The sequence below is a fragment of the Mesorhizobium sp. BHscii genome, from assembly GCF_053848065.1.
Window position 1 is genome coordinate 110,065 of sequence record NZ_JBSPKW010000014.1, and the last position, 57,135, is coordinate 167,199.

47 protein-coding genes and 1 pseudogene (1 of these 48 only partly in view) are annotated in these 57,135 nt (G+C 59.8%); 24 read left to right on the forward strand and 24 right to left on the reverse strand.

Features of this window, described 5'->3' with window-relative positions:
- The 3 genes from ACWTU7_RS20050 to ACWTU7_RS20060 form a co-directional block, all read left to right on the forward strand.
- Nucleotides 1–188 carry the end of a hypothetical protein gene (locus ACWTU7_RS20050; RefSeq protein ID WP_455839761.1) on the forward strand. Its footprint begins 340 nt before the window's first position, so the window shows 188 of its 528 coding nt (coding positions 341–528); its start codon lies off the left edge, out of view; it ends in the stop codon at nt 186–188.
- 201 nt (nt 189–389) lie between these two features.
- Nucleotides 390–842 carry a CopM family metallochaperone gene (copM, locus tag ACWTU7_RS20055; RefSeq protein WP_455839760.1) on the forward strand — a complete coding sequence of 151 codons (453 nt, stop codon included), beginning with the start codon at nt 390–392 and terminating at the stop codon, nt 840–842.
- Nucleotides 843–894: 52 nt separating this feature from the next.
- Nucleotides 895–1,227 carry a four-helix bundle copper-binding protein gene (locus tag ACWTU7_RS20060; RefSeq protein ID WP_455839759.1) on the forward strand — a complete coding sequence of 111 codons (333 nt, stop codon included), beginning with the start codon at nt 895–897 and terminating at the stop codon, nt 1,225–1,227.
- 53 nt (nt 1,228–1,280) lie between these two features.
- Here ACWTU7_RS20060 and ACWTU7_RS20065 read toward each other — a convergent pair whose 3' ends face one another.
- Nucleotides 1,281–1,526 (reverse strand): hypothetical protein, encoded by a 246-nt coding sequence (locus tag ACWTU7_RS20065; RefSeq protein ID WP_455839758.1) that lies wholly within the window; start codon nt 1,524–1,526, stop codon nt 1,281–1,283.
- Nucleotides 1,527–1,664: 138 nt separating this feature from the next.
- Between ACWTU7_RS20065 and ACWTU7_RS20070 the strand changes: the two genes are divergently transcribed.
- Nucleotides 1,665–2,033, forward strand: coding sequence for a hypothetical protein (locus ACWTU7_RS20070; RefSeq protein WP_455839757.1), 369 nt, complete (start codon nt 1,665–1,667; stop codon nt 2,031–2,033).
- A gap of 73 nt (nt 2,034–2,106) precedes the next feature.
- Here ACWTU7_RS20070 and ACWTU7_RS20075 read toward each other — a convergent pair whose 3' ends face one another.
- The 8 genes from ACWTU7_RS20075 to ACWTU7_RS20110 form a co-directional block, all read right to left on the reverse strand.
- A complete protein-coding gene (locus ACWTU7_RS20075) occupies nt 2,107–2,391 on the reverse strand; it encodes a copper-binding protein (protein ID WP_455839756.1) in 285 nt (94 codons plus the stop codon).
- Nucleotides 2,392–2,417: 26 nt separating this feature from the next.
- Complete coding sequence (locus tag ACWTU7_RS20080) at nt 2,418–2,906, reverse strand: cupredoxin domain-containing protein (protein WP_455839755.1); 489 nt, start codon at nt 2,904–2,906, stop codon at nt 2,418–2,420.
- A gap of 42 nt (nt 2,907–2,948) precedes the next feature.
- Nucleotides 2,949–4,307, reverse strand: a complete 1,359-nt coding sequence (locus tag ACWTU7_RS20085) for a multicopper oxidase family protein (protein ID WP_455839754.1) — start codon at nt 4,305–4,307, stop codon at nt 2,949–2,951.
- A 17-nt stretch (nt 4,308–4,324) separates the two neighbouring features.
- Nucleotides 4,325–5,782, reverse strand: a complete 1,458-nt coding sequence (locus ACWTU7_RS20090; RefSeq protein ID WP_455839753.1) for a TolC family protein — start codon at nt 5,780–5,782, stop codon at nt 4,325–4,327.
- A complete protein-coding gene (locus ACWTU7_RS20095; protein ID WP_455839752.1) occupies nt 5,779–6,012 on the reverse strand; it encodes a hypothetical protein in 234 nt (77 codons plus the stop codon). The genes ACWTU7_RS20090 and ACWTU7_RS20095 overlap by 4 nt, the downstream gene beginning before the upstream one ends.
- 81 nt (nt 6,013–6,093) lie before the next feature.
- Nucleotides 6,094–6,594 (reverse strand): hypothetical protein, encoded by a 501-nt coding sequence (locus tag ACWTU7_RS20100; protein ID WP_455839751.1) that lies wholly within the window; start codon nt 6,592–6,594, stop codon nt 6,094–6,096.
- 17 nt (nt 6,595–6,611) lie between these two features.
- The gene (locus ACWTU7_RS20105; protein ID WP_455839750.1) at nt 6,612–7,049 is read right to left on the reverse strand and encodes a YqaA family protein; all 438 of its coding nucleotides are present in this window, start codon (nt 7,047–7,049) and stop codon (nt 6,612–6,614) included.
- Nucleotides 7,050–7,075: 26 nt separating this feature from the next.
- Nucleotides 7,076–9,079 carry a DUF4396 domain-containing protein gene (locus tag ACWTU7_RS20110; RefSeq protein WP_455839749.1) on the reverse strand — a complete coding sequence of 668 codons (2,004 nt, stop codon included), beginning with the start codon at nt 9,077–9,079 and terminating at the stop codon, nt 7,076–7,078.
- Between the two features lie 327 nt (nt 9,080–9,406).
- Between ACWTU7_RS20110 and ACWTU7_RS20115 the strand changes: the two genes are divergently transcribed.
- The 5 genes from ACWTU7_RS20115 (at nt 9,407) to ACWTU7_RS20135 (ending at nt 14,272) form a co-directional block, all read left to right on the forward strand.
- Complete coding sequence (locus ACWTU7_RS20115; RefSeq protein WP_095520761.1) at nt 9,407–10,126, forward strand: FadR/GntR family transcriptional regulator; 720 nt, start codon at nt 9,407–9,409, stop codon at nt 10,124–10,126.
- 61 nt (nt 10,127–10,187) lie between these two features.
- Nucleotides 10,188–11,162, forward strand: coding sequence for a sialic acid TRAP transporter substrate-binding protein SiaP (locus ACWTU7_RS20120; protein WP_455839836.1), 975 nt, complete (start codon nt 10,188–10,190; stop codon nt 11,160–11,162).
- 81 nt (nt 11,163–11,243) lie between these two features.
- A complete protein-coding gene (locus tag ACWTU7_RS20125; protein ID WP_095520762.1) occupies nt 11,244–11,816 on the forward strand; it encodes a TRAP transporter small permease in 573 nt (190 codons plus the stop codon).
- Nucleotides 11,817–11,819: 3 nt separating this feature from the next.
- On the forward strand, nt 11,820–13,226 hold the full coding sequence (locus tag ACWTU7_RS20130) for a TRAP transporter large permease (RefSeq protein WP_455839748.1): 1,407 nt from the start codon (nt 11,820–11,822) through the stop codon (nt 13,224–13,226).
- On the forward strand, nt 13,223–14,272 hold the full coding sequence (locus ACWTU7_RS20135; protein WP_455839747.1) for an L-idonate 5-dehydrogenase: 1,050 nt from the start codon (nt 13,223–13,225) through the stop codon (nt 14,270–14,272). Before ACWTU7_RS20130 ends, ACWTU7_RS20135 begins: the two co-directional genes overlap by 4 nt.
- A 50-nt stretch (nt 14,273–14,322) precedes the next feature.
- On the opposite strand, the gene ACWTU7_RS20140 is transcribed toward ACWTU7_RS20135, so the two are convergent.
- Nucleotides 14,323–16,815: a TRAP transporter permease gene (locus tag ACWTU7_RS20140; RefSeq protein WP_455839835.1), complete on the reverse strand. Its 2,493-nt coding sequence runs from the start codon at nt 16,813–16,815 to the stop codon at nt 14,323–14,325.
- Nucleotides 16,816–16,996: 181 nt separating this feature from the next.
- Nucleotides 16,997–17,980, reverse strand: coding sequence for a TAXI family TRAP transporter solute-binding subunit (locus ACWTU7_RS20145; RefSeq protein ID WP_455839746.1), 984 nt, complete (start codon nt 17,978–17,980; stop codon nt 16,997–16,999).
- A 116-nt stretch (nt 17,981–18,096) separates the two neighbouring features.
- Between ACWTU7_RS20145 and ACWTU7_RS20150 the strand changes: the two genes are divergently transcribed.
- A complete protein-coding gene (locus ACWTU7_RS20150) occupies nt 18,097–18,969 on the forward strand; it encodes a MurR/RpiR family transcriptional regulator (protein WP_455839745.1) in 873 nt (290 codons plus the stop codon).
- A gap of 11 nt (nt 18,970–18,980) precedes the next feature.
- Here ACWTU7_RS20150 and ACWTU7_RS20155 read toward each other — a convergent pair whose 3' ends face one another.
- Nucleotides 18,981–20,303: an aspartate aminotransferase family protein gene (locus ACWTU7_RS20155; protein ID WP_455839744.1), complete on the reverse strand. Its 1,323-nt coding sequence runs from the start codon at nt 20,301–20,303 to the stop codon at nt 18,981–18,983.
- A gap of 92 nt (nt 20,304–20,395) precedes the next feature.
- Between ACWTU7_RS20155 and ACWTU7_RS20160 the strand changes: the two genes are divergently transcribed.
- The 6 genes from ACWTU7_RS20160 (at nt 20,396) to ACWTU7_RS20185 (ending at nt 29,615) form a co-directional block, all read left to right on the forward strand.
- Complete coding sequence (locus ACWTU7_RS20160; RefSeq protein ID WP_455839743.1) at nt 20,396–21,253, forward strand: 3-keto-5-aminohexanoate cleavage protein; 858 nt, start codon at nt 20,396–20,398, stop codon at nt 21,251–21,253.
- 741 nt (nt 21,254–21,994) lie between these two features.
- Complete coding sequence (locus tag ACWTU7_RS20165; protein ID WP_455839742.1) at nt 21,995–24,727, forward strand: AMP-binding protein; 2,733 nt, start codon at nt 21,995–21,997, stop codon at nt 24,725–24,727.
- The gene (gene nadE / locus ACWTU7_RS20170; RefSeq protein WP_455839741.1) at nt 24,703–25,707 is read left to right on the forward strand and encodes an NAD(+) synthase; all 1,005 of its coding nucleotides are present in this window, start codon (nt 24,703–24,705) and stop codon (nt 25,705–25,707) included. Before ACWTU7_RS20165 ends, nadE begins: the two co-directional genes overlap by 25 nt.
- A 4-nt stretch (nt 25,708–25,711) precedes the next feature.
- Complete coding sequence (asnB, locus tag ACWTU7_RS20175; protein ID WP_455839740.1) at nt 25,712–27,733, forward strand: asparagine synthase (glutamine-hydrolyzing); 2,022 nt, start codon at nt 25,712–25,714, stop codon at nt 27,731–27,733.
- Nucleotides 27,730–29,286 (forward strand): class I adenylate-forming enzyme family protein, encoded by a 1,557-nt coding sequence (locus ACWTU7_RS20180; protein WP_455839739.1) that lies wholly within the window; start codon nt 27,730–27,732, stop codon nt 29,284–29,286. The genes asnB (ACWTU7_RS20175) and ACWTU7_RS20180 overlap by 4 nt, the downstream gene beginning before the upstream one ends.
- Nucleotides 29,287–29,348: 62 nt before the next feature.
- Nucleotides 29,349–29,615 carry an acyl carrier protein gene (locus ACWTU7_RS20185; protein ID WP_029352679.1) on the forward strand — a complete coding sequence of 89 codons (267 nt, stop codon included), beginning with the start codon at nt 29,349–29,351 and terminating at the stop codon, nt 29,613–29,615.
- Nucleotides 29,616–29,687: 72 nt separating this feature from the next.
- Here ACWTU7_RS20185 and ACWTU7_RS20190 read toward each other — a convergent pair whose 3' ends face one another.
- Nucleotides 29,688–30,380 (reverse strand): N5-glutamine methyltransferase family protein, encoded by a 693-nt coding sequence (locus ACWTU7_RS20190; RefSeq protein ID WP_455839738.1) that lies wholly within the window; start codon nt 30,378–30,380, stop codon nt 29,688–29,690.
- 428 nt (nt 30,381–30,808) lie between these two features.
- On the opposite strand from ACWTU7_RS20190, the gene ACWTU7_RS20195 reads away from it, so the two are divergent.
- Nucleotides 30,809–32,551 (forward strand): type I secretion system permease/ATPase, encoded by a 1,743-nt coding sequence (locus ACWTU7_RS20195; protein ID WP_455839737.1) that lies wholly within the window; start codon nt 30,809–30,811, stop codon nt 32,549–32,551.
- A 182-nt stretch (nt 32,552–32,733) separates the two neighbouring features.
- The gene (locus ACWTU7_RS20200; RefSeq protein ID WP_455839736.1) at nt 32,734–34,077 is read left to right on the forward strand and encodes an HlyD family type I secretion periplasmic adaptor subunit; all 1,344 of its coding nucleotides are present in this window, start codon (nt 32,734–32,736) and stop codon (nt 34,075–34,077) included.
- Nucleotides 34,078–34,115: 38 nt separating this feature from the next.
- Here ACWTU7_RS20200 and ACWTU7_RS20205 read toward each other — a convergent pair whose 3' ends face one another.
- From ACWTU7_RS20205 to ACWTU7_RS20230, 6 genes are all read right to left on the reverse strand, one after another.
- A complete protein-coding gene (locus tag ACWTU7_RS20205; protein WP_455839735.1) occupies nt 34,116–35,378 on the reverse strand; it encodes a polysaccharide biosynthesis/export family protein in 1,263 nt (420 codons plus the stop codon).
- Nucleotides 35,365–36,639 (reverse strand): hypothetical protein, encoded by a 1,275-nt coding sequence (locus ACWTU7_RS20210; RefSeq protein WP_455839734.1) that lies wholly within the window; start codon nt 36,637–36,639, stop codon nt 35,365–35,367. The genes ACWTU7_RS20205 and ACWTU7_RS20210 overlap by 14 nt, the downstream gene beginning before the upstream one ends.
- The gene (locus tag ACWTU7_RS20215) at nt 36,636–37,640 is read right to left on the reverse strand and encodes an SDR family NAD(P)-dependent oxidoreductase (RefSeq protein WP_455839733.1); all 1,005 of its coding nucleotides are present in this window, start codon (nt 37,638–37,640) and stop codon (nt 36,636–36,638) included. Before ACWTU7_RS20215 ends, ACWTU7_RS20210 begins: the two co-directional genes overlap by 4 nt.
- Before the next feature lie 74 nt (nt 37,641–37,714).
- Complete coding sequence (locus ACWTU7_RS20220) at nt 37,715–38,413, reverse strand: sugar transferase (protein ID WP_455839732.1); 699 nt, start codon at nt 38,411–38,413, stop codon at nt 37,715–37,717.
- On the reverse strand, nt 38,410–39,546 hold the full coding sequence (locus ACWTU7_RS20225) for a DegT/DnrJ/EryC1/StrS family aminotransferase (protein WP_455839834.1): 1,137 nt from the start codon (nt 39,544–39,546) through the stop codon (nt 38,410–38,412). The genes ACWTU7_RS20220 and ACWTU7_RS20225 overlap by 4 nt, the downstream gene beginning before the upstream one ends.
- Nucleotides 39,547–39,594: 48 nt before the next feature.
- Nucleotides 39,595–40,317, reverse strand: coding sequence for a nucleotidyltransferase family protein (locus ACWTU7_RS20230; RefSeq protein WP_029352700.1), 723 nt, complete (start codon nt 40,315–40,317; stop codon nt 39,595–39,597).
- Nucleotides 40,318–40,952: 635 nt separating this feature from the next.
- Between ACWTU7_RS20230 and ACWTU7_RS20235 the strand changes: the two genes are divergently transcribed.
- Nucleotides 40,953–41,627, forward strand: a complete 675-nt coding sequence (locus ACWTU7_RS20235) for a LuxR C-terminal-related transcriptional regulator (RefSeq protein ID WP_127208686.1) — start codon at nt 40,953–40,955, stop codon at nt 41,625–41,627.
- A gap of 96 nt (nt 41,628–41,723) precedes the next feature.
- On the opposite strand, the gene ACWTU7_RS20240 is transcribed toward ACWTU7_RS20235, so the two are convergent.
- Nucleotides 41,724–43,409 (reverse strand): PAS domain S-box protein, encoded by a 1,686-nt coding sequence (locus ACWTU7_RS20240; RefSeq protein ID WP_455839731.1) that lies wholly within the window; start codon nt 43,407–43,409, stop codon nt 41,724–41,726.
- A gap of 317 nt (nt 43,410–43,726) precedes the next feature.
- Between ACWTU7_RS20240 and ACWTU7_RS20245 the strand changes: the two genes are divergently transcribed.
- The 4 genes from ACWTU7_RS20245 to ACWTU7_RS20260 all read left to right on the forward strand — a co-directional run bounded on the left by ACWTU7_RS20245 (nt 43,727) and on the right by ACWTU7_RS20260 (nt 48,373).
- On the forward strand, nt 43,727–44,434 hold the full coding sequence (locus ACWTU7_RS20245; protein ID WP_455839730.1) for a helix-turn-helix transcriptional regulator: 708 nt from the start codon (nt 43,727–43,729) through the stop codon (nt 44,432–44,434).
- Between the two features lie 382 nt (nt 44,435–44,816).
- Nucleotides 44,817–46,184 carry an oligosaccharide flippase family protein gene (locus ACWTU7_RS20250; RefSeq protein WP_455839729.1) on the forward strand — a complete coding sequence of 456 codons (1,368 nt, stop codon included), beginning with the start codon at nt 44,817–44,819 and terminating at the stop codon, nt 46,182–46,184.
- Nucleotides 46,181–47,224 carry a glycosyltransferase family 2 protein gene (locus ACWTU7_RS20255; RefSeq protein ID WP_455839728.1) on the forward strand — a complete coding sequence of 348 codons (1,044 nt, stop codon included), beginning with the start codon at nt 46,181–46,183 and terminating at the stop codon, nt 47,222–47,224. The genes ACWTU7_RS20250 and ACWTU7_RS20255 overlap by 4 nt, the downstream gene beginning before the upstream one ends.
- Nucleotides 47,225–47,323: 99 nt before the next feature.
- Nucleotides 47,324–48,373 (forward strand): methyltransferase domain-containing protein, encoded by a 1,050-nt coding sequence (locus ACWTU7_RS20260; RefSeq protein WP_455839727.1) that lies wholly within the window; start codon nt 47,324–47,326, stop codon nt 48,371–48,373.
- A 545-nt stretch (nt 48,374–48,918) separates the two neighbouring features.
- Here the strand turns inward: ACWTU7_RS20260 and ACWTU7_RS20265 are convergent.
- The 4 genes from ACWTU7_RS20265 to ACWTU7_RS20280 form a co-directional block, all read right to left on the reverse strand.
- Nucleotides 48,919–51,039 carry a GumC family protein gene (locus ACWTU7_RS20265; protein WP_455839726.1) on the reverse strand — a complete coding sequence of 707 codons (2,121 nt, stop codon included), beginning with the start codon at nt 51,037–51,039 and terminating at the stop codon, nt 48,919–48,921.
- A gap of 94 nt (nt 51,040–51,133) precedes the next feature.
- Nucleotides 51,134–53,131 carry an asparagine synthase (glutamine-hydrolyzing) gene (gene asnB, locus ACWTU7_RS20270; RefSeq protein ID WP_455839725.1) on the reverse strand — a complete coding sequence of 666 codons (1,998 nt, stop codon included), beginning with the start codon at nt 53,129–53,131 and terminating at the stop codon, nt 51,134–51,136.
- 4 nt (nt 53,132–53,135) lie between these two features.
- Nucleotides 53,136–54,389 carry an O-antigen ligase family protein gene (locus ACWTU7_RS20275; protein WP_455839724.1) on the reverse strand — a complete coding sequence of 418 codons (1,254 nt, stop codon included), beginning with the start codon at nt 54,387–54,389 and terminating at the stop codon, nt 53,136–53,138.
- On the reverse strand, nt 54,386–55,609 hold the full coding sequence (locus ACWTU7_RS20280; RefSeq protein ID WP_455839723.1) for a glycosyltransferase family 4 protein: 1,224 nt from the start codon (nt 55,607–55,609) through the stop codon (nt 54,386–54,388). The genes ACWTU7_RS20275 and ACWTU7_RS20280 overlap by 4 nt, the downstream gene beginning before the upstream one ends.
- A 1,187-nt stretch (nt 55,610–56,796) precedes the next feature.
- Here ACWTU7_RS20280 and ACWTU7_RS20285 point away from each other — a divergent pair.
- A pseudogene (locus ACWTU7_RS20285) lies at nt 56,797–57,135 on the forward strand (calcium-binding protein); the annotation flags it as partial.

A 57,135-nucleotide genomic window follows, 5' to 3' on the forward strand; every position in this document is an offset into this window, starting at 1 on the left:
ACGTCTCTGCAGAGACGATGTTTTCCAGCGCGGATCTTCGGGGGCTGAGGGTCTCACCTGTGATCCACGCTGCGGGAGGGCTGCTGGCACTGCTCGTGCCTGTGGTTCTGTCGCTCTACAAGCCGCGAGGCCTGACCCCTTATGGGTGGCGCAAGCAGTATGAGGGGTCGATGGCTCCGCATCCATAGATGCAGCCCGTCTAAAACCGGCGTTCCGCCACATCGGAACAAAGTTTCTACGCTTCCCGTTGCGCAGCATGTCATGCGTTGCTCGCGGATCCCTGACCGGTTGGACCGACCTCCAAAACCATGAACGCATTCATGCCCCGAGCCGGCGCCGGGGCGAGACCTCGGCACCGCGCGTCGTAGTTCAAGATTAGGAGATGAATCATGGCAAGTACCAAACTCACGTTCGCCATGGCACTGTTGATGTCGGGTTTCGCCCCGGCGGCGTTCGCTCAGCAATCCTCCGACCAGCCTATGGATGTGGCTCCGACGCCCCTGCCGGAGCAATGCGGTCAGGCTGAAGGCGCATCAGCAGGGCACACCATGCCAGGATTGGCAGGCATGGACATGTCGGGCATGAATGAAGCGCACAAGGCCAACATGGCGGCGATGATGAAGATGCATCCTGCCATGATGCAAGGGATGATGGCCAAAGACCCTGATGTCGCCTTCGCCTGCGGGATGATCGCGCATCACCAGGGCGCGATCGACATGGCCGAAGTCGAGCTGAAATACGGCGACAATGACGAAGCCAAAAAGATGGCTCAGAAGATCATCGACGCCCAGACTAACGAAATCGGTGAGTTCAAGCAGTGGCTTGATGCCAACGCAAAGTGATCGTCAGGAGACGTCGTAAGGCGCTTCTCGACTCGAACAAGGAACACCTTCCATGCATCACCTTAGCCCCGAAATGAAAAGCTGCATCGACGAATGCCTGCGCTGTTATTCCGTGTGCCTTTCGACCGCGATGGGCCACTGCCTGGAACTGGGCGGCCAACACACCGAAAAGCGGCACTTCACGTTGATGATGGCATGCGCCGAGATCTGCCGGACATCGGCGCATTTCATGCTCATCGGTTCCGAGCACCACAAGCACACCTGTAGCGAATGCGCCGAGATCTGCAGCGAATGTGCGGATGACTGTGAGCGCATTGGCGACATGCAGGAATGCGTCGAGGCCTGCCGTCGCTGCGCAGAGAGCTGCCGGAAAATGGCAGCCTAGAATCTTGTCCGAGGGCCCCCGGTTCAGAACCCGCGCCCTCGTTACTGCGATTGTCATTTGAAGAACACGAACTTGACCAAGCCAGCGGTCACCAGCACGACCAGAGCGAGGAGGATGAAGCCTGCCACGCCCATTCCCCACATTCCCCGGACATCATCTGATCCATAATTTCGCTCCTGTTCAGCGGCCAACTTCAGTTCAGCGTCTGCTCTTGGCTCATCGACCATACTCCGGCTCGGCAACCGCCAGCCCTTGACGATGCCGTAGACGGCCGGGACGAGCGTCAGGACGCCGATCATGGGCATGGCTCGTGTGCTGCGCGCTTCGAGGGATTTCCGGCCCTTTCGATTGCCTCCGCCGCTCTGCCGAAAATGGAGATTCGATTCGAATACCGATGCGACAGGTGATAGTCTCGCCTTGGCTCCTCGGAGGAGGAAATGCGCGCCATTGCAGTATTTGCCGGCGTGTTGGTGGCTACGCCGTCGATGGCGGCGGAGCAACTGGTCTTTCACACCGCCAATTTTCCAGATGCCACCTCGGTCCAGCTCAGCGTCATGAACAACAGTGTCTCACGACATGGGGATTATGACTTTGACGTCGCTATTGGCCTGGTCGAGACGGACGCGAACGGCGTCATCAGGTACGAAGATACCGGCAGGCATCATGCACGCATTCGATGTAATTATCCGGCATATGTCAGCGTGGGTACGCGAAAATACCCCATAGAGACGCCTCTGAGCCGCTCCGCACATGACGACTGGAAAGAAAAACTCTGGATGACTTTCTGCGCGGCCCCTTCATCCTGACTTCCGTACTCATGGCACTCTCGCCAGGGCAGCGCCGCAGGTTGATTTTTCAACCCGCGGCGCTGGTCCCGGATCACTTGATGCCGGTGACCGTTATGCGTCCGTTGACACGGTCGGCTGTAAACTCGATCGCCTGCCCCGCCTTGACCTTCTCGAGAATACCGCCCTCCGCGACGACGAACACCATCGTCATGGCGGGCATATCGAGATTGGTCAGCGGCTCATGCTTGATCGTCAGCTTCTTCTGTTTGGCGTCGACCTTGACGACTTCGCCCTTCACGTATTCCTGCGCGAGCGCGCTCCCGCCGATGGCGAGCATGAGCGCGAGTGTCGAGAGTGTCTTTACCAATAGGGTCATGATCTGCTTCCTTTGCGGTTTGGCGGTCAGTTGGCGACGGTGATGTCGCCCTTCATGCCGGAATCGTAGTGACCCGGAACCAGGCAGGCGAAACCGAATTCGCCGGCATTGGCGAACGTCCAGATGATCTCGCCTCTGGCGCCGGGCGCCAGCCGGATCGAATTGGGATCGGCGTGCTCCATCTCGGGGAACTTCTCCATCAGCGCCTTGTGCTCCATGATCCCCTCATGGACGTCCATGACGAACTCGTGGTCGACTTGGCCTTTGTTGACGAACTTCAGGCGAACGGTCTCGCCCTTCTTCACCTTGAGCACGGCCGGTTGGAACAACATCGTCCCGTCGTCCTTCTCGGACATCGAGATGTTGACAGTCCGCTTTGCCTTGCCAGCTTCACCAGGGTTGCCGATCGGCATCGTGGCGGCTTTGTCGCCATGGCCTCCGGCATGGGTTCCACCGGCAAGAGCTGCTTCCGAACTGACCGCCATCAAAACGGCCGCTGCGATTATGGGTTTCATGCTGCACTTTCTTTCGTTGTTGCGGTTGAGGGTTTCGGTTTCTCATCCCTGTTTGCCGTGACCGCCGTGCGCTGCCGGGGCCATCGTTTTTGCATCGCCTGATTTCGTCGGAGCGGGGACTTCTCCCTTCCACTCGTAAGCCACGGTTCCCTCCGGGTGCTGGTACCAGCCCGGATCGGCGTAATCGTTCGAGGCAAGGCCCTCGCGAACCTTCACGACCGAGAACATCCCGCCCATCTCGATGGCGCCGAATTGGCCCCAGCCGGTCATCATGGGGATCGTGTTGTCGGGAAGCGGCATCTCCATTTCGCCCATGTCGGCCATGCCGCGGTCACCCATGGCCATGTATTCGGGCTGGACCCGGCGGATTTTATCGGTGAGCTTCGAGTTGTCGACGCCAATGTACGTGGGCACGTCGTGGCCCATGGCGTTCATTGTGTGGTGTGACTTATGGCAATGGATCGCCCAGTCACCTTCGTATTTGGCTTCGAACTCATATGCCCGCATGGCGCCGACGGGGATGTCGATCGACACTTCCGGCCACCGCGCCTCCGGCCGGATCCAGCCGCCATCGGTGCAGGTCACCTCGAAGTCGTAGCCATGCATGTGGATCGGATGATTGGTCATGGTCAGGTTGCCCACACGGACCCTGACCCGGTCGTTTTTCGCCACTGGAAGATGACTGATCCCCGGAAAGACGCGGCTGTTCCAGCCCCAGAGATTGAAATCCGTCATCTCCATGATGCGCGGGACGTACGACCCCGGTTCGATGTCGAAGGCATTCAGCAGGAACACGAAATCGCGGTCCACGCGCATGAATTTAGGGTCTTTGGGATGAATGACGAAGAAGCCCATCATGCCCATCGCCATCTGGACCATTTCGTCGGCGTGCGGGTGGTACATGAATGTGCCGCTCTTCACGAGGTCGAATTCGTAGACGAAGGTCTTGCCAGGTGGGATTCCGGGCTGGGTAAGACCGGTCACGCCGTCCATGCCGTTGGGCAGGATCATGCCGTGCCAATGGATAGTCGTGTGCTCCGGCAGCTTGTTTGTTACGAAGATGCGGACTCGATCGCCCTTGACCGCCTCTATGGTCGGGCCGGGAGATTGACCGTTGTAGCCCCAGAGATAGGCAGTCATGCCGGGCGACATCTCGCGCTCGACCGGCTCGGCCACGAGGTGGAACTCCTTCACGCCGCTGTTCATGCGATGCGGAAGGGTCCAGCCGTTGAGCGTCACGACCGGCTGGTAGTCCGGTCCGCTTGTCGGGAAGATCGGAGGCTGCATGTCGGGGGACTCCATGATTGGAGCATCGGGCAGCCCCATCGCGGACGTTTTGGTCCATGCAGTGGCGCCGGCGAGCAGGGCTCCCGCGCCTAGCAACTGACGTCTTGAAAGCATTTTTCTTCTCCTTGAGTTCAGTGGCTTTCGGCGCCCGCTTCGGCCGCGGCCGGTGCATCGCCGCCTCCGGACGAGCCTGCGCCGCCACCGTGGATGGCGGTTCCGAGGTTGACGTCGGCCAGCCAAAAATTGCGTTTGGCGTTGAGGGAAAGCATGATCGAGCTGATTTTCGCGCGTGTGTCCGCCAGCAGCTCGAACGTGTTGGTGATCATGCCGTTGTAGGTGAGGACCGACTCCGCCTCGATCTTTGTTCGCAGCGGCACAACATTGTTCCGATAGTGCCGGGCAATGTCGTAGGTCGAACGGTAGCTGTCATAGGCGGATCTGGCCTCCGACCGGATGTTGACGGCCTTTTCCGCGATCCGGTTTGCGGCTTGCATGTAGGCAAGCTCGGCCTTGCGCATGCGTGCCTGGCCGGTATCGAAAATCGGAATGACGAACTCGAGCTCCAGAGTGGGTGAGACGCTCGTCTCCGTTCCGCCCTCCTCCGACTCCTCGCGTTCCACCTCCACGCCGGAAAGTAGTTCCAGATCGCTGACGTAGCGCGTCGCCGTGGTCAGACCGTGGGATTTCGCCAGCGCTTCCAGCTCAAGTTTCGCGATCTCGAGGTCAACGCGATTTTTTAGCGCCTCCGCCTCGATTGCGCGTTTGGCCTTGGCCCCTTTCGGCAAGGCTGGAAGCATGTTGGGAACTGAATAATCGACATCCGGTCCCCATAGACCCATCAGCCGGGTGAGCTCTTCCTTGGCGGTCCGCGCGGCGAGCCGCGCCTCCGCCGCCTGACCGGTGATCTCGGCATAAAAGACGTGTTCGCGGGCCTGGCCGGTCTTTGTGAAGGCGCCCGTCTCGCCAAGTTTTTGAGCGAGTTCGGAGGCAGCGTCAGCGGCGGCTTGCGCCTTGTTCAGATACGAAACGCTCTCCCAGGCTGAGACAGCATTGATCCAGGCCCGCCGCGTGTCCGCGGCCAGCCGTAGCGTTTCTTCGGCGGCGCGGAGCTGGGCCTGACGGAAGCGTGCATCCGCGACTGCGACGCGCCGCTTGTGTGTCGCCAGCGCAAGGATGTTGCTGACCACCGTTCCTTCGATAGTCCGCACAGGATCGACGCCGATCATGCCGACAGAGATCGTCGGATTGACGAGCATCGATTCCTGCCACATGTCGGCCGCCGACAGACCGATCTCGGCGTAGGCGGCCTGCAGGCCCTTGTTGTTGAGCAAGGCGACCTGCACTGCGGTGTCCGGGCCGATCGTCTTCTTCTGGACGAGGCGCTTCACGCGCTCCGAGACCGTCCGCGCTTCCTCGCTGGATTGCACCCACACGGTTTTCTTGCCGATCACGGATTCGGCGCGCGCCGCGACCGTCGTGAAGCCGGCCGTCGGGGCTGAGATGCCATCAAGGGGCCTGCTGGTCGTGCATCCGGCTGCGATCAGCGGGATGGTTACCACCACAGCTATGGTCAGGGGCCGGCGCTTCATGATCCGGCTCCCGGGTTCGCAGAGGAGCGTTCTTCATTGAGACGCCGCCAATTCTGCGGATCCACCGGCTCCCGGTGGCGATAGTCGACGACGACCGGGTGGTAGTGTGCATCACGGACGCCCATTGCGGGATCGGCCGGATTGAAGGCGGGAAGCATGTCCGGCGGCGTGGTTGCCGCACATCCGGCAACTAACAGCGATGCGAGCATCGCGGAGCTTGCGATTTTCATTGTAGACCTGAAGCTTGACGTATGCGTTTGGCCGCGCGGGAACGGATTCCCGACGCTGCGCGAACACCCCGAAAGGGCGCGTCAGTTCAGATGTTTGGGGGGCCTTATGAGCGCAGTGTATTCGCCAAGCGGTAAGGTGACGTCAACGACGGGTGCAAAGCAGCGGGAGACAACATGCTCCAAGTCAGGGCAGTCGACCGGCACCGCATTTGCCGGCGCGCAATGGACTTCACAGTTCTTGTCGGAGGATTGCTTGGCGCCGTGATGATGCTCCGACGTATCCGCGTCGTCCGCAGTGGCGCCGTGATGGCCCATGTCGTGTGCGGATGTCTCGGCTTGGAGATCCACCCCGGCCTGGAGATCTGCCCCGGCGTGAAAACCCGTGGCATTGGCTGTGGCGAACAGACCAGGCTGAAGTGCCGACATGACCAGGAACACAACCGCCAGCATTGCTCGGACCGGTATGTTTCCTAAGATCGTAATTCGACCAAGAGCCCTCATCGCACCTTCCGACAATTGTTCGTCTGATTTGTCAAGGTCGTGGCGGTCACTTTGCTGCGGTGCAACCAAAAGTGAACGCAACTGCCTGCCATTTCGGTTTACATCAGACCCAGGACCACCCCGGCGACAACCAGATAACGCGAAACCTTCGCGAGGGCCACGATTGCGACAAAGCTCCATAGCGGCTCGCGCAAAACCCCAGCGACCACTGTCAGTGGATCGCCGATGATCGGCATCCAGCTTAACAGGAGCGACCATCTTCCATAACGGTGATACCATCTCATGGCGCGGTTGAGCGTCGCGGGAGGCAGCGGAAACCAGGGCCTGTCCCGGAAACGTTCGATGCCTCGACCAAGCCCCCAATTCACCGCCGAGCCCAGGACGTTGCCTATGCTGGCGACAACAACCAGCATTGCGGGCGAGAAGGAATGTGTGGCGAGGAGCCCGGCAAGCGCGGCCTCCGACTGCGCCGGAAGGATGGTCGCCGCGGCGAAGGCAATGGCAAACAGGCCGCCGTATACGGCAAAGATATCCATCTATGTTTCGCCTTGCGGCGCGAGCTTCAGGGCTGCACATCGATCACGACCATCAGCCCGCCACCGCCCTTCTCTTCGACATTGTTGTTGGTCGTATGATGCCCGATATGGCAGTGGATCAGCCATTTTCCGGGCCGACGAGCCAGCCAGACGACATCGTAGCGTTGCCCTGGTCCGACGTTGACTGTGTCGGCAAGGAAACGCGCCGACTCCGGGATAGTCTCGCCGTCGCGGGCGACAACTTCGAATGGACCGCCGTGGATGTGCATCGGGTGGATAAACCCATTATTGGTGCCGATGAAGCGCACTTTCAGAGTTTCGCCGACCTTTATCCTGATCGTGTCGGTTGACGGATAGGCGCGGCCGTTGATGGTGAAATAATTCGGCTGCCCGCCGTCCATCGGCATCGACGGAAAAGTCAGGCCCTCCCGCATCAGCCATTCCTGAAGCTGGATAACATAGTCGTGGTCTGCCGCAATCTCATCCTGGGGATTGGCGGGATCGATGATGAGCGCGCCGTAAAGTCCGAGCGCCTGCTGACGATCGACATGGTCATGCGAGTGATAGAAGTATGTTCCCGATTGGCCCGCCGTGAATTCATATCGGTAGCTGCCGCCGGGCGGGATCGGCTCCTGCGTGATCTCGGCCGGGCCATCCATTTCGTTCGGCAGGATCAACCCGTGCCAGTGCAGGGTCGTGCTCTCCGGCAGGCGGTTCGTGACATTGATCCGCACCCGGTCGCCTTGCCGGATATGCAGCCGTGGGCCCGGAACCTGACCGTTGATAGCATAGGCGTCGACTTTCACGTCCGGCAGGATCGCCCAGCGGATGACCGAGGTTTCCAGGTCGAACACCTTCACCCCGTTCTCCATCCTGGCTTGCAGTTCCCGGTCGCCGCGAACCTCCAGGCCATGGCTGGCCGTGATCAGGCGAGGATGCACGGCGGCCATGTCCAGCATCGCTGCAGCCGGCGTGTCGCGGTCCATGACCATGCCGGGCGGCATGATGGCGCCGCCTACATCTCGCGCGCTGAGGGTGAGGTTCACCCAATTGGCCGGAGCGATCATGCCGAGCGCCAGCGCAAGTACGGACACGCCGCCCAAGGCCGCGAGTTGCGGCACAGTTGCATCCGGTTCCATGCCGTGACCGCCATGCGTACCACGCGACCCGCCTCCCCGATTGCCGTGGGAGGAGCCATGGCTGGATCCATGATGGCCGGCTCCGGAGTTATCGCCTGGGTTGCCATGTCTGGGGTTGCTGTGTTCGTCAAAGCGCGCGTCAGCGTGACTGTGCCCCGCCATCCCGACTTCCGCGCCGCCATATGCGTGCTCGCGCCTGCCTTCCCTGGCCTTGTCGAATTCCGGTACGCGTTCGGTCATCAGCCCGTGCTTCAGGCCTCGGGCCACCATCCATACGTTAGAAGGATATGCGGTGATGAAGCCGACGATCACGCCGAACGACATGACACCCCAGAACAGGAGCTCGGTCGGCTCCATGGCCCGCATGTCGCTGCCCATCATCAGGAAGCTCATGACCGGCGCCATGCCCGCCATCATGAAATTCATGCTGATGAATTCCGGCATGAAGCTCTTGCGGACATTCTCCCAATAGGTGCCGCCCATCATCGATTTCATGAACAGCGACTGGAAGATGAACAGGCCGAAGGCGAATCCGGCGACATACTCAACGATGAGATCGATCCACATCGGCAACCCGAGCGCGGCGGTGATTGCCGCCGCGAGGATGATGCCGGTGGCGTCTCCGGCGACGCAGTGGATCGTCGAGCCGACGCCTTGCTTCCAGAGCGGCTTGGTGAACGCCTCGTGTTCGCCCGGCCGCGGCTCCTTGTCGGCCAGCACGTAAATCAGCAGCCCCAGCGGCCCCATATAGAGCGTGACCAGGATGAAGCCCCATTTCATCACCACGGGTTCGGGATTGTTGCGGAACTGATCCCACGCAACGTAAACCGTGCTGAGGGCCGCTAGAACGAACCAGACTGCAAGAAAGTAGTCGACGGGCTGTACGAACACTGCAGAACTCCTATCGGTTTTCTCTCCACTGACCGGGCGGCGGACTGTTTCGGCCGCCTTCTTGAACGCGCCGCGTCTAGCCCACCTGCGTAGAACTCCGGAGATGTTGGCGGCGAAACCACGCGATAAGTCTTCCAGTTGCTGGAAGGTCAAGAGTTGCCGTTCAGCTGTGGCCGATCCGTCGTTCCGAGCAAGGCACGAAGTTCCAAGGGCATTCTCTGCTGCTTGACTCTTCGTTTTTTTCGCGGCACTTTCGATCAATAGGTCAGACCATTTTACCGATCCGAGGTCAGCCGGATGATTCTGTTGAAGTAGAACTGGGTGACAATGCCGATCCAGGCCGTTGAACCGCGTCGACTCTACCGACAGATCGCCGATCAGCTCAGGCAGCTGATCGACGCCGGCGAGTTCGCAGTCGGCGATCGCCTGCCGACCGAGCGCGAACTGGCCGATCAGCTTGGCATCTCCCGCCCGACTGTCCGTGAAGCGCTGATCGCCCTCGAGGTCGAGGGGCGCATACGCATTCGCGTCGGCTCCGGCATCTACGTCACCGACCGGCCGCGTGCCGAGGTTTTGACCGCAGAGATGGATGAAGGCCCGTTCGAGTTGTTGCGGGCGCGCGAGTTCCTCGAAGGGGCGATCGCCGCCGAAGCCGCCCTCCATGTTCGGCCGATTGACATCGAACATATGGACGACGTGCTGCGCCGCATGGAGGACATACTTCACCCGACCAAGATGACGATCGCGCTCGACCGCGAGTTCCATACGATGGTGGCGGGCATTCTCGGAAACGCCGTCCTGGTGCGCTGTATCGGCGAGCTTTTCGACCAGCGCATGAACCCATATTTCGAACGACTGTCGAGTTATTTCGAGAACAGGGATTCCTGGCGAGCCGCGGCGGAGGAGCATCGCGCGGTGCGCGACGCGATCGCGGCGCGCGAGCCCGAACGGGCCAAGGCCGCCATGCAGGAACATCTGCGTCAGTCTCAACTGAGATTCTCACGCAATTTCGGTGAGAAATCCGCGGCCCGGGAGGTCGCGGGATAGGAGCCGGCCGACCGGGAGGATCCTGTCGGCACAGTCAAATCCAATCACAGGGAGGAATATGATGTTGAGAAAATACGTCGTTCTGCTCGGCACGATCGCCGCAATCGCTCTGCCCATGGCTTCGGCCTCTGCACAAACCGCGCTGAAATGGGCTCACGTCTACGAAACGTCCGAACCCTTCCACACCGAGTCCGTGTGGGCGGCGGAAGAGATCAAGAAGCGCACCGACGGCCGCTATACAATCGACGTCTTCCCGGCCTCGCAGCTCGGCAAGGAAGCCGACATCAACCAGGGGCTGACCCTCGGCACGGTTGACATCATCATCTCCGGATCGAGCTTCGCCGCCCGCGAATTCCCGCCGATCGGCGTGACCTACTTCCCGTTCACTTTCCGCGACGCCGATCATCTGCTCGCTTACACCAAGAGCGACAAATACAAGGAGTTGACCGGCGGCTACGAAGAGGCGTCCGGCCATCACATCACGGCGACCACCTACTACGGCACCCGTCACACGACCTCCAACCGGCCGATCGAAAAATGCGCCGACATGCAGGGCCTGAAGATCCGCGTGCCTGATGTGCCGGCCTATCTCGCCATGCCGCGCGCCTGCGGCGCCAACACCGCGCCGATCGCCTTCGCCGAGGTCTATCTCGCTTTGCAGCAGGGCACGGTGGAAGCGCAGGAAAACCCGCTGACGACGATCGACGCCAAGAAGTTCTACGAAGTGCAAAAGCATATTATCCTGACCGGACACATCGTCGACCATCTCAACACGATCGTGTCGCAATCGCGCTGGTCGCAATTGTCGGACGAGGACAAGGCGATCTTCACCGAGGTGATGCAGGAAGCCGCCGCGCGAGCGACAAAGATCATCGTCGATCGCGAGAAGGCCCTGGTTGATACCTTCAAGGAACGCGGTCTCACCGTCACCGAAGTCGATCGCGCCGATTTCGAAAAGAACGTGATGGAGAAGGTGACGTTCGAGGAGTTCGGCTACCGCAAGGAGGATTGGGAGGCGATCCGCGCCGTCAAATAACCTGCATCAAGTCCCGGCCCGGCGCGACAAGCGCGTCGGGTCTGTTGAGCCCGCTGTCCCAACGGTGTCCGGAGCTTGCCGATGACCCAAGAGGTCCACACCCAGGTTACCCCCGAAGAACTGGCGCATGCATTCGAGGAAGAAACCGCGCCCGTCGATCTGTCGCGATACGCGGTGGAAGACTGGCTCACGCTCGCCGTGTTCTGGGGCATGTCGTTCTGCGTGTTCCTGCAGTTCTTCACGCGCTACGTCATGAACAACAGTTTTGCCTGGACCGAGGAGATCGCCATCAACTGCCTCGTCGTCGTGGTCTTCTTAGGCTCAGTCATGTGCACACGCACCACGCGCCACATCCACGTCGACGTACTTTATCATTATCTTCCCGCTGGGGTGGGGCGCTACCTGGCGCTCGCGGTCAATCTGATTACCATTTGCTTCTTCGCCTATATGTCCTGGCTCCTCTGGCGCTATGTCGGGATCGTCCACCGCGAGCGGATGGTCACCATCAACCTGCCGCGCAACGTCGTCTTCTACGCCGTCTTCGCCGGTTTCGTGCTGATGATGCTGCGCGCCATCCAGGTATTCATCGGCAACATCCGCCGTGGCTACTCGGCGCTGGAGCGCCCCGCCGCGTTCGACGGACTGGGGGAATAGGCCATGCTGCTTCTGATCGGAGCGTTTCTCGTCCTGATGCTGGTCGGTGTGCCCGTCGCTGTGTCGATGGCGGTGTCGTCGCTGCTCTATCTCGTCTTCTATGGCGTGGCGCCCGACATCATTGCCGCGCAGCGCATGATCGCCGGTGTCGAGAGCTTTCCGCTGCTCGCCGTGCCGTTCTTCATCTTCGCCGGCAATCTCATGAACATCGCCGGCGTCACCGGGCGTATCTATTCCTTCGCGCTGGCGCTTGTCGGCTGGATGAAGGGCGGTCTCGCCCAGGTGAACATAGTCGGATCGGTGGTCTTCGCCGGCATGTCGGGCGCAGCCCTCGCCGACGCCGCCGGCATCGGCACCATCGAGATCAAGGCGATGCGCGACCATGGCTATCCCGTCGAGGCGGCCGTCGGCGTCACCGCGGCGTCCTCGACGCTCGGCCCGATCTTCCCGCCGTCGCTGCCCTTCGTCATCTACGGCATGATGGCCAACGTCTCGATCGGCGCGCTGTTCATGGCCGGCATCCTGCCCGGCGTCGTCATGACGGTGCTGATGATGGTGACGGTCGCGATCTTCGCCCATCGCCGGGGCTGGGGTTCGGACACGCCGTTCAAGTTGAACCGGCTCGCCGCCGCCTCGATCGAGGTGGCCGTCGTATGCTGCTTTCCGCTGGCGGTTTATGTCCTTGTCGAGATGGGACTGTCGCTCAATATTGCCGTTGGCATCGCGCTCGTCATCCTGATCGCCTGCGACTGGTATTTCGACTTCTCCGCCGTCATGGCGCTGATGACACCGATCATCCTGATCGGCGGCATGACCATGGGCTGGTTCACGCCGACCGAAGCGGCGATGGCCGCAGTCATCTGGTCGTTGTTTCTCGGGCTCGTGCGCTATCGCACGATGACACTCGCAGCCTTGGCCAAGGCCAGTTTTGACACGATCGAGACGACCGCGTCAGTCCTCTTCATCGTCACAGCAGCGTCGATCTTCGCCTGGTTGCTCACGGTCAGTCAGGCGGCGCAGCTCTTCTCGGTCTTCATCACATCGCTGACCGAAAACAAATGGGTGTTCCTGATCCTGGTGAACATCCTGATGCTGGTAGTCGGCTGTTTCCTCGACACGATCGCCGCTATCACGATCCTTGTTCCGATCCTCCTGCCGATCGTGGTCCTCTACGGGATCGATCCTGTGCATTTCGGTCTGATCATGACGCTTAATCTGATGATTGGTCTCCTCCATCCGCCGCTCGGCATGGTGCTGTTCGTCCTCTCGCGGGTCGCCAAGCTGTCGGTCGAGCGTACGACCATGGCAATTCTGCCCTGGCTTGTTCCGTTGATCGTCGCGCTGATCCTGATCACCTTCATCCCCGCCATCACGCTGTGGCTGCCGACGCAAATGGGACTGATCCGATGACCGACAGCGCAGTCGCCGCGACGCTGTTCGGCCCCGAGGATCTGCGCGTCGTCGAGCATCCGCTCGGCCCCCTCGCGCCGGGAATGGTGCGCGTGCGTTTCGGCGCAGGCGGCATCTGCGGTTCGGACCTGCATTATTTCCGTCATGCGCGGACCGGCGATTTTGTCGTCAAATCGCCGCTCGTGCTTGGCCACGAGGTCGCCGGAGAGATTGTCGGAATCAGCGCGGACGCGCCCGGACTTGCCGTCGGTGATCGCGTGGCAGTCAACCCGTCGCGCTGGTGCGGACAATGCGCCCGATGCGCCGAGGGCCGCGCCAATCTCTGCGAAAACATCTATTTCATGGGCTCCGCTTCGAAAACGCCGCATATGCAGGGCGGTTTTGCCAGCGTGTTCGATGCCACGCCGGCGCAATGCGTCAAGGTTCCGCACTCTATCGCCTATCAGGCCGCGGCACTCGCCGAACCACTCGCCGTCAGCCTGCACGCGGTGGCGCGGGCCGGCGACATTGCTGGCCGCAACGTCATCCTGTTCGGCGCCGGCCCCATCGGGCTCCTGACAATGCTCGCCGCCGGGCTCAAGGGATGTGGCGAGCTCACCGTCGTCGACATAGCAGAGGCGCCACTCGCCTTCGCCAGCAAGCTTGGAGCAAACAGGACGATCGACCTGTCCAGCGGCGACGAGGAGCTCAAGGCGCTCGCGTCCCACAGGGCGATCGATGTCGCGTTCGAGATTTCAGGCACGGCAGCGGGCCTCGCGGCGGCGATCGACAGCGTTCGGCGCGGCGGCACGGTCGTTCAGGTCGGCAATCTGCCGGGTGGTCAGATCCCGGTGGCGGCCAACGCGGTGATGGCCAAGGAAATCAATCTGCTTGGCACGTTTCGTTTCGACGTGGAATTCGATCAGGCGGTCGATCTCATCGTCGGCGGGGATATAGACGTCCTGAAGCTGGTGACCGCCGAACGCCCCCTCTCCTCGGCCCGCGATGCCTTTCGCCTGGCTGCCGACCGCTCGCAGAGCGTCAAGGTGGTGCTGACCGCCGACTGAGGAGTTTTTTCCCCGGGGCCTCCCACCAGCTGTTATCAACCGTTGCAGTCTCAGCGCACCGGCCCGGTTTCCTTCCTGTCTGCCTGCTTACGCGCCCGCGCAAACTGCAGCCCGGCGACGCCGGCGGTCGCAGCGAGCGCCAGGCCGATCGGAATGAGGCTCGAGGGCTGGTCGGCCTTTCTGAGCACCGCCACCACGTCATATCCGACATCCAGCCCGATGCGCTTGGCGTAGGAGCCGAAATCGACATTGCTGATCATCAGCGCGTCGCCCGCTTGCGTGATGGTAAGTCCAATGCCGCGCAGGCGCTCCAGCGGCTCGCCCGGCTCCCCGAGCGGCACATTGACCGTTTTGCGTACATCTTCGCCCATGAGGTCGACACCCTCGACGACGAAATTGATGCGGCCATCCGCCGGCGTCTGCGCGACCGCCGACAGGAACTCGCTCGCCGGCAACTCCTCGTAAGGCGGCGACACCTGGTTGAGCCACCAGTCCGGCCGGAACAGCGTGAAGCAGATGAGAAGCAGGGCCGCACTTTCCCAAACCCGGCTTTTCGTCACGAACCAGTTCATTGTCGCTGCCGAAAACAGCAGGATGGCGATCAACGAGACCGTTGCCACCCATATCGTCTGGGGCCAGGTGTCGACTCCGATCAGCAGCATCGCCGGATTGAAGATGAAGACGAAGGGCAGGATCGCCGTGCGCAGCGAATAGAGCGCGCCCTGGAAACCGGTGGCAATCGGATCCTCCTTGGAAATCGCCGCCGCCGCGAAGGCCGCCAGCCCGACGGGCGGGGTAATATCCGCCATGATTCCGAAGTAAAAGACGAACAGGTGGACTGCTATCAACGGGATCGGCAATCCGGCCTGCGCGCCAAGATCGACCACGACCGGCGCCATCAGCGTCGCGACCAGAATATAGTTTGCGGTGGTCGGGATGCCCATGCCGAGCACAAGGCTGATCGCGGCGATGAGGATCAGCATAAGGATGACGTTGCCGCCGGAGATGAACTCGACGAGCTCCGTCATCATCAGGCCGAGACCGGTCAGCGTGATCGTGCCGACGACGATGCCGGCGGTGGCCGTGGCGATACCGATGCCGATCATGTTGCGGGCGCCGAGCGCCAGCCCGTCGATCAGGTCGTCCCAGGCCGCACGCACTGAGGCGGCGAGGTTTTCGTTACGGAACACCGCCATCAGCGGCTTGCGGGTGGCGACGATACCGAGGATCGACAGGGTCGCCCAGAACGCCGAGAGGCCTGGCGACATCTGCTCTACCATCAGGCACCACAGAAGCACCGCGATCGGGATGAGGAAATCGAGCCCGGTCCGCGTGACGTCCCAGGCGCGCGGCAGTTCCAGGATTGGCGCGTTCGGATCGTCGAGTGCGAGGTCCGGATAGCGGGAGGAATACCAGACCGAGGTGACGTAGAGAGCTACGCCGGTGATTGCGAGCACCGACGGCGCGGTCCCACCGAAGACGGCCTGGATAGCAACGATGCCGTAGTAGACGATACAGACTGCGAGAACGCTGCCGGACAGTCCCAGCCCCATCCGCAGCATCCGTTCTCTTGCCGGCGTCGGACGCTGCGGGATCGTCTTCAGGTCCATCTTTATCGCTTCGAGATGAACCATATAGAGCAGCGCGAGATAGGAGAAGACCGCCGGCAGCAGCGCGTGCATGACGATCTCCGAATAGGGAATGCCGACATATTCGACCATCAGGAAGGCGGCCGCGCCCATGACCGGCGGCATGATCTGGCCGTTGATCGAGGCTGAAGCCTCGATGGCGCCCGCCTTGACGCCGGAAAGGCCGGTGCGCTTCATCAACGGGATGGTGAAGATGCCGCCTGAGACCACGTTGGAGACGGACGAACCGGACACGACACCGTTGAGAGCCGATGAGACCACCGCGACTTTCGCCGGGCCGCCACGCAGATGGCCGAGCAGCGCGATGGAGATTTGCATCATCCAGTTGCCGGCGCCTGCCTTTTCCAGAAGCGTACCGAACAGGACGAAGAGAAAGACGAAGCTCGTCGATACGCCAAGTGCAATCCCGAAGACGCCTTCGGTGGTCAGCCATTGATGGTTGAGAAACTTATTGAGTGATGCGCCGCGATGTTGAATCACGTCCGGCATGTACTGGCCGGCAAAGGTGTAGAAGATGAAGACACATGCCACGACCACCATTGGAAGGCCGAGCGCGCGGCGCGTCGCTTCGAGGAGCAACAGGATGCCAACTGTGCCGGTAACGAGATCGAGCGTGGTTGGCTGGCCGGGCCGTCCGGAAAGCTCGACGTAGAAGAGAAAGAGATAGGAGCCGGCAAACCCCCCGACCGCGGCCAGCACCCAGTCGAGCAGCGGCACACGATCGCGGGGCGAGGATCTCAGCGCCGGATAGGCGAGGAACGTCAAGAACAGCGCGAAGCCGAGGTGAATGGCGCGCGCTTCCGTATCATTAAGGATGCCGAAGCCGAACACGAACGGCAAAGGCGAAGCGTACCAGAGCTGGAAAAGCGACCAGGCAACTGCAACCCAGAGCAGGATTCGAGCGACTGTTCCGCTCGGATGCCGGCCACCCGTATCAGCCTCCGCGACCAGTTGCTCGAGCTCTTGGAGATCGACGCTGGCCGGTTGTGCCTTCACTTCGCTCAATGACGCCTCCTGTTGCGGATGGGTCCGGCGGGTCCGCTGGATCCGCCGGGCTGTCGTCAGATCACGAAGCCTACTTCAGCCAGCCCTTCTCCTTGAAGTATTTTTCAGCGCCCGGATGCAGCGGCGCGGAATTTCCTTCCGACACCATCTTGGCCGGATCGAGATTGGCAAAGGCCGGATGCAGCGACTTGAACTCGTCGAAATTTTCGAACACCGCCCTGGTCAGCTGATAGACGCTCTCGTCAGGAACCTTGGCCGAGGTGACCAGCGTGGCGAGCACCCCGAAAGTCTCGGTATCGTCGGGATTGTTGGCGTAGAGCCCGCCCGGGATCACCGCCTTGGCGTAGTAGGGATTTTCTGCGACCAGCTTGTCCACGACTTCTCCGGTCAACGGCACCAGCTTGGCAGCGCAGGTAGTGGTCGGATCCTGGATGTTCGCGGAGGGATGGCCGACGCCGTAGAAGAACCCGTCGATCTTGCCGTCGCAGAGAGCCGGGCCGTGCTCGTCAGCCTTCAACTCCGATGCGAGCGAAAAGTCGGCCAACGTCCAGCCCATCGCGCCGAGCAGACGTTCCATGGAAGCGCGTGTCCCGGAACCGGGATTGCCGACGTTGAAACGTTTACCCTTGAACTCCTCGAATTTCGTCACGCCGGCATTCGGATGCGCCAGGACCGTGAACGGCTCCGGATGGATCGAGAAAACCGCACGCAGGTCGGTATGGGCGCCACCGTCCTTGAATGATTCCAGCCCCTTGTAGGCGTTGTACTGGACGTCGGACTGCGCCATGCCGAAGTCGAGTTCGCCTTCCTTGATCGTATTCACGTTGAATGCCGATCCGCCGGTCGATTCCACCGAGCAGCGGATGCCATGCGTCTTACGATCCTTGTTGAGCAGGCGGCAGATAGCGCCGCCGGCGGCATAATAGACGCCGGTGACGCCACCGGTCCCGATGGTAACGAAATTCTGCTGCGCCATGGCGCTGGCCGAAAACAGCAGCGCGGCCGACAAGGCGGCGATCTGTGCTCCGTGGCGTGCAGTCCGGGCATGTTTCATCTGGTTCTCCCTTGGTACTTTGCGTGCCGTCGCGCCGTCCGGTGTTTTAGTGTCAAGGCACGTCGATGCATGCTACGATTGTTGCGCTTTATCAATCAAGGGAAATGCTTGTTACAATGAATACGCGGGAGATGGGTTTCGACGCGCTTCTGGCGCGCATATTGACCGAACTCCCCGAACTGAGCTCAGAACTGCGCAAGGCGGCGCGATTCCTGGTCGATCATCCCGACGAGGTGGCGCTGGTTTCCATGCGGGTTCTGGCCGCGCGATCAGAGGTGACACCGACGACCTTCGTGCGATTGGCGCGGCGCCTGGGCTTCGGTGACTGGGCGGCGCTGCGCAAGCCGTTCGAGGACCGGCTGCGCTCCGGAAAGGCGCCTTTCGCGGCAAGGGCCGATGCGCTTGTCAAGCGCGGGTCGGAGGCGATTTTCGCTGAATCGCTGAGGACGACCGTTGCCAATCTGGCGGCGGCCGAAGCGGCCAATGGCAGCGAAGAAATAGCAACGGCTTGCGCGATACTGGAGAAGGCACAGCGCATACGTGTCGCCGGGTTCCGAAGCTGCCGCGCGCCCGCCCACGCGCTCGTCTACCTCTGCCGGATGTTTCGGCGCGACGTCACGCTGCTCGGCGGCGACGGCGGTGCGATGGAGGCGGAACTCGCAGCGCTTGGAAAGAGGGAAGCGGTCGTCGCGATCGGCTTTTCGCCCTATTCGCGTGAACTCGGGCCGGTGATGGAGGCTGCGCAACGACACAGCGTTCCGATTGTCGCGATCGTCGACAGCATGGCTGCTCCGATCGCGCGGCATGCCGACGTTACCTTGCGATTCTCTACCGACAGCCCGTCCTTCTTCCCGTCGGTAGCCGCAGCTATGGCTATCGTGGAAGCGCTGGCTGCAACGATGCTGGCGCGCAGCGGGCCGGCCGCCGCGGCTCGTGTCAGGGAGACGGAACTGGAGTTACAGGCGTTCGGGGCCTATCTGCCGGAATAAGGGCGCTGGCGCTATGCCACCGCAGCGTCTATCGCGTCGCCGAGTCGTTCGACAATCGCGTCGATTGCTGCGGCGTCTACGATGAATGGCGGCGCAAGCAGCACATGATCGCCGCGCACGCCGTCGATCGTGCCTCCCGCGGGATAGACGAGCAGTCCGCGCGCCATTGCCTCGCGCTTGATCTTCGCATTGAGCTTCAGCTTCGGGTCAAAGGGCGCCTTGGTCGAGCGATCCTCGACCAGTTCCACACCCATGAAAAGGCCGCGCCCGCGAATGTCGCCGATATGGGCATGGTTGCCGAACCGCTCGCCCAGTCGCTGCGAAAGATGTGCTCCCATCGCCCGAACATTGGCGAGCAGATCGTCGCGAGCGATCACCTCCTGGACGGCAAGAGCCGCCGCGCAGGCCATCGGGTGGCACATATAGGTGTGGCCGTGCTGGAAGAAGCCGGAGCCTTCGGCGAAAGCGTCGAAGATGCGGCGAGAAAGCAGCACCGCACCAATAGGCTGGTAGCCTCCACCGAGGCCTTTGGCTATTGTCATCAGGTCGGGCGCGACACCGTCCTGCTCGCAGGCATGCAGCGTCCCGGTGCGGCCCATGCCGCACATCACCTCGTCGAGGATGAGGAGCACACGGTAGCGGTCACAGATTTCGCGGATGCGCCTGAAATAGCCGGGAACGGCGGGCACCGCCCCTGCTGTCGCGCCGACGACAGGTTCCGCGACGAAGGCCATGACGGTGTCCGGACCGAGTTCGAGAATTTTCTCCTCGAGCGCCTGGGCGGCGCGCAGGCCGTAGGCCTCGTCTCTCTCACCGGCCTCCTGGTAGCGGTAGGCATAGCATGGCTCGATGTGGTACGTGTTGATCAGCAACGGGCGGAATTGGGCACGGCGCCACTCATTACCCCCGGCAGCGAGAGCGCCGAGCGTGTTGCCGTGATAGCTCTGTCGACGGGCAATGACGTTTCGCCGCTCGGGCTTGCCAGTCTCGACGAAAAACTGCCGTGCCATCTTGAGCGCCGCCTCCACAGCTTCGGAGCCGCCGGACACGAAATAGGCGTGGCTAATACCTTGTGGCGCCCCGGAGACGAGCTTGTCGGCCAATGTCTCCGCCCGCTCGTTGGTGAAAAAGCTGGTGTGGGCATAGGCGAGCTTATCGGCCTGTGCGTGGAGCGCGGCCGTCACGTCGGGATGGCTGTGGCCGAGGCAGGAAACCGCCGCGCCGCCTGACGCGTCGATATAGGCGCGGCGATCGCGGTCGAAGAGTTCGATACCCTTGCCGCCTATCGCGACGGGCAGGGTCGCATGGATCTGGCGATGCAGGATGTGTGTCATGCTTTCCTCGATTGACGTTGGCGCGGTTTGGAGCGACCCTATCATGCAACATATGTTACATAGTGCGCAATACTGAAACAATTGGACTGCATATGACCGTCGACAGGGACGTGACCGGCCCCGGACTTATCGCGCCGACGGCAATCGCCGTTGCGCCGAATGGTGGACGGCGTGGCAAGGAAGACCACCCTGCCCTGCCGATCGGCCCCCAGGAACTGGCCCGGACCGCCGCCGCCTGCCTCGAGGCGGGCGCCGCTATGATCCATGCGCATGTCCGCGATCGCGACGGCGGCCATTTGCTCGACGTGCACGCTTATCGCGAGACGACGAAAGCGATACGCGATGCGGTGGGCGAGCGGCTGATCATCCAGATCACCAGCGAAGCGGTCGGCCGATACCAGCCGGCCGAGCAGATGGCGGTGGTGCGCGCTACCCGTCCTGAGGCGGTTTCGCTGGCGCTGCGCGAACTGGTGCCAGACGCTGCCCATGAGACCGCTTTCGCGGACTTCCTGTGGTGGCTGAAGAGCGAGCGGATCGCCCCTCAGATGATCCTCTACGCGCCCGAAGAGGCTTCGGCCCTAGCCGCCATGCAGCAGCGCGGGCTGGTGCCTTTCGACGACATCTCGGTGCTCTATGTGCTCGGCCGCTACACGCCGGGACAGGTTTCGCGACCGGCCGACCTGCTTCCCTTCCTTGCGCATGACCGTCCGCGCTTCGCGCACTGGATGGTCTGCGCCTTCGGTCGGGAAGAAACCGCTTGCGTTACGGCCGGTGCGCTGCTGGGCGGTCATGCCCGCGTCGGCTTCGAGAACAATTTTACTCTGGCCGACGGTACAACCGCCAAGGACAATGCCGCGCTCGTAACGGCGATCAAAGGCGCGCTAACTGCTTGCGGAGTAAGGACCGCCCAAGCCGACGACCTGCGCGCCGCTTGGTCGATCCAGCGTTAACCCCCGCCCGCACGCCTTAAACGGCCTCGTCGGTTCGTCACATTTGTCAAAAATCGCTTTGCTACGCTGCAACCGAATTCTTTGGCTGACGTTAAGGTTGCAATGGGCGCTGGGGAGGCCTTTATGCAGACATACCTCGTCGAACAAATGGAGGGCGATGACGTGATCGCGGTGCGTATCATCAACGCGCCGAGCCCTTTCAAAGCCGCCGCCATGTCGACAGATCGACGTGTTACCCTCCGAACGTGGGAAAAGGATTGGATCCGAGTAACCGACGAGAACCGGGGACATATCTTTGCATACTGCTTTGTCTCCGACGGAGACTCCGACACCAGCGGGCGTGGCCCGACAAAAGCACCAGGTAAACCAAGAAGAGCCCAAAAAACTGATCAGAGAGCCGGGTAGGCTCAAAGCCCTGAATCTTGGCTCCTAGCTGTATCGCGCTAATTTCCTGACGACTTCGCGACCACTGACAGCGGCGGCGCCTGCTGCCACATTGCCGACTATAGCCCAGAACCGCGACAGCACGAATTAAGCCAATAGCCGGCGGCGCTGGTCGGTTGTCAGGTGCGATCGCCTGTGCCCGTGAGCCTCCTGTCGACGCGAATCGTCCGCAGCACGAGATGACGCCAAAGTGAGCAACCGCGGCCGTTTGGTGAAGATCGCGGCATCATCAGAATGATCGATGAAAAGATTTCGGCCGGGGGCGATAAGTGATCTTAATCATAGCGTGGGCAACTCATGTCTCCGGCATATTTGGGATCAGAAAAGGCGCGTCTGGATCTAGGGGCGGATTGTCAGCCAGCGGCCTCCAATGGATGGTCAAACGTCCCGGATTACGCACTTGATCAGGGCGGTCCTGTATTGCGCCCTTACCAGCGGATGGGCGTCGATTTTGCGAACGTTGCCGTCTGTGACCACCTGAGAAACATTACCAGCCAATATCCCGACAAGCTCGCAATCAGCGACGGCACCAACCGCCTTACCTACTCCGAGCTTTTCCAGGCTGTCGAGACGCTGTCGCACCGGATTGCGGCCATCGTTCCCGACGGACGGGCGATCGGGATACGTCAGGCCAACTCGGTGTGGTATCCTGTGGCAATGCTGGCGAGCATGGCGGTCGGACGGCCTTCGGTCCCGCTCAACACGAGAGATCCCGGCTCGCGGACCAATGAAATTGTTGCTGCCGCGCGACTCTCGGCCATCATAGGCGACGGAAATGTCCAGCCAGCCGGTTTGGCACAGGAGGTCCACTGGATCGATGTGACCACCAGCGTCGCGCCGCAAGCTCAACCGACACCCCAGTCCTGTTCCGTCTCCGTCGATGAGCCCGCAATAGTGCTCTACACCTCCGGCAGCACTGGCCGACCCAAAGGCATTGTCAATAGCCAGCGCAGTCTGCTGTGGCGGGTCCAGCAATACGTTGACGCATGCCACATCAACTCGCTTGATGTTTTCCTGCCCTTGACCGGGCCTGCCACGATCGCCGGTTGCCGGGAGGTTCTCGCCGCCCTTCTCACCGGCGCAACCTTGCATCTCGTCGAGGTGGAAGTCGTTGGCTTGCGCGCAGTCCAGCGCCTAGTCGAATCCGAAGGGGTGACGGTCACCTATCTGGTGCCGGCGTTGCTTCGGGCACTCATGGCAGACAAACCTGCTGACGCCTTCCGGTCGCTCAGAGTGGCCCGCATTGGGGGGGAGAAAGTGTCGTGGACCGACATCGCCCTGCTGCGCAAAACCGTTTCGAGCACTTGCCTGATCCAGATCGGTTACTCGTCAACCGAGACCACAGGGTCGCAATGGTTCTTACCGCAGGACTGGCCGGAGGAAGGCGTCTCGGTTCCGGTTGGCTGGCTGCTTCCTGGAATCACCTTCGCCATTGTCGACGAAAGGGGGCGCCCCGTTCAGCTGGGCGAGAGCGGAGAACTCCTGATAAGAAGCCCGTATGTCCTGCTTGGTCATTGGGAGAACGGCGCCGTCGTGCCGGCAGAATCGGATCCAGATGACCCGGATCTTCGGATCTTCGCGACGGGTGACCTCGTCCAACTTGACAGTCATGGCCTGCTGCGGATCGTCGGACGTAAGGGGCGCCAGATAAAGATCAATGGTCGGCGCGTTGAACCCGCTGAACTCGAACGGGTATTGCGTTACACGCCTTCGGTGGAGGATGCCGTGGCAATCGTGACGGCGGCAAATGAGCTTGTCGCTTTCGCAGTTCCCAAGCACCGGACCGGGGAGGCCTTTTCGGACGAGCTTCGCCAGCTTGTCAGAACGAATCTGCCGCCACCGCTGCGTCCCCTTCGGTTGCACACGGTCGCCGAGATTCCGCGCTTGGCAAGCGGTAAGGTCGACATGGTGGCGCTTGCGGGGATGGATCTTTCAGCCAGAAAGACAGCGCCGACCGCACAGCCGCCCAATTCAGGAAGCGAGCTGAAGGCCCATCAGATAGTGCGGCATGCCTGGACCAAGATCCTCAACACGCGCGTGGCCGCCGGACGCTGGGATGATGCAGGAGGAGATTCGCTGAAGCTGCTGCATTGCGTCATGGAGATCGAAAGCGCCATCGGGCAGGAACTTGGTCTTGGGGACTTCACCGTCGGGATGAGCGTGGACGAAATGGTCCAGGCAGTCGTATCGGCACAAGCAGGCGACCAGCGCGCGCAGGAGCACGATCCGCCAATTCTTTTCCTGTTCCCGGGATCGGTCGGCTATGGCCCGAGCCTCGCTGCGTTTGCAGCCGCGATGGGCAAGGTCGCCCGAGTAGCCCCCATCAGATACCCTGCCCTGGCTAAGATATTGAGCGGCCATAACTCCCTCGCCACCATCGCCGATGCTGCGGTCGAGCAGATCCGCCGCGCTCAGCCTGCGGGCCATATACGACTTCTCGGCCATTCGCTCGGCGGCGCGGTCGCATTCGAAGTTGCGGCACGACTGCTGGCCGCGGGGCGATCTGTGAAGTTCGTGGGAATCCTCGACACAAGCCTAGTCGGCGAACGGAGCGACCATTGGGAGACGTTTACCCGGACATTTGATCGGATCCGGACCAACCGCGTATCCGCTTACCGGATGGCTTGCCGCGCCCTTGCAAAGGTCGCCGTCGCAATGGGCTGCGAGGTGCAACTCGCCCGGATCCTCGATCGCTATGCCCAGGGACAGTTCAACGCGACGAGCTTTAGAACCAAACTGGAGCTGCAGGAGGTTTTGCGGGCGCGAGCGTTCTTTCAATGGTTGTCGGGACCGAAGCCGGCGTTGCCCATTACCGGCACCTTGTTTCGCTGCGCTCGGCCTGGAATGCCTCCAGCCATCGGGTGGGATCGCGCTTTCGCACATCTGGACGTGATTCCGATCGTGGGCAGCCACATCGACCTGGTCATAGAGCCTCATATTGCCACCAACCGCCCCCTCATCGAGAAGGCTGTGGCGCAAACCTATTCGCCAAGCGAGTCTCGCAAATGGGAGTACAGACCATCGACGTGATTACAGGATTCAGCAAGGACGCCCTTGTGCTCGATGCCCGCGTGGAGGTCGATCGCATCGTTCAGATCCTGCGCGAGCAGGTTTTTGGCACGCTGCGGCGTCGTGGCGTAGTTGTCGGCCTCTCCGGGGGTATCGACAGCTCCGTTGTCGCATCGTTGTGCGCACGCGCGTTCGGGAAAGACAAGGTCTTGGGGATATTCATGCCGGAGCGCCATTCCTCCGGCGATTCGCTAAGGCTTGGCCGCAGCGTCGCAGCCCAGCTTGGCATCGATACGATCCTGGAAGACATAGCCCCAGCACTTGAGGCCGTCGGCGCCTATCGCCGACAGATCGAAGCGATCCAGACGGTCGTTCCCCAATATGGAGACGGCTGGAAATGCAAGCTCGTGCTCGCGTCGGTTCTCGAGAGCAACGGTCTCAACATCACACGCCTCACGGTTCAGGATCCCGAGGGCAAGACCGATGCGGTGCGTCTGTCGCCGGCAGCCTATCTGCAGATCGTTGCTGCAACCAACTACAAGCAGCGCCTGCGCAAGATGACCGAGTACTACCATGCGGACCGCCTCAACTATGCCGTGGCAGGTACGCCAAACCGCCTGGAGCATGACCAAGGCTTTTTCGTCAAGCAGGGCGACGGAATTGCCGATCTGATGCCAATCGTCCACCTCTATAAGACCCAGGTTTACCAGCTGGCTGAATACCTTGGGGTGGATGAAGAGGTCCGGCGGCGGCCGCCGACCACGGATACTTTCTCCATGGCCCAGAGTCAGGAGGAATTCTACTTCGCGCTGCCTTATCATCTGATGGATCTGTGCCTCTACGGCTTGAACCACGGAATTTCTGCCGACGAGGTCGCCGCAGCTGCCGGCCTCACCGCGGCCCAGGTTCAGAAAGTCTTCAAGAACATCGACACCAAACGGCGTGCCGCACGCTACCTTCACGCACGGCCTTTGCCGACCACTGCGATGGGCGAGGGCTGACCGGATGTGCGGCATCGCCGGAATCATCTCGCTACGCGCCTACGCGGCGCCTCCTTCGCGCGAGGCATTGATGCACATGGTGGGCGCACTCGCGCATCGCGGCCCTGACGAGCGCGGCCTTTACCGCGACAAACGCGCGGGATTGGCGCATGCCCGCCTGTCCGTCGTCGATCTCTCCAACGGCCAGCAGCCACTCGCGGACGCGGGCGATACGACGTGGATCGTCTTCAACGGCGAGATCTTCAACTACCTCGAGCTGCGTGAAAAATTGATCGCCCTCGGCCACCGCTTCCGCACCCATAGCGACACAGAGGTCATCGTCCATGCCTATCGCGCGTGGGGCGAGGCTGCCTTCGAGCGGATGAACGGGCAATGGGCGGTCGCAATCTGGGACTCGGTGGCGGGTCGTCTCGTGTTATCGCGCGATCGGTTTGGCATCTGCCCCTTGCATTTCTGCGAGCATGGGGGGCGCCTTTACTTTGCCAGCGAAGTGAAAGCCATTTTCGCGGCCGACATGAATATACCCTGTGCTTTCGATCCAGCCGGCATCGATCAGACTTTCACGCTCTGGACAGTCGTCCCGCCGCAAGGCGTATTTCAAGGGATCAGCGAACTCACCCCAGGGCACGTCCGCATATACGAAAGTGGCACCGTTCGCGAGCGGGCCTTCTGGAAGCCTTGCTATCCCGAAATTTCCGATCCCCGCCGTGGAGAATTCACCGGCTCGCTCGACGACGCGGTGGACGAGGTGCGCGGCGCCCTGGAGGCTGCGACGGCGCTCAGGATCGTGCAGGCCGACGTGCCGGTCGGCTGCTATCTGTCGGGCGGGCTCGACAGCTCGCTAGTCGCCACGCTGGGAAGGCGCTACGCGGGCGAGCGGTTCCAGACCTTCTCCCTGCGTTTCGCCGACGCCGAGTATGACGAGACCCGTTTCCAGCGCCTGGTCGCCGGCGCGACCGGGAGCGAGCACCATGAGGTGGTGGTTTCGCGCAGCGACATCGCCGAGATCTTTCCCGAGGTGATCTACCACACAGAGCGTCCAATCCTGAGGACAGCGCCTGCGCCGCTGTTCCTGCTCTCTAGGCTGGTGCGAAAACACGGCATCAAGGTCGTGCTAACCGGCGAAGGAGCTGACGAAATGTTCGCTGGCTATGACCTGTTCCGCGAAGGCAAAGTTCGCCGCTTTTGGGGACGCCAGCCCGCATCGACACGACGCTCACGGCTGCTGGAGCGCCTGTATCCTTATCTCAGCCGCTCGCCGGTACATCAGCAAGCAATGGCGCGCCAGTTCTTCGGGCGCGATATCCAGGCCTATGACACGCCCGGCTTTGCGCATGACACACGCTGGCGCACCACCAGCGCCATCAAGCGATTGTTCTCCGCCGACATGCGCGCCGAGTCCGAGCGCCGCAATGCCGTGCCCGAGCTGATCGCCCGCCTGCCCGCGGAGTTTTCGCGATGGGGCTCGCTCGCGCAGGACCAGTGTATCGAGATCCAGACGCTGATGTCGGGATACCTGCTTTCTTCGCAAGGGGACAGGATGCTCATGGCCCACTCCGTCGAGGGGCGCTTCCCGTTCCTGGACGATGAACTCGTGACGCTCGCGAATTCGCTTCCGGCTGCCTACAAGCTGCGCGTCCTCGACGAAAAGCACGTGTTGAAGCGGGTGGCGGAACCGATCGTGCCGTCGGAAATCGTGGCCCGCAAGAAGCAGCCGTACCGAGCGCCCAACGCGCTTTGCTTCGTTGCCGGCCATGCTCCGGCCTATGTCCGCGAAGCGCTTTCGGAGACGTCGCTGCGCGAGGCAAACGTTTTCGATCCGAAGTCGGTCACGCGTCTGCTGGACAAATGTCGAGCCAGGGCGAGCGATGGCGATCTGTCCAACTCCGACAACATGGCGCTGGTCGGCGTGCTGTCGACCCAGCTTCTTCACCAGCAGTTTGTCGCAAGCCGTCCCGGTGGGGTCCGCCTGGGCGAGCTCAGCGTCGACGTTGACCGCGAGCATCGCGAAGAGGTGCTGGCATGATGCATGGCGCCGTACCACTGCTGCATGACTACCTCACCCACGCCGCCAGCCGGGTCTGTGAGAAGGTGGCGCTGGTGTGCGGCGGGCAACGTGTCACCTATGGCGAGCTCGAAGCGCGCTCGAACGCCATCGCGCAACATCTGGCCGCGTCTGGGGTTGCACGCGGAGATCGCGTGATGATCTTCGCCGACAACACTGTCGAGACGGTCGTCGCCTTCTGGGCCGTGCTCAAGGCGAACGCCGTGGTGTGCATCGTCAATCCGCTCACCAAGAGCGACAAGCTTGATTACCTGCTCAACGATTGCCGACCGACGGCACTGATCACGGACAGGCACCTGCACTCGATCTTTAGCGAGCCGGCACGCAACTGCCCGTCATTGCGCCGGGTGATCGTCTCCGGGCCGATCATCGAGGCCGAGCTGACAGGATTGCCGCACGCCGTGCGCTGGGACAGCGTAGTCGCCGCCGATGGTAGCGTACCGCCGGCGCGCCGGTGCATCGATATCGATCTCGCTGCCATCATCTACACATCTGGATCGACAGGCGAACCCAAGGGCGTGATGCTGACGCACAGGAACATGACTGCCGCGTGCACGTCGATCGCTTCATACCTGAAGCTGTGCGAAGACGAGGTGATCCTCAACGTTTTGCCTCTCGCCTTCGATTACGGCCTGTACCAGATGATCATGGCGTTTCGCACTGGCGCTCGGCTGGTGCTTGAACGCTCGTTCGCTTTCCCGGCGCAGATCCTCGGGTTGATCAAGCAGGAGAGGGTGACAGGTTTTCCCGGCGTGCCGACCATCTTCGCCGCACTCTCGGATCTCAAGTCGCTGAAAGACCATGACTTTTCGAGCATTCGCTACGTCACGAACACTGCGGCTGCCCTGCCGCTCAAGCACATTCTCATGTTGCAGGACCTGTTTCCGGATGCGCGCATCTATTCAATGTATGGCCTCACCGAATGCAAGCGCTGCACCTATCTGCCGCCGGAAGACCTTGAGCGAAAGCCATTGAGCGTCGGCGTCGCCATCCCGAACACGGAAATGTGGATTGTCGATGAGCATGACAAGCCGGTCGGTCCTGATCTCGTTGGCCAACTCGTCATCCGCGGGGCGACGGTGATGAAGGGCTATTGGGGTAAGCCGGAAGCCACGGCCAGAAAACTCAAACCCGGCCCGTTGCCGGGCGAGCAGGTCTTGTACACCGGCGACTACTGCCGGATGGACGCGGAAGGCTACCTCTACTTCATCGGTCGCGGCGATGAGATCATAAAATCGCGAGGAGAGAAGATAGCGCCGAAGGAGGTGGAAAACGCGCTGCTGGATATTCCGGGTGTGCGGGAAGCCGCGGTCATCGGCGTTCCGGACGAGTTGCTCGGACAAGCTGTGAAAGCCTTCGTCGTGATCGAGCAAGGAAGAATCGTCGGCGAAAGGCAGTTGCAGAAAGAATGCCAGAGACGATTGGAAAATTTCATGGTTCCGAAGTCCATCGTGATCGTACCCAGCCTACCGATGACAGACACAGGCAAACTCAAAAAAACGGCCCTGTCATGAGGCGGTTTCTGGATGAAATTGATCGCCATTCATCTTTAGTATCAGTATCGGAGGAGGATTCAATGTTGTCTACCAAAGATAGAGCCGAGACCTGCAAGGACCAGATTCGCGCTTTCCTGGCGTCGAATTTCTACATAGCCGACGCGGATGCTCTGGAGAGCAATACGTCCCTTCTCGACCAAGGCATCGTCGACTCGACAGGGGTACTCGAGGTTATCGGCTTTATCGAGGAGACCTTCGGCATCACCGTGGAAGACAGCGAACTCCTGCCGGAGAACCTCGATTCTATCCAAGGAATTGCGCAATATGTTCTCCGCAAGCAAAACTGATTGCCGACATCTGCCCAGCGTTGTTTTACGCCGCCGACAGCGCCACCGAGCCTGCCGCAGTCGCGGCACGGCTCACGCTTGCGACGTGGTATGTCCCACAACCACCCTGCCCTCGCCGGCTTCGTTCGTGACCGCACGGATGTTCTCGTAAGCCTTGGAACGCTCCAGCAGACTGATGACCTGCCGGTCCTGGCCGAGGCCGACCTCGAAGAGCAGGACGCCTCCGCGCCGCAAGTAACGCGGCGCGTCCTTGATCACCCGCATATGGATGCTCAGGCCGTAGGGGCCGGCCGCAAACGCTTCACGCGGCTCAAGCTCCGTCAGATGCGCGCGGTCGCCCTCAAGCCGCTTTTCCGAAATGTAGGGCGGATTGCAGACGATCACGTCCATCGTACCATCAAGCTCCAAGCCCGAGAAAGCACTGAACAAGTCGCCCTGAAGCACGGACACGCGATCCGCCATGCGGTGATGGGCGACGTTGCGGCGCGCGACTTCGACGCATCCATCGGTAAGATCGCTCGCCCAGACACGCGCGGTGGGAGCGAAGTGCGCGATGGCGCACGCCAGATTGCCGGCCCCGCAGCACATATCGACGACGCGTGGCGCCGGCAGGTTCATTTGACTCAGAACATCAAGAGCGGTCGTGCCAAGCAACTCCGTCTCCGGCCGGGGAACGAGCGCACCGGGCGCGATGAGCAACTCCAGCCCCATGAAGGTGGTGCGGCCTTTGCTGTAGGCTTCGGCGACACTGATCTCTTCGCTCATGACAGACCCGCCTTCCTGACATTGCCGGTGCCGTTGTCCGACAATTCCGCCCCAATTAAGTGTATCCCAAATTCATTAAATTCTCGATGGGCAAATCGAAAAACACTCGCCGCCCTAAGGTTTGAAGACATGATGCAACAAAAGGTGATCATGAGCCTCTCATCTGTCGCGTGATTGGGAATATTGTCTCATCATTGGAAATATCCGGGCTCCCAGCCCGGTTATCCCCAGCCTTGCACAGCCAATTCCCGAATTCTCGGTCCTGCGTCACGATTTTGCTACATTTTAATCAAAAGGCACATACGTAAGCAAAGCGTAATGTTTCAGTAGCTAACGGAAAGCAGCCGCTTCCCGCAAGGCAAGAGGGTTTACCCATCATTCGACATGACCAAGTTCGCGCGGCAATTTCGCACGAAAGATCGCAGATCATGAAGTCAACGCAAGGGCGCTCGCCCGATCTACGCTCCGCTATGTTCGGCTCAATGCAGGGACTGGTTGGCGTCGGCGTTTTCTCGGCAGTGATAAACGTTCTCGCCCTGACCGGCTCCGTCTATATGCTCCAGATCTACGATCGCGTGCTGCCTTCCCAGAGCATTCCGACTCTCATCGGATTTACGATCGGGATGCTTGGCCTCTACGCTGTCTATGGCCTCCTCGATTTCGTCAGGCTTCGCCTGTTGGTCCGCATCGGCAGCCGCCTGCACAGAGATCTGCAGCAAAAGGCGTTCGCTGCCTCGCTTTCCCTTCCGCTTACTGCTGGGCAGGATGCGAACCGGGTGCAGCCGCTTCGCGATCTGGACCAGTTGCGCGGATTTCTTTCCGGACTGGGACCGACGGTCGTCTTCGACGCTCCTTGGATTCCGTTTTATATGGTGGTCATCTATCTGCTGCACCCTTCGCTTGGTGTGTTGGCAACCGTCGGCGCGGCTGCTGTCGTACTTTTGACGGTAGTCGCGGAAGTCGTTGCCCGCAAACCCGCCGCGCGTGCTTCCGAGACGCTCGTGGCACAGCGGCTTCTTGCCGATTCTGGCCGCCGCAATGCGGAGGTTGTCCAGGCGATGGGCCTTTCCGCTCAGCTCGGTCGGCGCTGGAATGAGATCAGCCATCTTTACCTCAAGAACCAGGAACAGCTCTCCGATGTCGTTGGCGCAGCGAGTTCATTGTCGAAGACACTTCGAATGGCCCTGCAGTCCTCGGTACTGGGGCTTGGTGCCTACCTTGTGATCGGCGGCGAGGCTTCGCCCGGCGTGATCATCGCATCGTCCATATTGCTGGGCCGCTCATTGGCGCCGGTCGATGTGGCAATCGCAAACTGGAGAGGATTTCTGGCCACCCGGCGAAGCTATACCGATCTGGCGGCAGCGTTGGATGCTTTCGGTAGCCAGAAGGACCCTATGGAGCTGCCGCGCCCACAGACACAGCTTGCGGTCGAGGAACTGACGGTCGCGCCACCAAGTCTGCAGAGACCAACGCTCGTCAATGTAAGCTTTCGCCTGTCGAGGGGCGCGGGGTTGGCGATCGTCGGCCCGAGCGGCTCTGGCAAAACGACGCTCGTGCGTGCTTTGGTCGGGGCATGGAAGCCGCTTCGTGGAACGGTAAGGTTGGACGGCGCCTCGCTCGATCAGTGGAATTCGGAACTGCTCGGAACCCATATTGGCTACCTGCCGCAGGACGTTGAACTGTTCGACGGAACGATCGCAGACAACATTTCAAGGTTCGGCGGCAAGAGTGACGCAAAGGGCGTGCTGGCAGCCGCCAAGGCTGCGGGCGTGGACAAGATGATCATGCGTCTGCCGGAAGGTTTCCAAACGCGCATCGGTGAAGGCGGAGCGGCCCTGTCGGCTGGGCAGAGGCAACTCGTCGGGCTCGCCAGGGCGCTTTATGGCGATCCATTCCTTGTCGTTCTCGACGAACCAAATTCCAATCTGGATGCAGATGGCGATGTTGCCCTGGCTGGGGCAATCCTGGCCGTGCGCGAGCGTGGCGGCATCGCGATTGTTGTTGCGCATCGTCCGTCAGCTCTCGTCAACATCGATCAGGTGCTCGTCTTGTCGAATGGCATGCTCCATTCATTTGGCTCGCGCGAAGACGTTCTGGCAAATGTGGTCCGGCCGTTCCCGCGGCAAAATAGTGTCGTCCCGCTGCAACAAGGTGCAGGCGGCCATGCGTGAGGTCTTGCTCCGTGTCTGATGTGTCCCTGTCATCATATGCTCCGGTTGCTGGCGAAAGCCAACCGATTGGAGCTAAGCCAGAGCCGGATGGCCTCCGGACCAATCTGCTCTTGCGGCTGGCAGCATATTATCGTTCCGCTGCAGAAAGGTGCAGGCGGGCCTATGTGAGATATTGTTCTAGCGTGACCGTGTCGTCATATGCCGCGGTCGCTGGCGAAAGCCAATCGTTCGAGACGAAGCCAGAGCCGGATGGCATCCGGGCCAATCTGCTCTTTGGCTTGGCAATCACCTTCCTGTTGATCTTCGGCGGAGGACTATGGCTGGGCTTGACCAAGATTGCCGGCGCGGTGATTGCACCTGCCACTGTGGTGGTCGAAAGCAACATAAAGAAAGTCCAGCATCAAACCGGCGGCACTGTCGGCGGCATCTTCGCCAAGGACGGGGATCATGTGCAGGCCGGCGACGTATTGGTCAGGCTGGACAACACATTGACCCGAGCAAACCTGCAGATAATCAGCGAGGATCTCAATCGCGCCACCATTCGTCTGGCCCGGCTGGAAGCCGAGCGACAGGGTCTGCCGGAAATGCAGATTCCGCCCAGCCTTCGGGTCAAGATGGGCGACCCGCAACTGGCGACGCTTATCAGTGGCGAGCGGGCCGTGTTCGAAAGCCGTGCTGCGGCGCTGGCGGGCCAGAAGGCACAATTGCAAAGCCGCTCGAAGCAATTGGAACGTCAGATCGATGGCCTCAAAGCGCAGCAGGCGGCGATGGACGAGTCGCTGAATCTGCTGACGCTGAACCTTGCTGACGTCGAGTCTCTCTACTCCAAGAAGTTGGTCTCTAAAGAAAGGCTGAGCACCATCAGCTTGGAGAAGAGCCGGACTCGCGGCGAGTCAGGACGCCTTGTCGCGGCAATCGCCGAGGTCCAAGCCCGCATCAGTGAGACTGACCTGCAGGTGCTTCAGCTCGACGAGCAAATGCGGAGCGAGGTAACGAGCGAACTTCGCGAAACGGAAGCCAAGCAGACCGAACTCAATGAGCGCAAGGTAGTGGCGGAAGACGAACTCGCCAGGACAGATATCCGCGCCCCCCAGTCGGGAACGGTACAAGAATCCGCGGTCCACACCATCGGAGGCGTGATTGCCCCCGGAGAAGTGCTCATGATGATTGTGCCCGATGCCGACAACCTGGTTGTCGATGCGCTCGTTTCTCCAGAGCGTATAGACGACGTGCGTCCTGGACAGCGGGTTTCAATCCGCTTTCCGGCTTTCGACGTAGGGACGACACCTGTTTGCCAAGGCTCGGTCAACCGCATCTCTGCAGATCTGATTAAGGATCAGCAACGTCAGCTTTCGTACTTTTCGGCGCGCATCAATGTCGAAAATTCCACGACCTGTCTGACGGGAGCGAAAATACTCAAACCTGGCATGCCCGCCGAAGTTCACATACGCACTGACGAGCGCAATGTATGGTCCTATTTGCTGAAACCCTTTACCGACCAGGTTTCCAGAGCTTTCAGACAGTAACGCAATCGGGAACCCGACAGAACCAAGGTGCAGGCGGTCTATTGGATCGCCGCACTTTCAAGAGCGTTGCTGAACCTTACCTCGATCGTATCTCCCGGTGCCACCTCGGTATCTTCTCCGGCCGGCTGTTTGCGCCATTCCTCACCGACCTTGCGGATGATGGTGACTTGAGCCTGGATGGTTTCGCCGGCAACTGGCAGTGGCTGGGCGGACGCCCCCGTGGGCTGCAACTTCTGGCTGGCGGCGCGAAGTCTTGCGGTGATGTCGGCAAGGCGCACGTTGGTGTCCTTCAGCTCAGTCAATAGAGCCATCCTTCTCAGGTTGTCATTGCGCTCGCGCTGTCTGGCGAAATCATCCTGCTGGCGTCGTGTTCTCATAAGTTCCACCGACGTTTCGAGTGCTCGGCTGGAAGAGAGAACCAAAGCGCGCCGGACGTCAGCCAGCCGGGTGTTGGTTAGATTTCCGGCTTCAAACGCTTTCGTTACCCGTGCTAGCTCGTCCTCGTCCGCCTTCACTCCATCCGCTTCGGCCTGCTCGCGCTTGAGCAAGGTCTCGATTTGCGCAGCAGCATCCTTGGCACTTTTATCGAGATAGCTTTGCTCTTGCTGGAAATTGTCGAGGGAGATCTTGAGCCCTTCTGCTTCAGCCTGGGCGATCGCCGATGCAAAAGCTGCCGACAAGGGCGATCCTTGTGGTGCCTGCATGTCGAAATTCGACTTGTCCTGAAGTTCGGCGCGAAGGCGGGCGCTATGAAAGTAATCTCTGGTGTATTCCCCCCAAAGCGATTCATAGTCGCGCCGCAGGTCCACCGGGTCGGGGCCAACCTGGTTCGCCCGCGACCGCAAAAGGCTGAAGCCTCCAGACACGGCAATCGCCTGCCGCACGGTCATGAGCGGTCGGTAGGCCTGCTGTCCGGGAGTGAGCACGTCGCCGGTCACGTAGATCGGGCGATAGTCTGCGATCACGGCGGTCACGTCGCTCGGCTTGATGACGATCATTTGCTCTCGCCCATCAGGCAGACGCTGGTGGAATATCTTGGTTGGCAAGATTGTCTCCATCCGCGTCTGCAATTCGGCCGGGGTTAAGCCGCCGACCGAAACCATCCCTACTTCGGGAAGCGCAATTGTGCCGTCCATCTGGACTATGGCACGTTGCGTTCGGTCCGGGATCGAGGCAATTCCTATCTCAACGGTATCGCCGGCGGAAAGTCGATATGCGACCCTCGCCTCCGCTGCGGCCGCCATATCCACGACAGACAGCATACCAAGCGCGGCAAGAAGGATTCGATTAATGAAGATCATTGGCGATAATCTCCTTCTGCTTCGATCCTAGTTCTTCCGGCCAATCGAGACGGGCGACGAATTCGTGGACCGGTCCGCCGGGCACACCCCAATTGCTCGACCAGATCACCTGTGAGCCGTCTGGCGAAGGCGAGGCATGGGCCTCACTCCAGTAGTCGAACGGAACGTTCCGCGTTTGCACGATGCGCCGAACGTCTCCGCTGCCGTCGATGCGCAGCGCGATCACTTCTCGCGCATATGGCGCCCAGTCCGGATGGGCTGATATCTCATCAGGATTGCCGCCATAACTCACGAACGCCCAACCGGACTTGCCCAATGCACGGAGCGATACGTGCTCGGCTTCGCCGAACTTCATAAGTGAGGTGACTTTCCCGTCGGACAGCCTCCGCTTGATCACCTGATACTTGTCCGGATCGGATTTGCTGATGCCTACGAAGACTTCGCTGCCATCATCATCGATTGTCATGTCGCCGTGGCCGGGCCGATGATGTTCCGTCCACCTCTGGCGCAACGTGCCATCAACCGCGAAAATGCCCCTTTGTTGAATGCCGTCTGTCAGGTTCTGAAAGCACATGATGTTCACTCCGAGGGGGGAGATCGAGCAGGCGCTGTTGCTTCCGGCAAGCTGCGCCAGATCGATGTCCGGGAATTTCCACCGCTGCTTGAGATCGTATGCAAAGACAACCATCGCGCCGTCCTCACGGATTGCGCGCACCGCTATGCGATCACCGTCGCGGCTTGGATTGCCTTTGGATGGCCCGAAGCTCAATTTGCTGTAATTCGTCGTGACAAACAGGACGTCCTCGCGATTGGTCTGAGGCTCCCAGGTCGAGATCTTCCGACCCTGAACGCAGATCATCAAACGGGCATTTCGCGGGTGCCATTCGCATTCACCCGATCTGACCCGACGAAATAGCGGGACATATGTTCGCCCGTCGAAAAAGCACATACCATTACAGCCGTTGCTGATGACGAGCAGGCTCTGGTCGGCATTCCAGGCTTGGGCGTTCGAGTAACGGTGGCTGCAATATTTTTTGCCGCATGCAATCCCATTGCCAAGCACTCCCGGCCTGGTAATGCGCGTGAAGGTGGTCCCAAACGCCGGATCCGTCGCTGGGCGCAAATAATCGGGCAGATTCATCGTCACCGGCGCGACAAATTGTGTCTGCTCGCTGCTTTGCCGGCTTCCGGCCGCGGGCAGGCCCAACGACATGGCAACGGCAATCAACAGCAGAGCCGATGCACGCTGGTAGAAGGTCATGTCATATAACCCATTTCGCGGCGTACGCGGCCTTCGCTGAGGCGCGCCTGCCACCATCCGATGGTTCGCTCCAATCCTACCCGCAGGCTGGTCTGCGCCCGCCATCCGGTCTTCGTCTCGAGTTGCGAAGAATCGGCCAGCAAGGCACGGACTTCGGAATTCTGCGGCCGCAGACGGCGTTCGTCGCGGTGAACCGGTTTTTTGGAGCCGCTCAACTCGAGCACCAGATCCAATACGTCCGAGACCGTCACAGCGCGCTGGCTTCCGGCATTGTAGGCATGGCCGAATTCGAGCTCGGCCGAACCTGCGGTCAGGAACGCCGCCGCCGTGTCTTCCACAAAAGTAAGGTCGCGGACCGGACTTGTGTCCCCGATCATGATCGCCGGGCAGTTTTTGTCGAGAGCCTGCCTTATGATGGTCGGCACGATGGCCCGCTCACTCTGACGTGGGCCGTAGGTATTGAACGGTCGCATAATCACGACGGGGGAGTCGAACGACCTGGCGTAGGACTCTGCCATCATGTCCGCGCCGATCTTGGATGCCGAATAGGGTGACTGGCCCTGCAGCGGATGGGATTCGCGGATAGGCATGGTCTGTGCAGTGCCATAGACCTCGCTGGTCGAGGTGTGCACCACACGCTCTGTCTCCCATTGCCGCGCCGCTTCGAGAACATTCACTGTGCCCAGGATGTTGGTCTCTACATAGGATTGGGCGGCCGCGTATGAGTATGGAATCGCGATGAGTGCGGCGAGATGAAACACAACGGCTTGGCCACGCATGATCCGGCTCAGGAACGCGCTGTCGCGAACGTCGCCGCGGACGAGGTTCAGCTGGCTTCGAATGGTGTCCGGCAAATCATCCAGCCAACCATGACTGTCGAAGGAATTGTAGAGGGCGAGCGCCGTGACATCCGCCCCACTACGGACGAGCGCTTCGGTGAGATGCGACCCGATGAACCCATCGGCACCCGTAACCAGAACTTTCCTACCCCTGTAGTTCATGACTAAGCGTTCCCCCTATGACGTGAAGCGCTGACCTTGCAAATCCAACAGAGCGCGGGCATGCCAAGCCGCTCTCACATGCCGATTGGCGGCGGCGCGACCAGACCGGTCGGCGGCGGCGAAACCAGGCCGAGGACCGCCAGAAAGCCACGCACCATCCAGATGATGTCGGAGGTGACCGTGCGCTGCGGATAATAGGCGAGGTCAAGCCTGGCCTTGGCAGGAAACAGAACCTCACGGTAGAAAAGTAGCGGATCCACGGATAGCGGATAAAAATGGGCTTCATGCCGGAAAAGAACCTGGGCCGGACCCAACAGGCCCGGCTTGTATTGTAGAACGGCCTCAAAGCCACCGCGGAAACAATCGGCGAAGACAAGGCTCTCCGGTCGCGGTCCGACAATTGCCATCTCGCCTCTGAAGACATTCCACAGTTGCGGGAGCTCGTCGAACTTGGTGGCGGCGAGGAACCGACCTATTCTCGTCATGCGGCTGTCGCCGGCCATGGTCAGCGCCAAGCCACCGGGATCGCATCGCACCGCGAATTTGCGAAACTTATACATGCGGAACGGCCGCCCACCGGCACCCACGCGGGTCTGCGTAAAGAAGATGGGCCGGCCGCCTTCCAGTAAGAGCGCTAGGGCGATCACCAGCATCAGCGGAGCGAAGCCTATGGCGGCTGCTGTAGCGATCACGAGATCAATTGCACGTCTCGCAAACCCATGGGCGGCGCTTGAGACAACAGATCGATGGATGGATAAATCCAAGGCATTCATGCTGCTGTTCCTGCTTGGGCGCAACTGTGGACTGCAGCGGCAAGAGCGGCCGCCACTGATTCGACGACAGGCGCGGTGATCTGGGGATGCAGTGGCACCGTGAGCTCACGCTGGGCAAAGTCCTCCGTCCGCGGCAAATACGTGCCGGGGAAAAGCTCGCGATAGAGCGTCATCTGGTGCACCGGCGGATAGTGGATGGTGGTTTGTATTCCTTGCCTGCGCAATTCATCGATGACGTCTTGCCTGTCAGCGTAACGCGGCAAAAGGACAGGCATGATATGATAGGCGGACGTCCGCGGCTCGTGGAACGGAACTGTCACGGCCGGACAATGTTTTGCGATCAGACGTCGATATAGCATGACCAGAATACGCCTGATCTCGTTCCACTCCTCCAAATTCTGCAGCTGGACCAGTCCGATTGCAGCGCGCATTTCATCCATGCGATAGTTGAATCCGAGCATGGTGACATCGTACTGCGGCGTGCGACTGTTCAGCCTCTGGTGTGTCCCCGTGGTCATGCCGTGCCCACGAGCCTGGCGGATTGTCTCAAGCAGCTTGGGATCTCGGGCAATCACGGCCCCACCTTCCGCTGTGGTCATATTCTTGTTGCCATAGAAGCTGAAGGCGGCCGCGGCACCAAATGTACCTACCTCCTTCAGGCCGGGCGCATGCGCGGCATCCTCGATGATCTGCAGCCCTCGGGCACGAGCGAACTTCTGCCATTCTTCCCGATTGGCGAGATAGCCGGCAAAATGTACGAGAATGACCGCCTTGGTGCGCGCAGTGCATCGCGCTTCAGCTTCCACGATCGACATCAGCGGCACGTCGGCCGACTCGATATCGACAAAGACCGGAGTGGCACCGACGTAGAGAACCGCGTTTGCGGTCGCCACGAAGGTCATTGACGGGACCAGCACTTCGTCGCCTGGTCCGATACCGAGTGCATGTAGAATGAGATGAAGCGCTGCAGTACAAGAATTGACCGCGACGCAATCCTCTGCACCATGCATGTGGGCAAAAGCCTCTTCAAAGGCTCTCACCTGCTCTCCCATGGTCAGCCACCCGCTATCGATGACCTTGGACAAAGCTGCCTTCTCCGGCACACCCAAAATTGGGGCACTGACCAAGAGCATCATAACCTCCTAGACTGTTGGACTTGGGGATCGGCTTTCGCGATCTCGTCATGCGGCCGTGGCAGTGACCTCGATCGAGGCCGACTGGTCTTCCCAGGAAATGGCTTGTGCATTCTGGAAATCGTCGACGCGCCCAATATCGAGCCAGAGGCCATCATGCTTGTACACGTGGACAGTTGTACCGTTCTGCATCATCTGCAGCATCAGGTCGTCAAACCCGAAGGGAATGCCAGATGGAATAAACTGCAGAACGTCTGGATTCATGCAGTAGATTCCCATGCTGACCAGGTGCGAAAGCGTCGGCTTCTCGCGAAAGATCTGCACGGTGTTGTCGACTTCGTCTATGACGCCGAAGTCCATTTTGATCAGGCGGCAGGCTGTCGCGATCGTCACCGGATCGGTGTGCTTGCGGTGCGCTGCCACAAATCGACTGAGGCTTAGATCGGTAAGGACATCGCCGTTGAGGACTATGAATGGTTCTGTCAGCTCATCTCTGATCAAGGAGAGCGGTCCGATGGTGCCGAGCGGCTCCATTTCTTGCGTGTATCGAATTTTCAGGTTCCACTGCGAGCCATCTCCGCATACGGTGCGGATCAAGTGGCCGAGATACCCGGTTGTGATGTAGACCTCTTGGATGCCATTGCGTCGCAGCCATTTCAGAAGCATCTCAAGAACCGGTCGAGCACCGATCGGCATGAGCGGTTTCGGCAAGACCGATGTGAAGGGGCGAAGGCGTGTCCCCATTCCACCACATTGAATCACTGCTTTCATCTGGTCCTCCCATGTTCACTCGACCTGAACGCCATCGTTGCGGCCACAGCATCCGGAAAGCCGCGTTCTTGTTCTCTTAAAGGACCGGTGAGGTTTCCCGCCGGCCCTGATCCGGACATTGTAGCTAGATGGTATGTGGCCGTCGGGGGGGATGTCGTCGTGCATTCGAATGGTAGCGATTCAGACATTCTGGTATTCAATAACCGTGCCGATCGACGAAGGCTGGCGCCTGTCGCAGAGACAGGCTCGGAGCGCGCTTCAGCGATCACTTCTTGGCCGATCAGCTTGGGACCACAAGACCGACAAAACCCGAATGAGTGCTTACAATGAGCCTAGTATCCATCATTCGCCGGAACGACCTAGGACAACCCGGCGATTGCGCGGTATTGGCATCGAAGCGAGCTGCTGGGACACGGGTCTTGGAGGCTGAGAACGAATGTTCGACAGGTCAGCCGGCTCCGTTCGCGGATTCAAAAAATAAGAGGAGCGTTTCCCGTCATTTAGGATTATATTAGCAATCTGACGCTTGCGGTGTTGGGGCATCGCAGGTGTTGACTGGATGAATCGACGAGTGGTCGGCCACGACTTTAAGGCCATCACCGTTCAATCATTCCAGGATTCGTTGGGGTAGTTCAATGTATCGAATCGTCATCGCCGACGATCACGGCTTGTATCGTCGTGGCTTGCGATTGGCACTGACCGCAGGCATTCCAGGTGTGGAAATATTTGAGGCGTCGTGTTTCGATGCCGTACTCAGTCTGCTGGCGGAACAGGCGTCAGTTGATCTTGCGATCCTGGACCTGAACATGCCGGGATTGTTCAATCAGGAAGTGCTCAGCGGCATTCTGTCGGCTTATCCGGATACACGCTTTGCGATCGTTTCCGGGAATGATTCACGTTCGGAGATACTCACGGCTCTGTCGATCGGCCTTCACGGCTATATCGTAAAGTCGCAAAGGGACGAGGAGGTCGTCATGGCCGTCAACGAAATCCTTTCGGGCCGCATCTACGTCCCTGCACTTCTGTCGCGCCCCGGAGCCGCACAAGCAACTCACGTACCTACTCCGTCCGAGCATATCCCACATCGACGTACCACCACTGGCAATCTTGGCAGGCTGACCTCGAGGCAAAAGGAGGTCCTCAAGCTGATGGCGGAAGGGTATTCGAATAAGGAAATTGCGCGCGATCTGGAAATCGCCGAAGCGACGACGAAAATTCATGCCGCTGCGGTTCTGCGTGAGCTTGGGGTACGGAATCGGACAGAAGCTGCCGTTATGCTGAAGACTTGGCTAACCAGGGATATCAATTAGAGCGCCGCGTCCTGTTGGGCGCGGCAACGGACGCTCTAAAACTTGAATTTAGGCATTATGGCTTCTAGAAACGAGGCCGATTTTTGCGCCAATGCGTTATGGGCCGATTTCCTTGCGCGACAGCCGCAGCGAATATCGCAGCCCGTGATCCGACATTTCCAACTTGGGCGAGTAACCGACAAGCGGCGCCCCATCCAATCCGAGTATCATGGAACCGAAACCATGACGGACAGCTTTTGAAGTCCGCCGTCGCCCCGATTCCACCCACTCGAACACGATGTCACTACCTGCGTCTTCAGACGCGAACGTCCAATTTACCTCGATCCGACCTTTTGAATCGCCAAGTGCTCCATGTTTCAAGGAATTGGTCGCAAGCTCGTGAACAATCATCGCAAAGCTTTCGGCGGCGCCGCCTGAAATCACAACGGAAGGACCGCTGACCGATATGTCGCGTGTTCCCATATACGGCTGCAACTCCTGGACAACGAGATCGTGGACCATCCCCGACGCATTGCCGTTGCGTGAAAGCAGCAGATGCGTTGCTTCGAGCGCACGAATCCGGTCGACGAGCGTCTCCTTGTACTTGGCGACATTGTTCTCGGGAACATCGACCATGTTCACCAGCGCCGTGATCACAGGGAATAGGTTGCTGAACCTGTGGCGTTGTTCGAGCATAATACGCTCCCGCTTCTTTGCCGCGGCGCGTAGCAGCGTGGTTTGTCGTCGCTCGGTCAGGTCGGCGGCCACGCCGAGCCGCTGTAGACGATCATCGTATTTCTCTTCCCTTCCGCGCAGGGCAACCCAGCGGATATGTCCGTCCGGTCGCCGGACGCGAATCTCGACGTCGTAATTCGTGACTGATGCGAGCTTTCTCGATGCTACCAGCTTTGGCCAGTCCGCCGGATGAATGACGGCTGACAGTTCGTCCAAACGGCGGCTAGCGGCCGGGGGCAGGCCGAGAATGTCCCAGAACGTGCCGGAGCCGGTGACGATCCCGTCTTTAAGGTCGATCCGCCACGTGGCCAGGCGTCCGGCAGACAAAGCGAGATCCAGCCACTCCTTCTGAGCCCGAAGCGCTTCGTGTACGGCTCGTCGTTCCGAGATATCGTCGACCACCACGAAGATGCTCTCTGAGAGAACCCCGTCGGGCACGGATGAAGACAGGGTTAGCCGCGCCCAGAATGCCGAACCGTTCTTTCTTAACAGACGCACCTCCGAAGCGAACGAAGCAGAGTCGTTACCCAGGCCCGCCAGCAACTGCGCCAAGGCATCACGGTCGTCCGGATGAACGAGTGTCTCGAGCCGCAATTGGGCAAGCTCCTCCTCCTCGTAGCCAGTCATCTCACTGAGGCGTCTGTTGGATTGCAGAAGCTCACCTCTCTCGTTGGTGTTTGCGAATCCCATGGCGGCGCGTTCGAAAGCCCAACGGTAGCGGTTTTCGGTTGCTTCGACGGCAGCGAGTCTGGCTTCCGCTACTTCCAGCAGCTCACGCAAGTCCTGCCGCAGCCGATGGAACGTCATGGCAATCACGCCGCCCGAAACCACAAGCAGAATGGCGCGCGCCCAATCTTCGCCGGAGATCTGACCATGCAGGGTGCTTCGTGCCCACAGGCCGGCAGCCACCATCAGGATTGTCGCCGCAAGCGCAGGCCCACGGTCTTCAAGATAGGAAATGATTATAATAGCTGGAATAAATTCCAGAAAACTCGAACCTTCCCCAATATATACTGACGCTTTTGTTTCAAATATCAGTGTAGCAGAGAGTACCAATGCGGAGGCCACATGAGTTAGCAGCCTGCCCGATGGGTTCGAATCCGGCCTGCGCGACTGCGAGTTCATAGGCGTAGACTACAACCATTTGACTAGGCCGTCGAGACTAGAGCAAAAAACGTACAACCTAGTCCGACTGCCGGATTGCCATACCACTATCACAGCGCGCATTTTAACCGACGGGGGGAGGCATGACTTGGTCAGAACTCCTCAGAATATATCGAGTTTCAACGTAATAGGGCCCGTTTTTGCGAGCCCTATGCATACAAGACTGTTTGTAAATCCCGAACAACTTATTTTCGGGCTGTGAAACTTGGGGAGGTTGAAAAATGACTCTGATCGATAGACACAGTGATGTCGTTGTGGGCAAACGATACATTACAATAGGGACCAAGTATAACCCCGACGCGCAGATGCGACCCTCATATGCTTATCCTTTAGCTCGTGCATCGGATCGAGCGGACGCAGGGGTCGACGAACCAAGGAGACGCAGTCTGGAATCCATCACCGGCATGCTTGATCGCATCGGCTGTGGTTATCTCGTACTGAACCGCGAAAGAAAAGTAAGCGAATGGAACGCAGCCGCTCAAACCACATTGGAGCGTCAGGGCGAAGCGGCTGATACAGCCGGTGAGCTTTCGATAGCCCTAAGGCGGCTGATCGCAAATGTTCCGGCCCATTTCCTGCCGGGTTCACTGTCTTGGGTGGTGATCCGCAGCAGAAGCGACAGGCCGGTGATATTGAAAGAGAACGGCCTTATCGCTCCTGATGGAACGAGCATTGTGGCATTGCTGGACCGTGAGAACAGGTCGGGGCCAAATCCTCAGACACTGCAAAGGATGTTTGGCTTGACGAGCGCGGAAACGCACCTTGCGCTGCGCTTGGCTCAGGGCGATGCGCCGTTGGAGATCGCCCGCAGTTGGCGCCTCAGCCGCACCACGATCCGCTCCCAGCTTGCCTCGCTGTTCGCCAAGACCGAAACGAGACGTCAGGCGGAATTGGTAGCTCTTCTGGGGCGCATTTCGGTATTGCCATAAGGACCTGTTTGGGTCCCAAGCGCCGGGCATCGGCCCCTGCAGATCGCGCGTCGCGTCGCGCGGTTGGTGGTGCCGGCTTTTGCTCGGCTACGCCCGGCTCCGAAGCGCCGGCGTCCAACTTCAGCAGTCGGGAATATCAAGCCGGGGATAATTCGACACGGTCGGGCCAATGCGGAAGCGTCGCCGAGGGAGTGGTACGAGCGCTCGCCGCATTGGCACTTTTATACCGCTGATCCTGCAACAAGTTCGCAGCCTTTCGCATCCACAATATTGGCAAGGGCCGGCCCGAGAAGATCGACCGGCCGACCATCGTTCAGACGAATGATGGCGAGGTTCGGGACCCATCGTAAGCTCCGGTAAACCTTCTCGGAATCTCGCTCTCATGTCCCAAAGCTACTTTCTGAGATACCGGACGGTTCCTGCGGTCGAGAAAATGATCACCGGTGTTCCGCCGAGGCCGATTGGCAAAATCCTTCGCGCGGCGGGAGGCGTTTCGGCGATGGCGATCGCCGGCCAGCTTACCCTCGTTGCTGCTATTCCCGTGTTGGCCCGGCTCTATTCTCCGGCAGATTTCGGGATCTTCACGATTTATCTATCGATCGTAAACATCCTAGGCGCGATCGCAGCACTGCGCTTCGAGGCCTCGCTCTATGGCGTCAAGGACAATGCGCGGGCGTACGTCACTGTAAAGCTCATTCTTCTGGCTGTCGTGGTGACGAGTGTTGTCGCCTTTGCGGCAGGACAACTGTTGTCGAGCATCGTTCCCGCGCGCGTTAGCCACCTCGTCTGGCTCGTTCCACTTGGGATCGCAGGCGCAGGCCTCGTCGAGGCCGTGAACTGTTGGAGTTTACGTGCAGGTCTTCTACGCGACTTTGCTCTCGGCCGCCTGATCTTGCCGGCGACCATGGCCTTGTTGCAGTTGATTTTCGGTCTCGCCCATTTCCGAGGTGAGTCGATGGTGCATGCTCATATCCTGAGCCAATTCATCTTTATCGGAATCCTTAGCTGTCGGATTCTGAGCTGGGAAGACATACGCGGCATAGCCCGAGCGCGGTGGCGAACCGTCTTTGCCACCGCCAGGCGAGAATACAAATTCCCGTTGTTCGACATTCCATCGGCTCTCGCGAGTTTCGCCATCATCAATCTTCCCGCGATTCTCGTTGGTTCGCTGTTTGGCGCCGCCTTTGCGGGTTACTTGGGAGTCGCAGCGCGGCTCGTGACTGCACCCGTCACGCTGATCGCCACTCCGCTCAGCAATGTTTTTGTCGCCGAGGCGAACAAAAAAAGCAATCGCGGACATCTGCTCGGCGCCGCACGCGGCCTCTTGATTCTCGCAGCCGGCCTTACTGCATTACCGATCCTGGCGCTTGGGCTGGCTGCGCCATATATCGTCGTTCCTCTCCTGGGCGAGCCTTGGGTTCCCGCCGCAGAACTTATGACCGCGCTGGCGTTCATGGGGGCTGCGCAGGCGTTGTCGACGCCGCTTCAAGACGTCCCCGCACTCCTGCGGCGACAGGAGGTACGACTTCTCGTCGACACCGCGCGGACGGCGCTTGTATTCGGTCCACTTCTCTTCGGTGCTGCGGCGGGTTGGGCACCGCTCACCGTCATCTATCTGATGGCGGCCGGCGGCACCGTCGGCTTTGCACTGAAAACGGCGGCATATCTGTATCTTTTGAGCCGCGATGTTCAATCCGCAGGAGCAGCCAGACCAAAGCAGATTCATCGTATCGAGGGAAAAGCACCATGAAGCCATCGCAGCTTGATCAGTTCCAAACGACCGATGACCAAGATCGTCGCGCTGATGCTTCGAGACTGCGCCCATTCATTTCGGTTGCCATTCCAACCTTTCGCCGACCGGACACCATCCGCCGGACGATTGATAGCATCCTGCACCAGGATTTTTCGAGTTGGGAACTGGTCGTCAGCGATGACGAGGGACCAGAGGGACCGACCTGGGCAATTGTGACCGAATATGCACGGACAGAGCCTCGAATCCGAATTGTCGAAAACCGCCGAGGTCGTGGTCAGGTGGAGAATACCAACAATGCCATGCTCGCCTGCGCCGGAGAATGGATCAAGCTGCTGCATGATGATGACTGGCTCGCGCCAGGCGCACTCAAAACATTTGCCGAAGTTTCCAAGAAGCATCCCTCGGCTGCATTCATAACCTGCGCCGCGAACGTGATGGAGGAAAACCGGGTCAAATTCCGTTTGGCACCGCAAGACCGAGAACGGGTTTCGGTCTATTCAAGCCAGCAATGCCTGACCGACCTCTATCTGGTCCGCACGACGCGAACCCTTGGGATCATCCCATCGACGCTGCTAATCAACCGCGAGGTCATTCACGCCGGTTGTCTGATGCGCGCGCACAAATCGATCCCGGCCGGAGTCGACCAACTGTTCTTTGTCGACCTAGCCCGCCACGGAGACATGGTCGCAATAAACGATGGCTTGATCTTCTACGACGCGACGAACCATCCGAGTATCACGACATCCAAGAATTTCGACGATGTGGACCAAGTAACGCTTGCTGTCAAGCAGCTTAACTGGAACCTCATTGAAGATCGGAAGCACCTCCCCCGCCCTGAGACTGTGTTGCGGGCGCTGCGCGTTGCTCGTATCCCACTGAGATTTCATCGCCAGCCCTGGCGAGCGACCATCCGAGATGCCGTACAAATTCTTCGCCCATCGGTTTTGAAAGTCGCGAGCCAGCATTTTCTTGCTTACATGCTCAGAATCCGTCCGACACTAGGCCCATTGCATAGCCGCAGGCGATTTGGCTCCTGAGCGTGACAGCATAGTCGAGCGCGGCGGCGGCCGGCTGGTGCGCACGTCGTATAACCGTCGAAGGCGGCTTCCTTCGGTCAGGCTTTAGAGGTAGGCGAGATGACCATTTGTCCGGCGTGTGGCAGTGTATCAACTGCCCGATTATTCGAGGTGACAGCAGACGAGGCCTCGCGACATTTCATCAATCCACGTCAGGATCCCGATCGCTCTCGAAAGTTAACGAGCTACCTATCGGATCTCTGGGGCAGCAACACATGCGATATCCGCAAATGTGCAGATTGCGGATTCGGTTTTGCAGATCCCTTCGTCCCGGGCGGCGTTGAATTTTATAACTTAGCCTGGGCGTACCCTTCCTATCCGACCATGAAATGGGAGTATGCAAGGACAATCGAAGAGCTCGCAGGTCTGAAGACTCACAGTAAAACTGCCCTCGAAGTGGGAGCCGGATTCGGGTATTTTCTCGATCGCGTCAAGAATAAATTCTTCCATACTTCTGATATTTCTGCGGTCGACTACAACGAAACATCTCTATCCGTGTTGGCGTCGAAAGGCTTCAAGACCTTTTCGAGCGACTTTCGAGCGGACAGCTTCGATTCTATGAAAGAATCCTTCGACTTTATTTTCATGTTTCAAGTCTTCGAGCATATGGGCCAAGTGGACGACGTCTTTGCTCGATTGAAATATCTTCTAAAGGCGCAAGGATCTGTCTTCATTGCCGTGCCAAATGAAAACAGAACGTACTATATGGAGTCCCATGGCTCGCTCGTAGACATGCCACCAAACCACATAGGCCGGTGGACGAAAGAAGCGTTTGACGCCATATGTCAGCGGCACGGCTTGCAATTGAGCAAATGCGAGCGGGAGCCGTTCAATCTCGCCAAATTCCTGAAGCAAGACATCATACACAGCTTTTTGCGAAAGGGACAGAAACCAGGTAGCGTGAGTGAGTTCGTGCGCGCCCTGCCGCGAAGCAAAGCGCAACGGATTGCGCAAGGTTTGACTGCCCTTGCGATTTCACCATCACGGTTGCCGGCATGGGCGTACGCGGTCAGGAACGCGTCGACGCTGGGCGGGAGCGCGCTCTGGACGAAGATCGACAAAGTCTTGTCACCGGCGCTAGGGACTGATCGCCAAGCCAAGCAGCAATGAACGGCTTGGCGGCGATGGACAGCCTCGCTCACGTATCGAATCGTGGAATCACGCTTGTCTACCCCGTCGAGCCGCTTGTTCCAAACGCGCCACGCCGAAGGGTGAGCAGTTACCCCAGTCAAGCCGGAGCGGCAATCTAGCTTCCCGCCCTGTGGGCAAGGCGTCGATCACATGAAATCGATCCCGCGTGAAGGCGCGCCGCGGCCTTCCGATCTAGTGTGGAACGTCCTTCGCCTGCCTGGCAAGCACCCGGCAGCCTGGTGGTCGAAATCATCTCGCAGAGGCAAGCGGCTTGGCGACTTCCTCGCTCAGCTTCGCGCAGCGGCCTCAGGCGCGACGACTAACGCGGTCTGGTTCTGGCATTCTCATGAATGTTTATCCTGGCCAAGAGGTTGCGTTGTGACATTCGCAATGTCGCGCCCAAGCCCGGATGAACTCGCTCCATGGGAACGACAGCTAGCGGCGGATGGGCCGCGCCTCGCAGCCGAAGGGAATTCAACCAAGCGACGGCTGGCGGGAACTGTGCGCAGCAGAAGCCGCACTCGTCATGCCCTCTCAAGCAAGAGATCGGCGCTGTCCCCGAACTGGTAACCAGCGTGCTTTTTGAGATTAACCTGCGTGAGAACGCTCCCCACTGGGACCGGAGCTGACGCATCGCCCACAAGCAAATCCAGAACGCCACGCGCGATGCTGCGACGCGTCTTCCCCCAACGAACAGCGAAAAGAACCACGTTGGCCCAGCCCGTCAGGAGCCTGGCCTCGGGCCCTCCAAGCCCCAGCGGTCCATTTATGATGACGACGCTATAGATCGAGCGCAACTCATCCAAGAACAGGGAGCTGTCGACCTTGGACAGCAGCGACAGCAGATCCTCCGAGGGTGCGATTGCCATGAAGTCGATTCCGGTTTCAGACGTTAGTGCGATTGCATCGTGCAGGGCGCAACGGTCGCTCACATAGGCTCCGAAAGAATTGTGCGGCTTGGGTGCGCCGAACTCGTCCGTGAGGCGAGAGCCCGTGCGGTCAAGATCGAGGAAAAGCACTCGCCCGCCCAGTCGGGTGGCTGCCAAAGCCAAGCTCCATGCAAGCTCGGTCTTGCCGTCGTGCTGGACGCTCGACGTTACAAGGATTACGTGCGACGAGCGATCTCTCGCCTGATTGGGCGCCGCAGTGACAAGCAGGGACATCACGGCTCGGCTGTATCTGGATTCCTGCTGGCCTAAAACGAGCTGTTTCAGTCGCCTCGCGTGCGCCGTGGGAGCTTGGGGTATCAGCCCTAGGCACGGAACCCTGAGCGCTGCTTCAGCTTCGGCTTCGCCGCGCAAAGTGCGATCGAAGCGTTGGCGAACAAGTATAAAGATCCCTCCAATCATGCCAAACACGATCATGCCGGGCGGAATAAGGAAAATTGGCGAAAGAGTTGTTGGAACGGCAGGCGGCCACGCCGCTGAAAGAATCGCGACCCCGGGGGATGGACTAGCAATACGCCGCATCAAATCCTGTTGCCGGGTCAAAAGGTCGTTGTATCGCTGCGTCAGGATGCTGACCTGCGGCTCGAGAGCGCGCAATCCGGAAAGCCGGCCGGCTGTATCGGCCACCACCGCATCTAAGACATCCTTACGCTTTTGCAGCGCCGCAATCTGAGAGCGATAGATGTTCGCCTCAGCAGCGATGCGGGCGGTTTCTTGTTCGATCTCACGGTTGATCGCATTTGTGACATTCTTATCCGTTGTGCCGTTGGCCTGGCGAGCCAAGAGGTCGGCCAGCACGGGTGATCCAATGGCTGCGGCTAATGAGCCGACCGACGCGCCCTCCTTTCGCAGGTCCTGAATATGTTGGAGTCGAGATTCCGTCGCGGAGAGATCCGCTTTCGACAGGGAAATCTGCTGGGTGAGTTCGGCTGTCTCCTTGGCAGCGTTGTCGGCCGCACCTTGATCGACTGCGCCATGGCTCAGCCGATACCTTTCCAGACGATCAGTCGCTTCTGCGAGACTGCTTTGTATAGCCGGCAGTCCGGCGGCTATCGAGGCGAGTTCCAGCCTGTCCGATGCCTGGCTTTTTCTTGCAAGATCGCCGACGTACACTTGAACGAACGTATTAGCCACCAGAGCGGCTCGCACCGGATCATCATCGGTGAAGCCGACGCTGATAACTCTCGATCGCAGCTCCTGTCCAATCCTTATGCCCTTACGCAGCACCTTGAGTTCAGCCGCATCTGGCTCCGCCGGCGTACTTTGCGGCCAAATTCTGGCCAGCAGGCCTGTTGAAACCGAGCGCAAATTCGGCGGCTCGACCGGAGCAGGGTTGGGAGGAGAGTTTCCGGTTCCAGCATCAGCCTGTTTAGTAATATTAGTAATATTGGCCGCGTCCGTTTTGCGCAGCGCTGCCACTACGCTTCGCAGGTGGCTTTGCGACGAGAGCATGGTGATATGGTCGTCAATGCTAGAATCCACCGCTTCCTGAGCAGAGGTCAAGGCGGCGGGCGCCACTCTGCCAGGCGCGTCGACGATTACCTGTGTGGTGGCCTCGTATAGGGCGGGCCGTGCAAGCCCCGCAGCCGCGGCCAAGACACCGCCTGCGATGGCCATGGCCAGCAGGAACCATTTTTTTCTTGAGACGGTAATGAGGAGCTGATGGAACGGGGTTTGAGTGTCGATCTGCTCGCGCAACGGGCGTCTCATGCGCGGATTGATTTCGCGCGCAGGTCCGTGCGTCTCGGTAACGTGCGGAAGGTGGATGCGGCTAGCTATGGACCCTTCCATCTTAAACTCCTGTAAGTTCGGGCACGCGAGAAAGCCCCGTTGCTGTTACCGATGGCCGTCTTGCCTCGTTGCGCCACGCCTGGAACATGAACGCCGGCCACAATTCGCGAGAATGATCGTGCCTGCCGTCGACGTGATCGCGCCAGCACGCATCCACCTTCGCATAGTCGAGAATCCCGTCTCCGGAGAGACGGATATCGGCGACAAGATCGTTGGCCCAAATGCGCAGCGGGCCTCTCAGCCAGACTGCTATGGGAACATCGAAACCTTGCTTCGGCCGTTCGATCAGCCGCTGCGGAACATAACGACGCAGCAACTGACGAAGGATCCACTTGCCTCTGCCATTACGAACCTTCGTATTCGTCGGCAGACGCCAAGCGAATTCGACAACCCGGTGATCGAGCAGCGGGCACCGCCCCTCGAGGCTGTTGGCCATGCTGGCGCGGTCCAGCTTCACCAATATGTCGCCGGGCAGGTATCCGGCCATGTCGTCGTACAAGAGACGGGATAGCAGCCCGTCAAGCCGGCGCTCGACGTGAATTGATGCGGGCGGCTGGTGGAGGGTGAGGTTCTCGGTCGACGATCCCGTCAGTCGCCGATATAACTCGTCCTCATCGGCTGCGGCGAGTAATTGAGCGAGGCGATTCAGGCGGTCGCTCCGCAGCGCGTGCCGTGCACCCGCCGAAAGCGGCAGCTTGCCGACGAGATCATGACGGGCTGCACGGGCCAGTAACCCAGTGCCTGCCGCAAGCGCCTGACGCAGTGCTGACGGCAGAGTATGCTGTCGTCTCAGTCGGGCCGCCATGAAGTGGCGGGCGTAGCCGGCGAAGCTTTCATCGCCGCCGTCGCCCGACAGAGCCACCGTAACGTGTTGGCGGGCGAGCCGCGCCACCAGCAGAGTTGGTATCTGGGATTCGTCGGCGAAAGGCTCGTCCCAGATCTGCGGCAATTCTGGAATGACTTCGCGCGCGGCGCCGGCCGAAAGGTGAAGTTCAGTATGGTCGGTGCCCAGATGGCGTGCGACTTCCGCGGCGTGGGGAGCCTCATCGAACCCGCCCTCTCCGAAAGCGATTGTAAACGTGCGCACTGGCTTTTCGGATTGAGCCTGCATCAGGGCCACAACGGTGGAGCTGTCGATTCCGCCCGACAGGAAGGCTCCCAGCGGAACGTCAGCGATCATGCGCTCCCGAACGGCAAGTCGGAGGAGGCCGTCCAGCTGATTGGTAAGTTCTTCGTCGCTGCCGGCGACCTGCTCCGCTCGCCCTTTCGTGGCGGCTTCGGCCAGAGACCACCAGTATCGGATGCGATCCGAAAGGGAGGCGGCACTGCGTGCCTCGGCGAAGTTAGCGGCCGTCACCGACAGGACCGAGCCGGGTGGCAGCTTGAACACGCCTCGCCAGATGCAACTGCTATCCGGTACCCATCCCTTCGAAAGCATCGCCGCGGCCGCATCGAGATCGAGCTCCTGATAGAAACCTGGAAAACGATTGATGGCCTTCAACTCGGAGGCAAAAACGAGCGCATCGCGTGTTGAAGCAACATAGAGTGGCTTTTTGCCCATTCGGTCGCGGGCAAGATGAAGGGTCCTCGTCTTCAGGTCCCACAATCCAAATGCGAACATGCCGGCGAAGCGTGTGAGCGCCTTATCGAGGCCCCAACTCTCGATGGCGCACAGCATGACTTCGGTATCGCTGGTACCCCGGAAATGACGGCCCGCACTTTCCAGCTCGCGGCGAAGATCGTGGAAATTGTATATTTCGCCGTTGAAAGTAATGACATATCTGCCGCTTTCGGAATGCATCGGCTGACGGCCCGCCTCCGACAAGTCAACAATGGCCAAACGCCTGTGACCGAAGGCAAGCCCAGCTTCGCTGTGTGTCCAGAATGCCTCGCCATCCGGCCCGCGGTGACGAAGCGCAGCCGTCATTTGCTCTATTGCCCTCAGCGGCTCCGTATCGGCTGAATTGGGGGCTAGAAGAATTCCGGCAATCCCACACATGCCACTACCCCAGGTTGTTAGACGTTGCCGAAACCGCTCGCGGAGTACCCGCAACAAGGCAGATGGTCAGCACAAACCACACGATCGGGTGGCGGATGATCAGGTGCGGCATCCCGAAAATGATGATTGACACCACGAGCGTCAGCAGCGCGTCGAGCTGCGCACGCCACGCCGACATGATGGCGGCGCCGACGATCCAGACCAGCGCCAGAACCGCGACGAAACCACCTTGAGTGTACAGATCGAGGATCGTGTTGTGAGCCTCAAAGGGTCGTTCCAGAAATTGCCTCTCGAACACTGGTGGGCGCTCGAGATGCGGACCCGGACCAAGGCCCAACGAACCGGATTCCGCGCCTTTCTCCAACGCTTCGTCCCAGAGATGTACGCGGAGTGCGGCGGTTTGGGCTGTGGCCTCGCCGCCCTTGTCCTTGGTCAGGCCCTTGGCGAGGTTTTCAATGATGCTCGCCTCCGTCAGGATGTAGGGAGTCATCGCCATCGCCAGCGGAAGGATCCCGACCAGCAACAGGAGGACGGCTTGCCGAGAAAGGCTGACCCTGTTGCCACCTGTCTTGAGCCACGATCTGATCCGCAGCCCGAGGAACGCCAGGCAAGTCAGGATACTGGTAAACAAATACGTATCGCTCTTCGTCAGCCTCCCGACATAGAAGGTCAGGAACAAGCTGGCGATCCCAAGAAACCTGCCCCATCGATTGCTGGTGGTGGTCGCAAGATGCAAGGCCAGCGGGCCAAAGATTGCGCAGTAGAGCGCGAGCTGGTTTGGATTATGCGACCAGCCGCGAAAGCGATCCCAGTACCAGGGATCGACGCCAGCTCGGGGGATCCACCCCCAGCCCTGGCCCAACTGAATCACAAGCGCCGCATTCGCGACGCCCACCACCCACCAACCAGTACGACGGAGATGGCGATCAGCGTCCGGTTCTGCAGCGGCAAGGCAGGTGATACTGGCCAACAGTACGTAGGCCATCGTATCGTGCATCAGCCCCGTCATGTATAGAACTGTGGTCAGATAGCCGACGATGGTACCGACCCCGATAGCAAGCACCATGATCGTCCAGAAGCTTGCAAGGCGTGTCAGCGCCGGCCTGGTCTCCAGGCGACCGCCGGCGAGTACGCGCCCAATCGACAGCATGATCCAAAGCACGAGGAACACTTCGCCGACCCCAACGGGCAACCCCGGAATGTCCAGTTGGACCGCATAGGCCATTGCGAGGCCGCAGGCCAGGATCACGTCCCTCATCGGCTCGCTCCACCCAATCGACGGTTTGCGGCATTCTCTTCAAGCAAAAGAGGAGGCGCCGGTCGAACAAGGCCGCCTAGGGACCTGTCGCTAAGGACATTTTTGTACAGGTCGCAATACTGGTCTGCGACCCAAGGCAGCGCGAACTGCTCCCGGACGAGTTCGACAGACCGGCCGCCCATGATCTTTCCGCGACCACGGTCGGACAGGATGTCTATTATTCGAGACGCAAGGCCATCAGCATCGTGCGGTGGGACGAGATAACCGTTCCATCCGTCTTCAACTACGTCATTGCAGCCAGGCATCCTTGAGGCTACGATAGGCAATCCCGCCAGTCCTGCCTCGAGCAGCACGCGCGGGATCCCTTCCCGATATTGTGTCGGAAAGGCGAACAGATCGGCCATGCCAAGAAGGGCAGGAACATCGTGTCGTGGACCCAGGGCGATGACCTGAGGAGCGTATCGATCTATGTCCGACTTATCGACGGCAAAGGGACCCTCGGATTCCCAAGGGCCGACAAGCACGAAGCGCGCGTCCGGCCTTTTAGACAGGATGTGGGGGATTGCTTTGAGGAGTGTCGGGATACCCTTCTGGCGGGTCAGCCGACCGACAAAAATTACGACTTCAGCGGACTGAAGCCCAAGATCTTTGCGCATTTTGGCCGCTGACGGGGCAAGATGCCTTGCCGTGGCGAACGCATCGACGTCGATTCCAGAACTGCGGATCAGCCGCCCGCTGCCGCGTCCGATCAGTCGATAGCGCTCAAAGAAAGCCTGATCGTCCCGATTTTGGAAGACCGTCGCAGCCGTCCAGAAGGACGAAAGCCATTGCAGTCCACAAAAGACTGGACGCAGAGCCAGAGCCCGTGGCTCCAGCGACGAGAATGTCCAGCCCAGACCATTGATCGTGCGGATCACTGGAACCTTCCCGCGTGCGGCAAGCGGCGTCAGCAGGTTCGGTTTGGTGTCGAAACTTTGGACAATGTCTGGTCGCAGTTCCGACATTAATTTTCGAATCGCCCTGATGGCGCTCCATTCTCCGCTGCCACTGGCAAATCGGTCGAAACCGTAGCGGCGATGCGGAATACCATGCCGCAAGAAAGCAGCTTCACCGCCACTTGAGACTGCAGTGACCCGGAACCCCCTTTCCCGCAGCGACATCAGGAGCGGAATTCTCAAGGCGTGATCCTCGCCTCCCACGCACATAAGATGCGGGTTCATCCTGCCTCTCCAGAACGGGCGCTGTGCCCCGATTGCGCGAAGTGGCCGGCTTTTAAGTCTGCTTTCATGGGGTTCGCTACTTCTTTGCGCCTGATGCCAAGTCCACGGTAGGGGTAGGCTTGCCTACTGTCCTCGTCTGTTTGAATGAGGCAAACCGCGTTTGGATCAAGGTGTTGCTAACATCGGGCGGTTGAGTTCCCGGCTTGATAAGGCAGGTCCACCCAAAGGGTTGCAGCAGTGTCAAACGAGGCCGTAGGGCCGGCTCCTTGACGAGCATAGCGTGGTGCGGAACGACGGGTGTGGCGGGATATTTGCGCTGCGAAGTTGAGGAAATCCTGCGGACAACCCCTGGCGAGGCGAGCGAGACTGCGCCTCCACCGTATGTTGTTCCGTTGCCGGCTCACCGGCATTCTCTCAGATCTCGGTCTGGGCCGGAGCTTCGGCCGTCCGAACATTGTCCCGGTGGCGGCCCGGCGCCTCGGTGGGCTGGTTGAATTGCATCTCAGTCACAACTAGCCTGAGATTTGGCCCTCCTGGCGAGTCGGGGATAAGCCAAACCTGACCATTTCCGACGCCGGCATCCTCAGCTCTCGTTGTTATCGGGTTGTGAGCGAGCACCTGTCCACCGTCTGTCCACAACAAATTTGGTTTCGACATTAGGGAACATGGTCCGGTTAAGTATCTAGCTTAACGTCGGCCGGGGTTGCCCGCGGGAGAATGCGTATCATACAGAAAAGAGATTTCTTTAACCGCCGCTCGTGTTTCTATTCGCGGTCTCTAGTCTCCGTAAGTTAAGATTCGAATGCTTTCACGCTCTTCTATGGCGGTGACATCAACAAGTCTTCATCACACATCCGCAAACTTGAACACCGTTCATATTTTATTAAAACTCGGTTTAGTAGGCAAAAATCCCATCATTAGAGTTGAATTTGATAAAGAGTTACAACGTTCAATCAGAAAAAATATGTTATCTCCAAGAATAGATTAAGAATCTTACTTGTAACGAGTTATATATTATTCAAATCGGTCGGCGCATCCCAAGTATCTTTTCCTTCCTCGCAGACATCCTAATCAGCGATCAACGATTCTATCAAATGGATGCAGGTATGTGATTTGGAGCTAATATACCCGTCGAGTAGGCAGGCACCGCGGGGGGCTATCGAATCAGACGAAGGATTAAATTGTAGATGGCTACTCTGCACTATACATCGGGTGGATCTGCCACCGAAATCGCAAGCGCCGGCTTCAATCTGGCTGATGTTCAATATGTTTCGGCGGTCAACGAATTGCCGGATGGCATGAAGGGCCTGGTTTATCTTGGCGAGGCCGACGGAGTGACCTCATCGTTCATCGAGAAAGTCACTCCCTTCCTTGGCAATCCGAATGTGTTTGGATTCTATCTCACTGACGAGCCGGATCCCACCGGCAGGTGGGGCACCTACGCAACCGCCGAGAACCTGAAAGCGGAATCCGACTGGATCCATGAGCATTTTCCAGGCGCCAAGACCTTCATCACCATGATGAAC

Bases quoted from the DNA above. Each gene is read 5' to 3' on its own strand.
- copM (WP_455839760.1), top strand. From the start codon at position 390: ATGGCAAGTACCAAACTCACGTTCGCCATGGCACTGTTGATGTCGGGT.
- ACWTU7_RS20060 (WP_455839759.1), top strand. From the start codon at position 895: ATGCATCACCTTAGCCCCGAAATGAAAAGCTGCATCGACGAATGCCTG.
- ACWTU7_RS20065 (WP_455839758.1), bottom strand. From the start codon at position 1,526: ATGATCGGCGTCCTGACGCTCGTCCCGGCCGTCTACGGCATCGTCAAG.
- ACWTU7_RS20070 (WP_455839757.1), top strand. From the start codon at position 1,665: ATGCGCGCCATTGCAGTATTTGCCGGCGTGTTGGTGGCTACGCCGTCG.
- ACWTU7_RS20075 (WP_455839756.1), bottom strand. From the start codon at position 2,391: ATGACCCTATTGGTAAAGACACTCTCGACACTCGCGCTCATGCTCGCC.
- ACWTU7_RS20080 (WP_455839755.1), bottom strand. From the start codon at position 2,906: ATGAAACCCATAATCGCAGCGGCCGTTTTGATGGCGGTCAGTTCGGAA.
- ACWTU7_RS20085 (WP_455839754.1), bottom strand. From the start codon at position 4,307: ATGCTTTCAAGACGTCAGTTGCTAGGCGCGGGAGCCCTGCTCGCCGGC.
- ACWTU7_RS20090 (WP_455839753.1), bottom strand. From the start codon at position 5,782: ATGAAGCGCCGGCCCCTGACCATAGCTGTGGTGGTAACCATCCCGCTG.
- ACWTU7_RS20095 (WP_455839752.1), bottom strand. From the start codon at position 6,012: ATGAAAATCGCAAGCTCCGCGATGCTCGCATCGCTGTTAGTTGCCGGA.
- ACWTU7_RS20105 (WP_455839750.1), bottom strand. From the start codon at position 7,049: ATGGATATCTTTGCCGTATACGGCGGCCTGTTTGCCATTGCCTTCGCC.
- ACWTU7_RS20115 (WP_095520761.1), top strand. From the start codon at position 9,407: ATGCCGATCCAGGCCGTTGAACCGCGTCGACTCTACCGACAGATCGCC.
- ACWTU7_RS20120 (WP_455839836.1), top strand. From the start codon at position 10,188: ATGTTGAGAAAATACGTCGTTCTGCTCGGCACGATCGCCGCAATCGCT.
- ACWTU7_RS20125 (WP_095520762.1), top strand. From the start codon at position 11,244: ATGACCCAAGAGGTCCACACCCAGGTTACCCCCGAAGAACTGGCGCAT.
- ACWTU7_RS20130 (WP_455839748.1), top strand. From the start codon at position 11,820: ATGCTGCTTCTGATCGGAGCGTTTCTCGTCCTGATGCTGGTCGGTGTG.
- ACWTU7_RS20135 (WP_455839747.1), top strand. From the start codon at position 13,223: ATGACCGACAGCGCAGTCGCCGCGACGCTGTTCGGCCCCGAGGATCTG.
- ACWTU7_RS20145 (WP_455839746.1), bottom strand. From the start codon at position 17,980: ATGAAACATGCCCGGACTGCACGCCACGGAGCACAGATCGCCGCCTTG.
- ACWTU7_RS20150 (WP_455839745.1), top strand. From the start codon at position 18,097: ATGAATACGCGGGAGATGGGTTTCGACGCGCTTCTGGCGCGCATATTG.
- ACWTU7_RS20155 (WP_455839744.1), bottom strand. From the start codon at position 20,303: ATGACACACATCCTGCATCGCCAGATCCATGCGACCCTGCCCGTCGCG.
- ACWTU7_RS20160 (WP_455839743.1), top strand. From the start codon at position 20,396: ATGACCGTCGACAGGGACGTGACCGGCCCCGGACTTATCGCGCCGACG.
- ACWTU7_RS20165 (WP_455839742.1), top strand. From the start codon at position 21,995: ATGTCTCCGGCATATTTGGGATCAGAAAAGGCGCGTCTGGATCTAGGG.
- nadE (WP_455839741.1), top strand. From the start codon at position 24,703: ATGGGAGTACAGACCATCGACGTGATTACAGGATTCAGCAAGGACGCC.
- asnB (WP_455839740.1), top strand. From the start codon at position 25,712: ATGTGCGGCATCGCCGGAATCATCTCGCTACGCGCCTACGCGGCGCCT.
- ACWTU7_RS20180 (WP_455839739.1), top strand. From the start codon at position 27,730: ATGATGCATGGCGCCGTACCACTGCTGCATGACTACCTCACCCACGCC.
- ACWTU7_RS20185 (WP_029352679.1), top strand. From the start codon at position 29,349: ATGTTGTCTACCAAAGATAGAGCCGAGACCTGCAAGGACCAGATTCGC.
- ACWTU7_RS20190 (WP_455839738.1), bottom strand. From the start codon at position 30,380: ATGAGCGAAGAGATCAGTGTCGCCGAAGCCTACAGCAAAGGCCGCACC.
- ACWTU7_RS20195 (WP_455839737.1), top strand. From the start codon at position 30,809: ATGAAGTCAACGCAAGGGCGCTCGCCCGATCTACGCTCCGCTATGTTC.
- ACWTU7_RS20205 (WP_455839735.1), bottom strand. From the start codon at position 35,378: ATGATCTTCATTAATCGAATCCTTCTTGCCGCGCTTGGTATGCTGTCT.
- ACWTU7_RS20210 (WP_455839734.1), bottom strand. From the start codon at position 36,639: ATGACCTTCTACCAGCGTGCATCGGCTCTGCTGTTGATTGCCGTTGCC.
- ACWTU7_RS20215 (WP_455839733.1), bottom strand. From the start codon at position 37,640: ATGAACTACAGGGGTAGGAAAGTTCTGGTTACGGGTGCCGATGGGTTC.
- ACWTU7_RS20220 (WP_455839732.1), bottom strand. From the start codon at position 38,413: ATGAATGCCTTGGATTTATCCATCCATCGATCTGTTGTCTCAAGCGCC.
- ACWTU7_RS20225 (WP_455839834.1), bottom strand. From the start codon at position 39,546: ATGCTCTTGGTCAGTGCCCCAATTTTGGGTGTGCCGGAGAAGGCAGCT.
- ACWTU7_RS20230 (WP_029352700.1), bottom strand. From the start codon at position 40,317: ATGAAAGCAGTGATTCAATGTGGTGGAATGGGGACACGCCTTCGCCCC.
- ACWTU7_RS20235 (WP_127208686.1), top strand. From the start codon at position 40,953: ATGTATCGAATCGTCATCGCCGACGATCACGGCTTGTATCGTCGTGGC.
- ACWTU7_RS20245 (WP_455839730.1), top strand. From the start codon at position 43,727: ATGACTCTGATCGATAGACACAGTGATGTCGTTGTGGGCAAACGATAC.
- ACWTU7_RS20250 (WP_455839729.1), top strand. From the start codon at position 44,817: ATGTCCCAAAGCTACTTTCTGAGATACCGGACGGTTCCTGCGGTCGAG.
- ACWTU7_RS20255 (WP_455839728.1), top strand. From the start codon at position 46,181: ATGAAGCCATCGCAGCTTGATCAGTTCCAAACGACCGATGACCAAGAT.
- ACWTU7_RS20260 (WP_455839727.1), top strand. From the start codon at position 47,324: ATGACCATTTGTCCGGCGTGTGGCAGTGTATCAACTGCCCGATTATTC.
- asnB (WP_455839725.1), bottom strand. From the start codon at position 53,131: ATGTGTGGGATTGCCGGAATTCTTCTAGCCCCCAATTCAGCCGATACG.
- ACWTU7_RS20275 (WP_455839724.1), bottom strand. From the start codon at position 54,389: ATGAGGGACGTGATCCTGGCCTGCGGCCTCGCAATGGCCTATGCGGTC.
- ACWTU7_RS20280 (WP_455839723.1), bottom strand. From the start codon at position 55,609: ATGAACCCGCATCTTATGTGCGTGGGAGGCGAGGATCACGCCTTGAGA.